55 protein-coding genes and 1 riboswitch (1 of these 56 running past the window's edge) are annotated in these 55,919 nt (G+C 72.1%); of the genes, 21 read left to right on the top strand and 34 right to left on the bottom strand.

Annotated elements, in window-relative coordinates; translation table 11 throughout:
• Window positions 1–218 carry the final stretch of a tetratricopeptide repeat protein gene (locus AB0F72_RS31470; RefSeq protein ID WP_360438783.1) on the top strand. The gene continues 694 nt to the left of window position 1, outside the view, so 218 of the gene's 912 nt are visible here — the last part of the coding sequence; its start codon lies off the left edge, out of view; its stop codon occupies window positions 216–218.
• 132 nt (window positions 219–350) lie between these two features.
• Here AB0F72_RS31470 and AB0F72_RS31465 read toward each other — a convergent pair whose 3' ends face one another.
• From AB0F72_RS31465 to AB0F72_RS31435, 7 genes are all read right to left on the bottom strand, one after another.
• Complete coding sequence (locus AB0F72_RS31465; RefSeq protein WP_360438780.1) at window positions 351–1,067, bottom strand: hypothetical protein; 717 nt, start codon at window positions 1,065–1,067, stop codon at window positions 351–353.
• Window positions 1,064–1,651 (bottom strand): SigE family RNA polymerase sigma factor, encoded by a 588-nt coding sequence (locus AB0F72_RS31460; protein ID WP_360438777.1) that lies wholly within the window; start codon window positions 1,649–1,651, stop codon window positions 1,064–1,066. Before AB0F72_RS31460 ends, AB0F72_RS31465 begins: the two co-directional genes overlap by 4 nt.
• A 172-nt stretch (window positions 1,652–1,823) precedes the next feature.
• A complete protein-coding gene (locus AB0F72_RS31455) occupies window positions 1,824–2,810 on the bottom strand; it encodes a nitronate monooxygenase (RefSeq protein WP_360438774.1) in 987 nt (328 codons plus the stop codon).
• 135 nt (window positions 2,811–2,945) lie between these two features.
• Window positions 2,946–4,862 carry an ABC transporter permease subunit gene (locus AB0F72_RS31450; RefSeq protein ID WP_360438771.1) on the bottom strand — a complete coding sequence of 639 codons (1,917 nt, stop codon included), beginning with the start codon at window positions 4,860–4,862 and terminating at the stop codon, window positions 2,946–2,948.
• Window positions 4,859–6,361, bottom strand: coding sequence for an ABC transporter substrate-binding protein (locus tag AB0F72_RS31445; RefSeq protein WP_360438768.1), 1,503 nt, complete (start codon window positions 6,359–6,361; stop codon window positions 4,859–4,861). The genes AB0F72_RS31450 and AB0F72_RS31445 overlap by 4 nt, the downstream gene beginning before the upstream one ends.
• Window positions 6,337–7,131, bottom strand: coding sequence for an ABC transporter ATP-binding protein (locus AB0F72_RS31440; protein ID WP_360438765.1), 795 nt, complete (start codon window positions 7,129–7,131; stop codon window positions 6,337–6,339). Before AB0F72_RS31440 ends, AB0F72_RS31445 begins: the two co-directional genes overlap by 25 nt.
• Window positions 7,128–7,973: a dipeptide/oligopeptide/nickel ABC transporter ATP-binding protein gene (locus AB0F72_RS31435; protein ID WP_360438761.1), complete on the bottom strand. Its 846-nt coding sequence runs from the start codon at window positions 7,971–7,973 to the stop codon at window positions 7,128–7,130. The genes AB0F72_RS31440 and AB0F72_RS31435 overlap by 4 nt, the downstream gene beginning before the upstream one ends.
• A 225-nt stretch (window positions 7,974–8,198) precedes the next feature.
• Between AB0F72_RS31435 and AB0F72_RS31430 the strand changes: the two genes are divergently transcribed.
• Entirely contained in the window at window positions 8,199–10,499 is a 2,301-nt protein-coding gene (locus tag AB0F72_RS31430) for an endonuclease/exonuclease/phosphatase family protein (protein WP_360438758.1), read from the top strand.
• A gap of 51 nt (window positions 10,500–10,550) precedes the next feature.
• Here the strand turns inward: AB0F72_RS31430 and AB0F72_RS31425 are convergent, their stop codons facing one another.
• Entirely contained in the window at window positions 10,551–10,958 is a 408-nt protein-coding gene (locus tag AB0F72_RS31425) for a hypothetical protein (protein WP_360438755.1), read from the bottom strand.
• A gap of 136 nt (window positions 10,959–11,094) precedes the next feature.
• Entirely contained in the window at window positions 11,095–11,406 is a 312-nt protein-coding gene (locus AB0F72_RS31420; protein ID WP_360438752.1) for a hypothetical protein, read from the bottom strand.
• A gap of 160 nt (window positions 11,407–11,566) precedes the next feature.
• Here AB0F72_RS31420 and AB0F72_RS31415 point away from each other — a divergent pair, with 160 nt between their 5' ends.
• Together AB0F72_RS31415 and AB0F72_RS31410 are read left to right on the top strand one after the other, a co-directional pair.
• A complete protein-coding gene (locus AB0F72_RS31415; RefSeq protein WP_360438749.1) occupies window positions 11,567–12,154 on the top strand; it encodes an AAA family ATPase in 588 nt (195 codons plus the stop codon).
• A gap of 92 nt (window positions 12,155–12,246) precedes the next feature.
• On the top strand, window positions 12,247–13,680 hold the full coding sequence (locus AB0F72_RS31410) for a family 43 glycosylhydrolase (RefSeq protein WP_360438746.1): 1,434 nt from the start codon (window positions 12,247–12,249) through the stop codon (window positions 13,678–13,680).
• Between the two features lie 99 nt (window positions 13,681–13,779).
• On the opposite strand, the gene AB0F72_RS31405 is transcribed toward AB0F72_RS31410, so the two are convergent.
• Entirely contained in the window at window positions 13,780–16,443 is a 2,664-nt protein-coding gene (locus AB0F72_RS31405; RefSeq protein WP_360438743.1) for a LuxR C-terminal-related transcriptional regulator, read from the bottom strand.
• Window positions 16,444–16,946: 503 nt separating this feature from the next.
• Here AB0F72_RS31405 and AB0F72_RS31400 point away from each other — a divergent pair.
• From AB0F72_RS31400 to AB0F72_RS31385, 4 genes are read left to right on the top strand one after another with little or no spacing between them, the layout of a single operon-like run.
• A complete protein-coding gene (locus tag AB0F72_RS31400) occupies window positions 16,947–17,921 on the top strand; it encodes an ABC transporter substrate-binding protein (protein WP_360438740.1) in 975 nt (324 codons plus the stop codon).
• Window positions 17,921–18,664 (top strand): ABC transporter permease subunit, encoded by a 744-nt coding sequence (locus AB0F72_RS31395; RefSeq protein ID WP_360438737.1) that lies wholly within the window; start codon window positions 17,921–17,923, stop codon window positions 18,662–18,664. Before AB0F72_RS31400 ends, AB0F72_RS31395 begins: the two co-directional genes overlap by 1 nt.
• On the top strand, window positions 18,661–19,437 hold the full coding sequence (locus AB0F72_RS31390) for an ABC transporter permease subunit (protein WP_360438734.1): 777 nt from the start codon (window positions 18,661–18,663) through the stop codon (window positions 19,435–19,437). Before AB0F72_RS31395 ends, AB0F72_RS31390 begins: the two co-directional genes overlap by 4 nt.
• Entirely contained in the window at window positions 19,434–20,204 is a 771-nt protein-coding gene (locus AB0F72_RS31385; protein ID WP_360438731.1) for an ABC transporter ATP-binding protein, read from the top strand. Before AB0F72_RS31390 ends, AB0F72_RS31385 begins: the two co-directional genes overlap by 4 nt.
• 145 nt (window positions 20,205–20,349) lie before the next feature.
• On the opposite strand, the gene chrA is transcribed toward AB0F72_RS31385, so the two are convergent.
• The 4 genes from chrA to AB0F72_RS31365 all read right to left on the bottom strand — a co-directional run bounded on the left by chrA (window position 20,350) and on the right by AB0F72_RS31365 (window position 23,960).
• Complete coding sequence (gene chrA / locus AB0F72_RS31380; protein ID WP_360438729.1) at window positions 20,350–21,714, bottom strand: chromate efflux transporter; 1,365 nt, start codon at window positions 21,712–21,714, stop codon at window positions 20,350–20,352.
• A 20-nt stretch (window positions 21,715–21,734) separates the two neighbouring features.
• Entirely contained in the window at window positions 21,735–22,166 is a 432-nt protein-coding gene (locus AB0F72_RS31375) for a chromate resistance protein ChrB domain-containing protein (protein ID WP_360438726.1), read from the bottom strand.
• Entirely contained in the window at window positions 22,163–22,666 is a 504-nt protein-coding gene (locus tag AB0F72_RS31370; RefSeq protein WP_360438723.1) for a Chromate resistance protein ChrB, read from the bottom strand. The genes AB0F72_RS31375 and AB0F72_RS31370 overlap by 4 nt, the downstream gene beginning before the upstream one ends.
• Window positions 22,667–22,811: 145 nt before the next feature.
• Window positions 22,812–23,960, bottom strand: a complete 1,149-nt coding sequence (locus tag AB0F72_RS31365) for an NAD(P)/FAD-dependent oxidoreductase (RefSeq protein ID WP_360438720.1) — start codon at window positions 23,958–23,960, stop codon at window positions 22,812–22,814.
• Window positions 23,961–24,081: 121 nt separating this feature from the next.
• Between AB0F72_RS31365 and AB0F72_RS31360 the strand changes: the two genes are divergently transcribed.
• On the top strand, window positions 24,082–24,732 hold the full coding sequence (locus AB0F72_RS31360) for a TetR family transcriptional regulator (RefSeq protein WP_360438717.1): 651 nt from the start codon (window positions 24,082–24,084) through the stop codon (window positions 24,730–24,732).
• 7 nt (window positions 24,733–24,739) lie between these two features.
• On the opposite strand, the gene AB0F72_RS31355 is transcribed toward AB0F72_RS31360, so the two are convergent.
• From AB0F72_RS31355 to AB0F72_RS31340, 4 genes are all read right to left on the bottom strand, one after another.
• A complete protein-coding gene (locus AB0F72_RS31355; protein ID WP_360438714.1) occupies window positions 24,740–25,651 on the bottom strand; it encodes a methyl-accepting chemotaxis protein in 912 nt (303 codons plus the stop codon).
• 331 nt (window positions 25,652–25,982) lie between these two features.
• Window positions 25,983–26,744 carry a sulfite exporter TauE/SafE family protein gene (locus AB0F72_RS31350; RefSeq protein ID WP_360438711.1) on the bottom strand — a complete coding sequence of 254 codons (762 nt, stop codon included), beginning with the start codon at window positions 26,742–26,744 and terminating at the stop codon, window positions 25,983–25,985.
• Window positions 26,745–26,827: 83 nt separating this feature from the next.
• Entirely contained in the window at window positions 26,828–27,346 is a 519-nt protein-coding gene (locus AB0F72_RS31345; protein ID WP_360438708.1) for a transglycosylase family protein, read from the bottom strand.
• A 40-nt stretch (window positions 27,347–27,386) separates the two neighbouring features.
• Window positions 27,387–27,562: riboswitch (cyclic di-AMP (ydaO/yuaA leader) on the bottom strand.
• Window positions 27,563–27,800: 238 nt separating this feature from the next.
• Window positions 27,801–28,163 carry a DUF1304 domain-containing protein gene (locus AB0F72_RS31340; protein WP_360438705.1) on the bottom strand — a complete coding sequence of 121 codons (363 nt, stop codon included), beginning with the start codon at window positions 28,161–28,163 and terminating at the stop codon, window positions 27,801–27,803.
• A gap of 43 nt (window positions 28,164–28,206) precedes the next feature.
• Between AB0F72_RS31340 and AB0F72_RS31335 the strand changes: the two genes are divergently transcribed.
• Complete coding sequence (locus AB0F72_RS31335; RefSeq protein WP_360438702.1) at window positions 28,207–28,425, top strand: hypothetical protein; 219 nt, start codon at window positions 28,207–28,209, stop codon at window positions 28,423–28,425.
• A 16-nt stretch (window positions 28,426–28,441) separates the two neighbouring features.
• Here the strand turns inward: AB0F72_RS31335 and AB0F72_RS31330 are convergent, their stop codons facing one another.
• Complete coding sequence (locus tag AB0F72_RS31330; RefSeq protein ID WP_360438699.1) at window positions 28,442–29,095, bottom strand: alpha/beta fold hydrolase; 654 nt, start codon at window positions 29,093–29,095, stop codon at window positions 28,442–28,444.
• A 56-nt stretch (window positions 29,096–29,151) separates the two neighbouring features.
• Here AB0F72_RS31330 and AB0F72_RS31325 point away from each other — a divergent pair, with 56 nt between their 5' ends.
• Complete coding sequence (locus AB0F72_RS31325) at window positions 29,152–30,132, top strand: WYL domain-containing protein (protein WP_360438696.1); 981 nt, start codon at window positions 29,152–29,154, stop codon at window positions 30,130–30,132.
• A 9-nt stretch (window positions 30,133–30,141) separates the two neighbouring features.
• Window positions 30,142–30,288 carry a hypothetical protein gene (locus tag AB0F72_RS31320; protein ID WP_360438693.1) on the top strand — a complete coding sequence of 49 codons (147 nt, stop codon included), beginning with the start codon at window positions 30,142–30,144 and terminating at the stop codon, window positions 30,286–30,288.
• Here the strand turns inward: AB0F72_RS31320 and pdhA are convergent.
• The 9 genes from pdhA to AB0F72_RS31275 all read right to left on the bottom strand — a co-directional run bounded on the left by pdhA (window position 30,285) and on the right by AB0F72_RS31275 (window position 40,066).
• The gene (gene pdhA, locus AB0F72_RS31315; RefSeq protein WP_360438690.1) at window positions 30,285–31,388 is read right to left on the bottom strand and encodes a pyruvate dehydrogenase (acetyl-transferring) E1 component subunit alpha; all 1,104 of its coding nucleotides are present in this window, start codon (window positions 31,386–31,388) and stop codon (window positions 30,285–30,287) included. The genes AB0F72_RS31320 and pdhA overlap by 4 nt on opposite strands.
• 164 nt (window positions 31,389–31,552) lie before the next feature.
• Window positions 31,553–32,398: a DUF1295 domain-containing protein gene (locus AB0F72_RS31310; protein WP_360438687.1), complete on the bottom strand. Its 846-nt coding sequence runs from the start codon at window positions 32,396–32,398 to the stop codon at window positions 31,553–31,555.
• Between the two features lie 128 nt (window positions 32,399–32,526).
• Window positions 32,527–32,913, bottom strand: a complete 387-nt coding sequence (locus tag AB0F72_RS31305; RefSeq protein WP_360438684.1) for a TipAS antibiotic-recognition domain-containing protein — start codon at window positions 32,911–32,913, stop codon at window positions 32,527–32,529.
• 82 nt (window positions 32,914–32,995) lie between these two features.
• Window positions 32,996–33,862 carry an alpha/beta hydrolase gene (locus tag AB0F72_RS31300; protein WP_360438681.1) on the bottom strand — a complete coding sequence of 289 codons (867 nt, stop codon included), beginning with the start codon at window positions 33,860–33,862 and terminating at the stop codon, window positions 32,996–32,998.
• A 527-nt stretch (window positions 33,863–34,389) separates the two neighbouring features.
• Window positions 34,390–34,710, bottom strand: coding sequence for a hypothetical protein (locus AB0F72_RS31295; RefSeq protein WP_360438678.1), 321 nt, complete (start codon window positions 34,708–34,710; stop codon window positions 34,390–34,392).
• 22 nt (window positions 34,711–34,732) lie between these two features.
• On the bottom strand, window positions 34,733–36,931 hold the full coding sequence (locus AB0F72_RS31290; protein WP_360438675.1) for a family 78 glycoside hydrolase catalytic domain: 2,199 nt from the start codon (window positions 36,929–36,931) through the stop codon (window positions 34,733–34,735).
• 74 nt (window positions 36,932–37,005) lie between these two features.
• On the bottom strand, window positions 37,006–37,839 hold the full coding sequence (locus AB0F72_RS31285) for a carbohydrate ABC transporter permease (RefSeq protein WP_360438672.1): 834 nt from the start codon (window positions 37,837–37,839) through the stop codon (window positions 37,006–37,008).
• Window positions 37,836–38,762, bottom strand: a complete 927-nt coding sequence (locus AB0F72_RS31280; RefSeq protein ID WP_360438669.1) for a sugar ABC transporter permease — start codon at window positions 38,760–38,762, stop codon at window positions 37,836–37,838. The genes AB0F72_RS31285 and AB0F72_RS31280 overlap by 4 nt, the downstream gene beginning before the upstream one ends.
• The gene (locus tag AB0F72_RS31275) at window positions 38,762–40,066 is read right to left on the bottom strand and encodes an extracellular solute-binding protein (RefSeq protein ID WP_360438666.1); all 1,305 of its coding nucleotides are present in this window, start codon (window positions 40,064–40,066) and stop codon (window positions 38,762–38,764) included. The genes AB0F72_RS31280 and AB0F72_RS31275 overlap by 1 nt, the downstream gene beginning before the upstream one ends.
• Window positions 40,067–40,227: 161 nt before the next feature.
• Between AB0F72_RS31275 and AB0F72_RS31270 the strand changes: the two genes are divergently transcribed.
• Window positions 40,228–41,247: a LacI family DNA-binding transcriptional regulator gene (locus tag AB0F72_RS31270; RefSeq protein WP_360438663.1), complete on the top strand. Its 1,020-nt coding sequence runs from the start codon at window positions 40,228–40,230 to the stop codon at window positions 41,245–41,247.
• Window positions 41,248–41,260: 13 nt separating this feature from the next.
• Here AB0F72_RS31270 and AB0F72_RS31265 read toward each other — a convergent pair whose 3' ends face one another.
• Window positions 41,261–41,848, bottom strand: a complete 588-nt coding sequence (locus AB0F72_RS31265; protein WP_360438660.1) for a hypothetical protein — start codon at window positions 41,846–41,848, stop codon at window positions 41,261–41,263.
• Between the two features lie 43 nt (window positions 41,849–41,891).
• Window positions 41,892–42,662: a GntR family transcriptional regulator gene (locus AB0F72_RS31260; protein WP_360438657.1), complete on the bottom strand. Its 771-nt coding sequence runs from the start codon at window positions 42,660–42,662 to the stop codon at window positions 41,892–41,894.
• A 133-nt stretch (window positions 42,663–42,795) separates the two neighbouring features.
• Between AB0F72_RS31260 and AB0F72_RS31255 the strand changes: the two genes are divergently transcribed.
• On the top strand, window positions 42,796–42,984 hold the full coding sequence (locus AB0F72_RS31255) for a hypothetical protein (RefSeq protein ID WP_360438654.1): 189 nt from the start codon (window positions 42,796–42,798) through the stop codon (window positions 42,982–42,984).
• Here the strand turns inward: AB0F72_RS31255 and AB0F72_RS31250 are convergent.
• Window positions 42,981–43,991 carry a LacI family DNA-binding transcriptional regulator gene (locus tag AB0F72_RS31250; RefSeq protein ID WP_360438651.1) on the bottom strand — a complete coding sequence of 337 codons (1,011 nt, stop codon included), beginning with the start codon at window positions 43,989–43,991 and terminating at the stop codon, window positions 42,981–42,983. The genes AB0F72_RS31255 and AB0F72_RS31250 overlap by 4 nt on opposite strands.
• Window positions 43,992–44,043: 52 nt before the next feature.
• Between AB0F72_RS31250 and AB0F72_RS31245 the strand changes: the two genes are divergently transcribed.
• A complete protein-coding gene (locus AB0F72_RS31245) occupies window positions 44,044–44,868 on the top strand; it encodes a phytanoyl-CoA dioxygenase family protein (RefSeq protein WP_360438648.1) in 825 nt (274 codons plus the stop codon).
• 111 nt (window positions 44,869–44,979) lie between these two features.
• On the opposite strand, the gene AB0F72_RS31240 is transcribed toward AB0F72_RS31245, so the two are convergent.
• The 3 genes from AB0F72_RS31240 to AB0F72_RS31230 are packed head-to-tail and all read right to left on the bottom strand — an operon-like array spanning window position 44,980 to window position 48,869.
• Complete coding sequence (locus AB0F72_RS31240; RefSeq protein ID WP_360438644.1) at window positions 44,980–47,091, bottom strand: TPM domain-containing protein; 2,112 nt, start codon at window positions 47,089–47,091, stop codon at window positions 44,980–44,982.
• 22 nt (window positions 47,092–47,113) lie between these two features.
• Window positions 47,114–47,893, bottom strand: coding sequence for a hypothetical protein (locus AB0F72_RS31235; protein WP_360438641.1), 780 nt, complete (start codon window positions 47,891–47,893; stop codon window positions 47,114–47,116).
• 4 nt (window positions 47,894–47,897) lie between these two features.
• The gene (locus AB0F72_RS31230; protein WP_360438638.1) at window positions 47,898–48,869 is read right to left on the bottom strand and encodes a hypothetical protein; all 972 of its coding nucleotides are present in this window, start codon (window positions 48,867–48,869) and stop codon (window positions 47,898–47,900) included.
• A 1,227-nt stretch (window positions 48,870–50,096) separates the two neighbouring features.
• Here AB0F72_RS31230 and AB0F72_RS31225 point away from each other — a divergent pair.
• Genes AB0F72_RS31225 through AB0F72_RS31200 form a run of 6 tightly spaced genes read left to right on the top strand, consistent with a single transcriptional unit; the run spans window position 50,097 to window position 55,592 of the window.
• Window positions 50,097–50,777: a DUF1684 domain-containing protein gene (locus AB0F72_RS31225; protein ID WP_360438635.1), complete on the top strand. Its 681-nt coding sequence runs from the start codon at window positions 50,097–50,099 to the stop codon at window positions 50,775–50,777.
• Between the two features lie 14 nt (window positions 50,778–50,791).
• On the top strand, window positions 50,792–52,294 hold the full coding sequence (locus tag AB0F72_RS31220) for an ABC transporter substrate-binding protein (protein ID WP_360438632.1): 1,503 nt from the start codon (window positions 50,792–50,794) through the stop codon (window positions 52,292–52,294).
• Window positions 52,294–53,250 carry an ABC transporter permease gene (locus tag AB0F72_RS31215; protein ID WP_360438629.1) on the top strand — a complete coding sequence of 319 codons (957 nt, stop codon included), beginning with the start codon at window positions 52,294–52,296 and terminating at the stop codon, window positions 53,248–53,250. Before AB0F72_RS31220 ends, AB0F72_RS31215 begins: the two co-directional genes overlap by 1 nt.
• A complete protein-coding gene (locus AB0F72_RS31210; RefSeq protein ID WP_360438626.1) occupies window positions 53,247–54,059 on the top strand; it encodes an ABC transporter permease in 813 nt (270 codons plus the stop codon). The genes AB0F72_RS31215 and AB0F72_RS31210 overlap by 4 nt, the downstream gene beginning before the upstream one ends.
• The gene (locus tag AB0F72_RS31205; RefSeq protein WP_360438623.1) at window positions 54,056–54,841 is read left to right on the top strand and encodes an ABC transporter ATP-binding protein; all 786 of its coding nucleotides are present in this window, start codon (window positions 54,056–54,058) and stop codon (window positions 54,839–54,841) included. The genes AB0F72_RS31210 and AB0F72_RS31205 overlap by 4 nt, the downstream gene beginning before the upstream one ends.
• Window positions 54,834–55,592 carry an ABC transporter ATP-binding protein gene (locus AB0F72_RS31200; RefSeq protein ID WP_360438620.1) on the top strand — a complete coding sequence of 253 codons (759 nt, stop codon included), beginning with the start codon at window positions 54,834–54,836 and terminating at the stop codon, window positions 55,590–55,592. The genes AB0F72_RS31205 and AB0F72_RS31200 overlap by 8 nt, the downstream gene beginning before the upstream one ends.
• Window positions 55,593–55,919 lie beyond the last annotated feature (327 nt).

The following is a 55,919-nucleotide window of genomic DNA, read 5'->3' as shown; positions in this document are numbered from 1 at the left end:
ATCCCGACATCATGCGGACCATGGCGAGCATGGCGAACTGGCGCGCCCGCACCGGGGACGTCACCGGTGCGGTGGAGGAACTGCGATCTCTTCTGGAACACCAGATCCGTACGCTCAACGACAGTCACGCCGATGTGCGTGCGACCCGGGAGATGCTCGCACACTGGCAGGGCCGGCTCGAGCGTGTGGGCCGCCCTCAGTTCGGTCACGTCGAATAGGCGCCGGTCGAGTTGCTGAGCCCGCAGCAGGGGAGCGGCATCCCCGACCGACTGCCTGAGTCGCAGAAAAGGTTGAGACGGCACTGTGGGGTGGCGGCCCGGCCCTTGTGGAAGGGCCGGGCCACTTCGGTCCTATCCGACGCCCTGGACTGCGGTTTCGTGGACGTGAACGCCGGTGGCGAGTTCGATCATCTGGTCCTGGCTCATGCCCAGCTTTTCGTCGAACTGGGTGATCAGCCAGATGCCGGACGGCTGCTCGACCCAGAGTGCCCATCCGGTATCTCCGGCGGGGTCGGCGGCGGGCCGGCCGGGAATCATGGCGGGAAGGCTCTTGACCAGAATGCCGGTGCGGTCACCGACGGTGACCTCGGTTCCCTTCCGGGACGGGCCGTTCTGGTCCTTCGATTCCAGGTAGATGCTGATTCTGCCCGGGGCGGTGTGCGGCGGCGCCGCGGACGCCGTGACGTCGGGGCCGGCGTTCTTCGCCGTTTCCAGAGCCAGCGTCAGCTGGTAGTTGTCGTCGGACTGGACGAACCAGCCCGCCGGCACCTTGTCGATGGTGAAGCCTTTCGGCTGGACGCCCTGGTAGGCCACCAGGTTCACCGGCACGACGGCGGCGGGTGGGGCGGCGGCCGTGGGTCCGTGCGGGCCGGCGCCGACACCGCCGGACGGGACCGTGAACGCGGCGACGAGGGCGCCGACCGCGAACAGCGAACCCGTGGCCGTCTGCAGCAAGCGGCGCTGGCGGACCGCACGTCGGCCACGCAGGACGTCTTCGTCGATCTGACCGGCTTCGACCGGTGTGACCGGTCCGGCGATGTCCTCGAGATGATGACGCAGGTCCATCATGACTTCACTCCTTCGGGAACGTACGAAACGGTGGGCTGGTTCTGCTCCAGGACGGCACGCAGCCGTTCGAGTCCTCGGGCGGTCTGACTCTTGACCGTGCCTTCGGAACACTTGAGGGCATCCGCGGTCTCCGCGACGTCGAGGTCGTAGAAATAGCGGAAGACGACCGCGGCACGCATCCGGGGCGGAAGATCACGAAGAGCCTGCCGGACCGCCTGGCCGACCGGGTTGACGGGGCCGGCTGCCGCGGCCTGGTCGGGTAGTTCCGCGACCGACTGCTCACGGCGGCGCCAGACCCGGCGGCGCTCGTCGATCAACGCGTTGACCAGCGACCGGCGGATGTAGGCATCGGGATTGTCGGCGCGCTGGAATGCCGACCATCTGACGTACAAGCGGGTGAGCGTCGTCTGTACCAGATCCTCGGCCAGATGCGGGTCCCCGGCGGCCAGCAGCACCGCCGTACGCAACATGCCGGGTCGCCGGCGGGCCACTAGCTCGTGAAAGCTGCTCTCTCGCTCGGATGTGGCCGAGCCTCCGTCGTGTCTCACGCTCCGAAGACGGATTCGTGTTGCACGAGGTTGCATCGGCCGAAACTTTCCGCCATGACTTTCCCCGCTCTCCCGTCACCAGGCAAACTCCGGTGCTCTCGAAGGCCGAAACGAGCCCGCGGACAACGTACGGAAGCTGGTGCGCCTGTGCGCGTCGTCGTGGGTTCGTACCAGGATGTGTTTCCGAGCAGGTGAAGGGCGCACCCGTTCAGCCGGCGAGGTGTCCGATCAGGTCGGCGACCGGGCCGGTGCGCACGCCGCGGAAGCCGGTCCCGGCCCACAGGCTGAGCGCGCCGGCGTCGCCCTTCTCCGCCGCCGCGGCCCGGATCGGCGCGGTCAGATGATGCACCGCCGGGTATCCGACCGGGGCCGCCGCCGAGTGCTCGTCGATGAACCGGTTGCGCAGCCCGCGCGCCGGCTGCCCGGTGAACGCCCTGGTCACCACGGTCTCGGTGAACTCGCCGGAGAGCATCGCGGCCCGCTGCGCCGGCCGGGTGCCGGCCTCGTCGGCGAGCAGGAACGCCGTGCCGCACTGCACCGCCGCCGCTCCGGCGGTCAGCAACTCGCGCACGTCCCCGGCGGCGCCCACACCACCGGCCGCGATCACCGGCAGGTCGGTCACCGCGAGCACCTCGGCGAGGACGTCCGCCGCGGTGCGGGTCCCGGCGTACCCGGCCGGCTCGGTGGTGGAGGCGTGCCCAGCGGCCGTGCCGCCCTGCGCGATCAGGGCGTCCGGCCCGGCGGCGAGGGCCGCGTGCGCCTCCCGCGCCGAGGTGACCGTGATCAGCACCGTGGACCCGGCGTCGTGCAGCGCCCGGACCACCGCCGGATCCGGGACCCCGAACGTGAAGCTGACCAGCGGAACCCGGTACGTCACCGCGAGCTCCACCTTCGCCGCGAAGTGGTCGTCGTCGTCTCGTCGCAGCGGGGGCAGATCGACCCCGTACCGCTCGGCTTCGCCGCGAAGCCGCAGCCGATACGCCTCCAGCGGCGCCGGATCGGCGGGCGGTGGCACCGGCACGAAGATGTTCAGCCCGTGCGCGATGGTCGCCACCGCGCGCAGCTCGGTCTCGACGGCGTCCGGCGTCTTGTACCCGGCCGCCAGGAACCCGAGCGCCCCGGCCCGGTCCGCCGCCCTAACCAGCGCAACGGTGCTGGGCCCACCCGCCATCGGCGCCACGATCACTTCCCGCATGCCGCGACCCTACGACGGAAGCTCCCCGCCGTCCGCCCCGCCGCCTCGGGCCCGCGCCGGCCTCGAGCCGATGCTCTCCGTACCGGCCACGGATCACCGGCGCCACGGATCACCGGCGACGGAAGACCAGCACGATCATCGGGTACGGCCCAGGGCCGAGCCCGTGACGGCCAGGACCGACAGGGCGACCAGTGACAGGCAGGGCCCCAGCACGGTCCAGGGCGCGCGTTCCACGTAGGGCATGCCCTCGGCGAGCACGAGCCCCCAGTCGGGCGCCGGTGGTTGCGGGCCCAGGCCGAGGAAGCCGAGGGCGGCCAGGGCCAGGGCGATGCCGGGGATGCGCAGGACCGCGTGGCGGGTCAGCGGCCCCAGCACGGCGGGCACGACGTGCCGCCACAGGGCGCGGGCCGGGCCGACGCCGAGGACCGGCAGGATCGCGATGTGCGGCCGGGCCCGCGCCTCGGCGACGAGCGCCACCGTGTGCGCGGCGAGCGGCGCCCAGCCGACCAGGAGCACGGCGGCGGCCGCGGCGCCGGCGGCCGGCCCGGTGACCGCGGCGACCAGCAGGCCGGCGAGGACCGGCGGGGCCGCGTTGGCGACCTCGATCGGACCGGTCGCGGCCCGCGGCAGCAGCCCGATCAGCAGGCCGAGCAGCAGGCAGGCGGCGCAGAGCAGCACCGCGGTGCCGATCGTGACGGCGGCGCCGTGCCCGAGGCGGGCGAGCAGATCCCGGCCGGAGGCGTCGGCGCCCAGCGGCAGCGCCCAGGCGGATCCGGTGAACAGGTCAGGGCCGGAGGCGACCGTCCACGAGGGTGCGGTGAGCCGCCCCCTGCCCGCGGCGTACGGGTCACCGGCGAGCCCGGCCACGATCAGGACCGTGAGCACGGCCAGCGCCGCGCCGGCGGTGATCCACAGGCCACGGTGCGGCGCCGGGGCGTGCGCGGCGACGGGCAGGGCGCCCGCGCGCAGGGCCGGTCCCAGCACCGCCCGGCGCAGCAGTTCCGCACCGACGCCGGCGCCCGCGCCGAGGATGAGCAGGATCAGCACGCCACCCTGCAGGACCGGCAGGTCCTGGGTCTGCGCGGCGCCGAGCGTCACGCGGCCGAGGCCGGGCACCGCGAAGACCCGTTCCACCGCGACCGCGCCGCCGGTCAGGCCGATCAGGACCAGGGCGACCTGCGGAAGCAACCCGGGCAGGGCACGGCGCAGCAGGGCCGCCGCGGTGCGGGCCCGCCCGGCCCCGGCCGCCGCCCAGGTCGCCGTCCAGGGTTCGCCGGCGGCGCGGGAGACCGCGTCGGACAGCAGCATGCCGATCAGCCCGCCGGCCGGCAGCCCGAGGGCCAGCGCCGGCAGCACGGCGTGGCGCGCGGAGTCCCAGCCGTACGGCGGGAAGGCCCGCAGCGCCACCGCGCCGATGAGCAGCAGCACCGAGGCGAGCAGGAACTCCGGCAGCGCGGTCAGTGCCGCCGCGAGCGCGCCACCACTGCGCCGGCGGCTGCCGCGGGCCGCCGCCAGCAGCGCGGGCGCGGTCAGCGCGGCGGTCACCACGAGGGCGACGAGCGCCGCGAACGTCATCAGGGTCAGCGAGACGCCGGTGGCGCGCAGCAGGTCGGGCAGCACCGGGCGGCCGCTGACCCAGGAGACGCCGAGGTCGCCGCGGGCCACGCCGCCGAGCCAGCGGCCGAGCAGCGCGAACGGACCCGCGTCGAGGCCGAGCTGCGCGCGGATCGCGGCGAGCGCCTCCGGGGTGGCCTCCTGCTCGGCGGAGCGGCCGCGCAGCACGGTCAGCGCCGGGTCGCGGCCGGAGAGCCCGGGCAGCAGACCGACCAGCGCGACGACCGCCAGGACAGCGCCGGCGCGGGACAGGGCGGGCCCGGACCACCCGTGCCGGGCCACGGCGGTCCGGGGCCGGGCGGCCCGGGGCACGCCGGGACGGGGCACGCCGGGACGGGGCACGCCGGGACGGTACGGGACACGCCGGAACCGGGCGGCCCGTTCGCCGGGGGTCGCGGGCGCGCTGCTCCGGCCGTACCCGAATCGGGTTTTGATCATGCTGGGGCGGTGCCGGCGGTGATCAGCGCACGCTCGCGGGAATCACGCTGGACGCCGGTGAAGGCGCCGGACTCGCCCTGGATGACGCGTTCGTGCAGCAGCGGGATCGCGGCGTCGGACTGCAGGATCAGCCGCTCCGCCTCCATGATCGCGGCGTGCCGCGACGGGCCGGCGACGATGCCCGCGGCCTTCGTCAGCGCGGCGTCGACGGCCGGGTCGCAGAGCTGGGCGATGTTGAACGAGCCCGCGCAGGCGAAGTCGCTGTACATGTAGGCGACCGGGTCGCCGGAGTCCAGGACCGTGGCGCGCGACAGGATGAACGCGTCGAACGCGCCGGCCAGGGCGTCCGCCTCGATCTGGGCGTACTCGCGGACCTCCTGGCGCACCCGGAAACCGGCCGCCTCCAGCTGTTGCTGCAACTGGACGGCGACCTCCGGCAGCTCGGCCCGGTCGGTGAAGGTGGCCAGGACGATCTCGGCGCCACCGACCGGTTTCGCGGCGGTCTCGGTGCGCGGCAGGCGCGCCCCGGCGGCCCACGGCAGGGCGGGCCCGAGCAGGCCGGCGGCGATGTCGGCGCGGCCCTCGTAGACGTTCGCGACGAGCGGCTCCCGCTTGATCGCCTGCCGGGCGGCGGCGCGGAGGCCCGCGTCGGCGAACGCGCCCTTCGCGGTGTTCAGGTAGAGGGTGTTGGTGCGCGGCATCGGTACCTCGTGCACCCGCGCGGCGTCGAGCAGGGCGGCCTGCGAGACCGGGATCGCCTCGACCACGTCGGCCGTGCCGGCGCGCAGGGCGGCGGCGCGGGCGGTGCCGTCGGGCACGAAGCTGACGTCGATGCCGGCCACCTCGGCCGGTCCGCCCCAGTACCCGTCGTAACGGTCCAGCGTGGCCGTCGTGGTGTTGCTGGAGATCAGCGTGAACGGGCCGGTGCCGCGCCCCACCGGGTTCACCACCCCGTCGGCGCCGTACGCGCCCGCCGCCAGGATCGACAGCTGCGGGCTGGACAGCCGCTGCGGGATCAGCGGGTCGGCGTCGGCGGTGCTGACCAGCACGGCCGTGCCGGGGGCCGCCGGATCGGGCCGCACGGTCAGGTCGACGCCGTCGAGGATGCGCGGCCGGGGACTGGCCTCGGTGGCGGCGGTGAGCGCGGCCACCACGGACGCCACGGTGAGCGGGGTGCCGTCGTGGAACGTGACGCCCTGCCGGATCTCGAAACGCCAGGTCCGCGGGTCCCGGGTCGGGGCGAAGGCGGTGGCCAGGGCGGGCTGGGCGGCGCCGGCGGCGTCGAGGGTGACCAGGGTCTCGGCGGTCGACCAGCGGGACAGCTTGAAGGCGTCGTCGCTGAACGGGCTCAGGCCGCTGCGGGGCGGCAGCAGCATGGCCAGCGCGATCCGGTCGTCGCCGCCGGCCGTGGCGGGTTCGCCGGCGTCGGCGAAGCAGCCGGTGAGCAGCAGCAGGCCGGCGGCCGCCGCGGCGGCTAGCCGGACACGGGGGTGTGGCACGGTGAATCTCCCAACGGGAATCGGGGCATCGCGGCGAGCAGCGCGCGGGTCTCCGGGTGAACGGGGGCGGCGAGCAGCTCGCCGGTGGGGCGGTCCTCGACGATGCGGCCGTCGTGCAGGACCGCGATCCGGTCGCAGAGCGCGGCCGCCGCCGACACGTCGTGGGTGACCAGCAGCAGGGCGGCGCCGCGGGCCCGCGAGGCGCGCCGCAGAGCGTCGGTCACGTGGGCCCGCAGCGGGGCGTCGAGGCCGCTGATCGGCTCGTCGGCGATCAGCAGCCGTGGCTCGGGAGCGAGCGCGCGGGCGATCGCCACGCGCTGGGCCTGGCCGCCGGAGAGGTCACGGGCACGAGCGGCGCGCAGCGCGGCCGGGATACGGACGGCGTCCAGGGCGGCGCCGGCCGCGGCGGCCAGTTCGGCGGGGGCGGTGCGGCTGCCCAGCCGGCGCAGGGGTTCGGCGACGATGTCCAGGACCCGGGCCCGCGGGTCGAGGGTGGCGCCGGGGTCCTGGGGGACGTACTGGACCAGGCGGCGGAACCAGCGCAGCCGGCGTACCGGGCCGGGGGTGACCTCGCGTCCGTCGCAGCGGATGACGCCGGACTCGAGGGGCTCGAGCGCCAGCAGCGCGCGTACCAGAGTGGATTTCCCGGACCCGGACCGGCCGAGCAGGGCGACGCGCTCGCCCGCGCCGATGCGCAGGTCGACGTCGCGCAGCACCGGCGCGGCCGGTGTGTAGGAGTGCCGCAGCCGCACGCAGTCGATCACGCTCATCGGTCCGCCCCGGCGGCCGTGGGGCCGTGCGGCAGGGCGGGCAGCACGTCGGCGGCCGGGCCGTCCTCGACCACCCGGCCGTCGTGCATGACGACGAACCGGGTGCACAGCTCGGCGGCGACCGCCAGGTCGTGGGTGATGAAGAGCAGCGCGGGACGGTCCGGGCCGCCGGTGCGGTCCTTGAGCAGGCGGACGATCCCGGCCTGGGTGACCACGTCGAGGGCGGTGGTGGGCTCGTCGGCGATCAGCAGCGGCGGGCGGGTGGCCAGGGCGAGAGCCAGGCAGACGCGCTGGCGCTGGCCGCCGGAGAGCTGGCCGGGGTACCGGGTGGCGAGGTCGGCGGGCAGGTCCACGGCGGCGAGAAGGTCGCGGACGGCGGCCTGGCGCGGGTCGGCTTGGCGCGGGTCGGCTTGGCGCGGGTCGGCTTGGCGCGGGTCGGCTTGGCGCGCGCCGGCCTGGCGCGTGCCGGCCTGGCGCGCGCCGGCCTCGTGCGGGCCGGCTTTCGGTGAGGCGGCGCGCCGCAGTGGCAGGGCCAGCTGCTGTCCGATCGGGATCAGCGGGTGCAGCGCCAGCGCGGAGTCCTGCATCACGGCGGCGGCGCGCTGCTCCGGGTGGCGGCGGGCACAGGGCACGCCGAGCACCTCACGGCCGGCGATCCGGACGCTGCCGGCGGCGGTCAGGCCCGGTGGCAGGAGACCGAGGACCGCCTTCGCGGTGAGGCTCTTGCCGGAACCCGAGGCGCCGACGAGGGCCACCCGCTCCCCCGGCCGGCAGACGAGGTCCACCCCGGTGACGAGGGCCCGGCCCTGGCGGTGCACCGACAAGCCGGTGACCTGCACCATGGCACCTCCCGATAATGACAACGGTTTTCGTTTCGGGAAGAGAGCGTAGCGGAGCGGGCCCGGGTGGCACGGACGGGGTCGCCCGAGCGGACGCCGCACCGGGGTCGGACGAGCACAACGTTGCGGCGGATCATCGCGGCGAACGCGGCTGCCCGGCGATACCGTTCCCGGCGTATCAGCACGAGGCTGAGTTCTTATCGGAAACCGCCTCGAAAAGGACTCCTTATGCGAAAACCCCGTCGTGGATTCGTGTTTCCCGTCGCCGTCGCGACCGGCATCACCGCCGTCGTGGTCGGGACGGTCGGGCAGGATTCGCCCGCCGGCGCCGCGACCGGCGAGCTGAGCGCGATGAGCTGGAACATCCAGGGCAAGAACCTGACCACAGCGGAGATGTCCGAGACCGACAAGTCCGTGGTCGGCGTGATCAAGGCCTCTGGCGCCGAGTACGTCGGCCTCCAGGAGATCTCCGGCGACCAGGCCAAGGCCATCGCCACGAAGCTCGGCTGGGGAACCGGCCGGGACCACGTGCTCACCCAGCACGAGCACGGCACGATCGGGCAGTTCCGCGAGGGCATCGCCATGCTCAGCAAGAACCCGATGAGCGAGATGACGAACGTCAGGCTCGACCCGGAGGGCCGCGGCCGGCACGTCCAGTACGCGCGCATCGTCAAGGACGGCCGCCCCTACTACGTCTTCAACACGCACCTCGCGTCGGACGACTGGACCTCCAAGACGTCCACGGCGTACCGGCCGGGCGCCAACGACGACGAGAGGCGCAAGAAGCAGGCCGAGTTCATCAAGGGCCAGGTCGACAAGGTCAAGCAGCGGGTCGGCGACCCGAACGCGGTGTACGTGGTCGGCGGCGACTTCAACTCCCGTGCCGTGACCACCGCGCCCAAGGGCGAGGCCTACAAGGTGTTCGCGAACAGCATGCGGGACACCTGGTTGCACCAGCATCCGGGCGCGGCCCGTACCGACTGTGAGTCGAAGCCGGTGGCCGACTGCGGGAACACCGTCTCGATCCGCAGCGGGGACCAGAAGCGGGCGCAGAACCCGACGATCCGCATCGACTACCTCTTCGTCGACCGGGCGCACGAGTCGCTGATCCGGTCGACCGCCACGCCGGAGCCGACGAACCCGGTGGAGACCGAGTACATGAGGTACTCCGACCACTACCCGGTCCGTGCCGTGTTCGGGCCGGCGCCACAGGCGCCGCAGCAGCGCCCGGTCGCGGCGTTCACCGCGAGCCGCCTCACCGGCGCCGGCGACCGGGTGGCTCTCGACGGCAGCGGATCACGCGACCCGGACGGCTCGATCACCGGCTGGAAGTGGACCGTGGGGGGCACGACGCTCCCGCTCACCGGGCCGAAGGGGCAGGTCTCGCTCGGCGCCGGCGCCAGCAAGGTGGTGACGCTCACGGTCACCGACAACAGCGGCCTCACCGGACAGGCCAGCCGGACCATCGCGCTCCCGAACCGGCCGCCGGCCATCGGGGCGTACGGTCCGAACGGCACCGTCGTGCCGAGCACCCAGCCGGCGCTGACCGCGGCCGGGACCGACCCGGACGGTGACCGGCTCACCTACCGGTACCGGGTGACCGGCCCGTCGGTGGATCTCAGCTCCGGCGCGGTGAGCGGTTCGTGGACGGTGCCGGCCCACAAGCTGGATCCGGGCACCCGGTACACGTGGGAGGTCACCGTGACCGACCCGGCGGGCGCCTCGGACAAGCGGACCGGCAGCTTCACCGTCGCGATGCTGCCCACCTCCGCGGACGTCATCGCCACCTCGACCGGCAAGGGGTACTGGACCGTCGACACGTTCGGCGACGTGCGGGCGTTCGGTGACGCGAGGTCGTTCGGCACCCTGCGCGACGCCGGGGTGCGGGTGCAGAACGTGGTCGGCCTGGTGCGGACACCGGACTCCGGCGGCTACTGGATCGTCGGCGCGGACGGCGGCGTCTACGCCTTCGGCAACGCGCGGTTCCACGGCTCGATGGGCGGCAAGCCGCTCAACAGGCCGGTCGTCGGCATGGCGGCGACCAAGGACGGTGGCGGGTACTGGCTGGCGGCCGCGGACGGCGGCGTGTTCGCGTTCGGCAACGCCGGCTTCCACGGCTCGATGGGCGGCAAGCCGCTGAACGGCGCGGTCGTGGCGCTCTCCCCCACGCCGTCCGGCGCCGGCTACTGGCTGGCCGCCAAGGACGGGGGCGTGTTCGCCTTCGGCGACGCCCCGTTCCACGGCTCGATGGGCGGCAAGCCGCTGAACAAGCCGGTCGTGGACATGGACGCCACACCGGACGGCCGGGGTTACTGGATGACCGCGGAGGACGGCGGTGTGTTCGCGTTCGGCAGCGCGCCGTTCCACGGCTCGCTGGCCGGCAAGCCGCTCAACGGGCACATCACCGGCATGTCGGTGCGGCCGACCGCGCAGGGTTACTGGCTGACCGGCTGCGACGGCGGGATCTTCGCCTTCGGAGACGCGCCGTTCTACGGCTCGGCGCCGGTGCACCAGTGCCGCGGTGTCTGACCTGATCCGGTCTGAGCTGATCCGGTCTGACCTGATCCGGTCTGACTCGGTCTAGCGAAGCTCCTGGTCGAGCCGCTCCCGCTCCTCGACGGTCAAGTCCGCGTGCCAATGCTGGTAGCGGTCGATGCCGTCGAGGAGCGGCTGCGTGTAGGGGGAGCTCCCGGCGACGTCCCGGAGGCTGATCCGGCCGTCGAGGAGGTCCTTCCGCCATCTCGGCCAGCATCGGATCCCCGTACCCGTCCCGGAGGTTCTCCAGGCTCTTCCGGACGGCCTCGGCCGTGCGCGGATCGCCAGCCATCGCGCCGAACTCCCGGTCCAGAGGCGTCTCGTCCACGTCAGGCTCCCGGTGCGGCGTAGGGGCCGCCGGGCAGCGGCACGTCCAGCGGTCGATGCGAACGCGGCGCTCCCGGCCGCGACGACGCCGGCCAGGATCGCCTTGTCCACCAGGGCCTGCAGCACGATGCCGAGGAAACCCCGCGCGTGCGGCGTGAACGTCCCCCACTGTGCGACGTAGGCTTTCGCCGCCTCGGCGGCCGCGGACGCCTCGGCCAGCTCGGCGGCGTATCGCCGCAGGGAATCGGGCTCGACCCGAACGTCATGTGGACACCGCCTCCACCGCGACAGCCGTGAGAATCATGACGGCGACCCCGGCCAGGGTGAGCAGGCCGGAGCGCCGCCACAACGCCGCGAGCCGCTGCGGATCGGCCGTCCGGTGCAGCCGGACGGCGTCGATCACTGCCGGGGTGAACACGAGGCCGGCAAGGAGGATGCCCACCCAGGTGAGCACCGGGACGCTGTCGCCGTCCGCGATCGTGACGACGCTGCCGACGATCATGAGCAGATAGATGAACGCGAAGAACAGCGCGAATTTGCCGACGAGCCGCTGGAATTCGATCTTCGCGTCCACTGTCGCGTCCCTCTCCTGGCCGTCGTTCCGCGGGCCGGTTGCCGTCTGACCGCATCAACGCCGGTCGTTGCGGAATGGTTCACCGCGGGGCCGGGCGGCCGCACAACCCCTGGTGGTGCGAACCTGACAGCGACGCGTCCGCAGGCCGACAGGAGCTTCCGTGGCATCCAGTGACCCACCCGTGCTCGTGGTGATCCGCGGGAACAGCGGGAGCGGCAAGACGACCACCGCCCGCGAGGCCCGCCGCCGGTACGGCCGTGGCTGCGCCCTCATCGAGCAGGACCACCTGCGCCGGGTCGTCCTGCGGGAGCACGGCGGTGGTGGCGCGGACCGGGTCGCGCCGGATCTCATCACCGCGATGGCGAGGACCGCCCTGGACGGCGGTTACCACGTCATCGTCGAAGGCATCCTGCACACCGGACAGTACGGCGCCCCGTTGCGGAGGCTGATCGCGGCGCATCCCGGCCCGGCTGCCTGTTTCTACCTGGACGTGCCGTTCGAGGAGACGGTGCGCCGGCATCGGGGCCGCGCCGAGCCGATCCCGGTCGAGCCGGAGACGATGCGCGGCTGGTACTCCCCCGGCGACCTGCTCGGCGTCGCCGGTGAGGTGGTGATTCCCGGTGGCGCCGGCTTCGAGGACGTCGTGACGACGATCCTGCACGCCGGCGGCCTCGCCGGGGCGGCGCCGCTGTCGCCGTGCCCGGCGAGATGCGCCCGCTGCGACCAGAAGGCGACGCTTCCGGGTTAGCGCTCACAAATTATTTAACGAAGACTTCTTGACGCGGCAATACATCGACGGGCATGTTAGCGATCACACCCCCGCGCCTAAGGAAGTCGTCGATGGCTCTCCGTCGCAGATCCGCGCTCCTGCTGGCCGTGCTCGTCCTGCTGCTGGCCGGCTCCGCCATCCCCGCGTCCGCTCAGTTCATCACCGTGCGCAACCCGGTCATCTCGCAGCGCGCCGACACCGCGATCTTCAAGCACACCGACGGCTACTACTACATGACCGCCTCGGTGCCCGACTACAAGCGGGTCGAGCTGCGCCGCGCGACCACTATCCAGGGCCTCGGCGCCGCGGCGACCACCACCGCGTTCGCCGCGCCGGCCAGCGGTGCGCTCAGCGGCTGGATCTGGGCGCCGGACATCCAGTACATCGACGGCGCCTGGTACATGTACTTCTCGGCGTCGCCGGGCACCGCCGTCTTCGACCAGCGGCTGTACTGGATCCGCAACACCTGCGCGAATCCGCTGACCTGCGCGTGGAGCGCGCCGCAGCGGTTGCGCACCGGCTGGGAGTCGTTCCAGCTCGACGCCGCCGTGTTCGTCAACCGCGGTGTCCGCTACTTCGCGTGGGCGCAGGACAGCCCGTCGACGAACTTCAACAGCCACATGTACATCGCCCGGATGAACGGCGCCACCGCCATCACCGGTTCCGCGGTGGAGATCGCCCGGCCGACGTACGCCTGGGAGAGGGAGGGCGTCGCCGGCGTCGTGGAGGGACCGTCGCCGCTGGTCAAGAACGGCCGGGTCTACATCACGTACTCCGCGTCGGCGACCGACTCCCGCTACAAGCTCGGCCTGCTCTCCTCGTGGGACACCGCCGACCTGCTCAACCCGGCCTCCTGGTACAAGCATCCGAACCCGGTCTTCCAGACCGCCAACGGCGTCTACGGTCCGGGCCACGGCAGCTTCACCGTCGCCGAGGACGGCGTCACCGACATGCTGGTCTACCACGCCCGCGACTACGCCACCCCGACGCCGGACGCGCTGACCGACCCGAACCGGCACACCCGGGTGCAGCAGCTGCTCTGGCGGGAGAACGGCGACCCGTTCTTCGGCCAGCCGATCCCCAGCACCGTCACCAGCCCCGGCATCCGCGGTCAGTTCAGCAACCGGTGCGTCGACAACTACAACCGGGACACCACGCTCGGCGCGCTGGTCCGCCTCTACGACTGCAACGGCGGCACCGCCCAGCAGTGGGAGCTCACCTATCAGCCGGCCGGCCACTACCAGATCCGCAACCGCAACACCGGCACCTGCCTCGACGACCTGTTCAGCGGCACCGCCGCGAACGCCGACGTCGGCCTCCACACCTGCAACGGCTCGACCGCCCAGCAGTGGACGGTGCAGGACCGGGGCAGCGGCTGGTTCTCGCTGCGCAACATCGCCGGCAACATGTGCCTCGACAACTATGCGTGGAACGCCGCCAACGGCGCCCGCCTCTCCCTCTACCCCTGCAACGGCGCCGGCGCCCAGCTCTGGCGGCTGGGCTGAGCAGCGGCCGGGCTGGTCACCGACTGCGCTGGTCCGGGCTGTGCTGGCCAGGGCTGCGCTGGTCCGGGCCGCGCTGGTCCCGGCCGTGCGGCGAGGCGGTCAGAGTATGCCGTGCCGGCGGGCGACGGTGACCGCCTCGCTGCGCCGGGCCGCGTCGAGCTTGCGATAGATCGCCCGCATGTGAGCCTTGACGGTGTTGACCGAGACGCCCAGGATCGCGGCGATCTCGGCGGCGGTCAGCATGGTCGGGAGGTAGTGCAGGACCTCGGACTCGCGCTCGCTGAGGCCGTGGCTGGTCGACTGGCCGGTGGCCGGCCGGGCGCCGGACCGCCCCATCTGGTCCAGGAACAGCGTGTCGCCGCCGAGCAGTCGCAGCCGCTGCGCCAGGTCGTCCAGGCGGCTGCCGGCCAGCGCGACGAAAGGGTGGCGGATTCCCTCCCGAGCGGCCAGGACGACCGCCTCGCGCAGCAGGTCGACCGCGCGGACGCCGTGTCCCCGGGCGTCGGCCACCAGGGCGCCGAGCACGCCGGCCGTCACGGTGGCGACGGTCTGCGACAGGGTGCTGATCGGGGCGTGACCGAGCAGTTCCTCAGCGCCCCGCAGGTCGTGGGCCGCGTACGCGAAGCGGGCCCGGGCAACGCGCTGGGCGAGGGCGAGCGGGGTGTCCTGGTCCGGCGTCTCGGCCGGCCAGTCCGGCTCCTTCGCCGACCCGGTGGCCAGCGAGGTCTCGGCCTCGATCAGGGCCAGCCAGCGGTCCAGGGTGGGTGCGTGCAGCGCCGGGCTGCGATCGCGGCGGGCCTCGTCGAGGAAGAGCCGGGCCCGCGCGTGCTCGCCGCGGGCCGCCGCCAGCCGGGCCTCGAGTCCGCGGGCGACGACGCGCTGCGCGGCCTCCGGGTTGCCGTGATGCGCGCGGATGCCCTGGCGCAGGGTCTCCTGGGCCGCGTCGAGGTCGTGGCGTTCCAGCTCCACCAGGGCTTGCGCGAAGTGGGCGGGAACCGCCTGCAGGGAGTAACGCCAGCCGCGGTGCTCGGCCACGGCGCGGGCGGCGGCGGCGAGCTGGCCGGCCTCGTCGACCGACCCGCAGAGGGCGTGCAGCAGCGCCAGGTGCCCGGTGGCGTTGATCTCGGCGAGTTCCACCCCGGCGGCACGGGCGGCGCTGGCAGCGGCGCCGAGGTCGCGGATCGCGGCGCCCGGCCGGCCGGCCCACAGCTGCGCGAGACCGCGATGGTTCAGTCCGACGGCGCGGAGCTGGGTGGTGGCCAGGCCGTCGTCCGAGGCGGCGGCGAGCATGCCGAGAAGTCCGGTGCTGACCGCTATGACCGCCGGCATGTTGCCGACCGCGCGCTCGGCCATCATCTCCGCGGTGAAGAGGGTCATCTCGGTGGCCCGGCGGCTCGCGGTGTCCGGCTGGCGGCGCAGCATCGCCCGGGCGCGGGCGATCCGGGCGGGGATGGCCTCGTAGTCGCCGGCGTGGAAGAGCAGCACCACGCTGCAGAAGATCAGTTCGGGGGTGGCCGAGGTCTGCTCCGGCGGGATCCGCCGCAACATCTTGACGAGGGCGGTCTGCTGGGCGGAGAGGATGAGCCCGGGGCCCTGGGTCGCGACGATCTGTCCCACATAGGCCCAGTCGCCGCCCGCGATGGCGTGGTTCAGCGCCTCCATGACGGAGTCGTTGGCGGCGTACCAGCGGGCGGCGCGGGCGTGCAGCTCGGCGACCGCGGTGGGGTCCTCCAGCGTGAGGCGATGCGCGAGGGCGTCGCGCAGCAGATGGTGATAGCGGAACCAGAGCGGCTTCGCGCCGAGCCGCACGACGAAGTCGTCGTCGTGCTCCAGTTGTTCGAGCCGCCGCTGCGAGTCGTCCCGGCCGCTGATCGCGTTGGCCAGCCCGGCGCAGATCCGCTCGCAGACGCTGGTCTGCAGCAGGAAGCGGCGTTCCTCCGCCGGCCGGTTGGCCAGGACCTCGTTGGCCAGGTAGTCGTCGATGCCGCGGATGTCGCCGGCGAAGTCGGCGATCGCACGCTCGCCGTGCCCGGCGAGGAAGCCGGCTCCGAGGTGCAGCCCGGCGGCCCATCCCTCGGTCCGCGCCACCAGCTGGTCCACGTCGGACGACGCCAGGTCGAGCCCGTGGTCGTGCGCCAGGGCGGCGGCCTCCTCGCCGGTGAACCTCAGGTCCGACGCCCGGATCTCGGCGAGCAGGCCGGCCGCGCGCAGGTGCCGCACCGCCGCCAGGCCGGGCTGCACCCGGCTGATCAGGACCAGGCGCAGCGGAGCGGGCGGGTGCCGGAGCAGGTCGCTCATCTCCCGCAGCACCTGCGGGTCGTCGATCTCGTGGAAGTCGTCGACGGCCAGCACCGTCGGGTCCGGCAGCCGACTCAGACCGGCGGTCAGCAACGCGGCCCGTTCCCGCTCGTCAGCGGGAACCGACTCCAGCGCGGCCAGCGGATGATCCGGCGGCAGGGCGCCCGCGGACCGGAGCGCGGCCAGCACGTACGACCAGTACCGCTGGGGGTCGTTGTCGTGCCGGTCCAGGCTCAGCCAGGCGACCGGGGCGGGCCGGGTCCGGGCCCAGGCGGAGACCAGCGTGGTCTTGCCCCAGCCGGCGCCCGCGCAGACCAGTGTCACCGGCTTGCCGGCCCCGGCGTCGAGCAGCGCGAACAAGCGCCGGCGCGCGACCGCGGCCCGGAGCCGCTGCGGTGAGGCGGTCTTGGCCATCACCGGCGTGGGGAGCGGTCCCACCTCGATCGGCCTCCGGGTGTCCGTCATGGTGTAGGGCCAGCGTGTCCGATTGCGATCAGTGCCTCGGTACGACTTTCTGCCATCCTGGCACCTCCGGCGTCGGCAGCGACTATCCCAGACCGTAACCAGCGATCACCACGATTGTCGCCGATCGGTCGCACCGGATTGTCGGCTCGTCCCGCCGGTGTGCGCGGACCCGGGTCGCCCGGCCGCCCGGCCGCCCGGCAGCGTCATCCGCGGCCGGCCGGCGTGGCGCCTGGTAGACCGGGCTCACCACACCCGCATGCCGCAGCGATGTCCAATAAGGATTGCCGCGATACTTGACCTCCGGGGTCCGTGATGGAGATCACCAGCGCCGCCGGGGCTCGGGCCGCCCGAAATTGGCAAGCCCGAACGATCTGTCGGGTTCGCCGTTGCCGGATGCCCGCCGGAAACGCCTGCGTGACGCCGATTACGGGCCGCGCGATCCCGGCCGCCTGCGTAGATTGAGCGCTGATCGAAGACATCGGCACCCGTGAAAGGCACCCCCCGTGAGACTGGGACGCGCCGCCCTCGCCCTGACCGCAGCCGCCGCCCTGCTCGTCACCGCCGCCTGCGGAAAGGACGATGCCACCGGCGCATCGGCCGCCGACGGCACGCTCACCGTCACGATCGGCGCGGTGCCGTCGATCGACTATGGCGTGATCAAGGTCGGTGAGGCGCAGGGCTTCTTCGCCAAGCACGGCGTCGCCGTCGAGGTCGCCACCGTGGACAGCGGCCCCGCCGTGGTCACCGGAGTGGTGGCCGGCCAGTACGACCTGGGCTGGACCGGGTACGCCCCGGTGCTGCTCGCCGTCGCGGCCGGGAACACCGACCTGAGACTGGTATCGAACATCGGTCTGTGGGGCGCGAAGGGCGACAACGGCGGCATCCTCGTCCGCCGCGACTCCGGCATCACCTCGTTCGCCGGCCTGGCCGGCCGGAAGGTCGCCACCAACGCCCCGCGATCGGTGCTCACCCTGACCCTCCAGGCGGCCATCGCGAAGGCCGGCGGTGATCCCGCCCGGACCGAGCTGGTCACGCTGCCGTTCGCGCAGATCGCCAAGGCGGTCGCGGACAAGCAGGTGGATGCCGGCGTCACCGTGGCGCCGCACCAGACGAAGGCCCTCCAGCAGTTCCCGCAACTGACCGACCTGGGCGACGCTCCGGCCGCGGTGCTGGAGCCCGGTTCGCCGAGCGGGGCGGTCTTCGCCAGGAAGGACCCCGGCGCCGCCGAGCAGACCGCGATCGACAGGTTCCGTACCGCGATCAAGGAGGCGCTGGTGTACGCCGACAGCCACCCGGACGAGGTCACGACCGCCGGCGCCGCGCTGGCCGGGCTCAGCCCCGCGGACGCGGCCGCGCTGCCGAAGACCGACTATCGCGGCGACGTGACAGCCGCCCAGATCGCGCCGCTCGCCGCGCTGATGAAGCAATACGGCTGGATCACGACGGACATCGACCTGGCCTCCTTCGTCGGCGCCTGATGGCCCGCCGCACGATGCTGCCGGTCCTGGGCGTCGCCGGGGCCGCCGGGCTCTGGGAGGCCGCCACCCGCTCCCGCCTGGTCTCCCCCACCGACGTGCCGACGCTGAGCAGCACCCTCGCGGTGGTCGCCGAGTTGCTCGGCAGCGCCACGTTCTGGGCCGGCGCCGGTGACACCGTCCGCTCCTGGGCCCTCGGGCTGCTGGTCAGCGCCGCCATCGCGATCCCGCTCGGCTACGCGGCCGGCGCCAGCCGATGGGTCTGGCAGTTCGTCCGGATCCCGGTGGAGGCGCTGCGCCCGATCCCGCCGATCGTGATCCTTCCGCTGGCGCTGCTGGTCCTGCGCGGCGGCTCCCCGTTCACGATCCTGCTGATCATGCAGGGCACGCTCTGGCCGCTACTGATCCAGACCACCTACGGCGTCCGTACGATCGACGCCGTCGTGCTGGACACCGCCCGCAGCTACCGGCTCGGCTGGTGGCGCCGGGTGATCTTCGTCCGGCTCCCGGCCGCGTTGCCGATCGTGACGAACGCGCTCAAGCTGGCCGCGGCGACCGCGTTCGCCGTGGCGCTGGTGGCCGAACTGGTCGGCGGGGCGCCCGGCCTGGGCCAGCTGCTGGTCGTCGCGATCAACGGCAACGACCTGCCCCGGGCGTACGCGCTGGCCGTCGTCGCCGGCGTGTTCGGGATGCTCCTCGCGGCGGTCTTCACCCTGCTGCAGCGCCGCGTCGCGGCGACGCGATGAGCAGGGCCGCCGGTCTCCTCTGGCAGGCCGTGCTCCCGGCCGGGCTGATCGTGGCCTATGAACTCGCGGCCGGCCGGGCGCGCAATCCGTACTTTCCGGTGCTCGGCGACATCGCCACGGCGTTCCGCGCCGCCTGGCTGGGCCCCGGCTTCACCGAGCACGTGCTGCCCAGCATCGCGAACCTGACCGCGGGCTACCTGATCGGCGTGGTCGCCGGGGTGGGCGGTGGCGTCCTGCTCGGCCGGGCCCGGGTACTGCACGGGCTGTTCGCCCCGCTGGCCGGGTTCTGCCTGACGCTGCCGGTGGTGGTGCTGCTGCCGCTCGCCGTGGTGGCGCTCGGCGTCGGCTCGGCGATGCGGATCGGCGTCATCGTGTACAGCGTGTTCTTCGTGGTCCTGGTGAACACGACGGCCGGCATGCGGGCGGTCGACACGTCGCTGACCGACGTCGGCGCGGCCTACCGGATCGGGCCGGTCCGGCGGCTCTTCCTGCTGCTGCTCCCGGCAGCCGCGCCGTACATCGTCGCGGCCGCGCGGGTCGCGCTCTCCGCCGCCGTGCTGGTCATGGTGCTGAGCGAGATGGTCGGCGCGCAGCACGGCATCGGCGCCGTCACCCTGCTGGCGCAGCAGGACTTCCGGTACGACCGGATGTGGGCCGGCATGGTGCTGCTCGCGCTGCTCGGCTACCTGTTCAACGCCGCCTTCGCCGTGGTGGAACGATTCACCGTGGTCCGCTGGGGGATGGTCGCCGGAACCGGGGAGGGCGTGTCGTGAGGAAGACGCTCGTCGACGTCGCGCGGCTCACCAAGGCGTACGGCGAGCACCGCGCGGTGGACCGGGTGAGCTTCGACGTCCGTACCGGGGAAGTGGTTTCGATCGTCGGTCCCTCCGGGGCCGGGAAGACCACCGTGTTGCGCGTCGTGGCCGGCCTGCTCGAGCCCACCTCGGGCTCGGTGACCATCGACGGCGTGCCGGTGACCGGGCCGCCGGCCGGCATCGCCGTGGTCTTCCAGGACTACAGCCGCTCGCTGCTGCCCTGGCTCACCGTCCTCGGCAACGTCACCCTGCCGCTGCGCGCCAAAGGACTGTCCCGTGCGGACGCCCGCCGGACAGCGACGGAGGCGCTCGCCGCCGTCGGCCTCGGCGACGCCGCCCGGCAGCGGCCGCGCGCGCTCTCCGGCGGTATGCAGCAGCGGGTGGCGATCGCCCGGGCGATCGCCTACCGGCCCAAACTGCTGCTGATGGACGAGCCGTTCGCCTCCGTCGACGCGCAGACCCGGATGGACCTGGAGGACCTGGTCCATCCCCTGCGCGACCGGTACGACATGACGGTCGTGCTGGTCACCCACGACATCGACGAGGCGGTGTACCTCTCCGACCGGATCGTGGTGCTCTCACCGGCCCCGGCCACCGTGCTCCGGATCATCGATGTGGACCTGCCGTTCCCGCGGTCACAGACCGCCACCAAGGAGCTGGCCGCCTTCGGCGGGCTCCGCCGCGAGGTCCTGGATCTGGTCCGGCGGCCGGCGGACCCGGCCTGATCGCTGGTGAGGGCCGGCGGTCACGCCGCGAGGAATCCGTTCTCCAGGTACAGCGCCGTGCCCTCGGCCCGCGCCCGCACGGCCGCGCCGTTTGCGCGCCAGCGTCGCGGTGAAGTCAGCGGTCACCGGCACAGGCTAACGCCCGTCAGATGCCGGGCAGCCCGGCCAGCCCGGCGAGCAGGCCGAGCAGCGCCGAGACACCCAGGACCCGCAGCACCGACCACTTGGCCTTGAAGATCAGCAGCGCGGCGATGACCGCGATGGCCAGCGGAGTCCACCGTACGGTGTCCCACTGCGGCACCTGCAGGCTGAGCGGCCCGGTCGTGACCGTCCCGAACAGGGTGTGCACGGCGAAGTAGAGCCCGAGGTTCGCGATCACGCCGACCACCGCGGCGGTGATGCCGGTGAGCGCCGCCGACAGGGCGTGGTTGCCGCGCAGCCGCTCCACGTAGGGAGCGCCGAGCAGGATGAACAGGAAGCACGGCACGAACGTCACCCACGTGGTCAGCAGCGAGGCGAGCACGCCGGCCACCCACGGGTCCAGGCTGCCGGGGTTGTGGAACGCGCCGAGGAACGCCACGAACTGCACCACCATGATCAGCGGCCCGGGTGTCGACTCGGCCAGGGCCAGGCCACGGATCATGTCGCCGGCCGACAGCCACGCGTAGTGCTCGACGGCGCGCTGCGCGACGAAGGCGAGCACCGCGTACGCGCCGCCGAAGGTGACCACGGCGGTGCCGGAGAAGAACAGGCCCTGCTGGGTGAAGACGCTGCCGACGCCGGTGGTGATCGCGAAGAGCGCAACCGGAAGGAACCAGGCGATCAGGCCGATCACCAGGATCGCCGAGGTGCGCCGGACGGAGGGGCGGTCGTGGTGCAGGGCGTCGTCGGAGATCAGCGGCTCGGGCCCGCCGGATCCGCCGCCGTGGCCGCCACCACTGGTCACCAGCTCGGGCCGCCACCGGTGCAGCCCCCATCCGGTCAGCGCGGCCACGGCGATGACCAGGGGGAACGGCACCGCGAACACGGCGAGAGCGAGGAACGCCGCCACCGCGAAGCCGACCAGGACCCGGCTGTTCAAGGCGCGTGACCCGACCCGCCACACCGCCTGCGCGACGACCGCCACCACGGCCGGAGCGAGACCGGCGAAGAGCGCGGTGACCACGGTGGTGTCGCCGAAGCCGACGTAGATCGCCGACAGGGCGAGCAGTGCGACCAGGCCGGGCAGCACGAACAGGGTGCCCGCGATCAGGCCGCCGCGCAGGCCGTTGAGCAGCCAGCCGACGTAGATGGCCAGCTGCTGGGCCTCCGGGCCGGGCAGCAGCATGCAGTAGTTCAGCGCGTGCAGGAACCGGCGCTGCCCGATCCAGCGGCGCTCGTCGACCAGGTGCCGCTGCATCACCGCGATCTGCCCGGCGGGTCCGCCGAACGTCTGCAACGAGATCAGGAACCAGGCCCGCACCGCGTCCCGCAGCGGCACCACGTCACGGGGTGTGTCGGTCGTCGTCATCGGTTTCTCCGGGTAGTCGCTCATGCGGGCGGGCGGTCCAGCAGCAGCGCACGCCGCTGGTACTCGTAGAGGCCGTCGAAGATCGGGCCGGTCAGCTCCAGGGTCCGCGTGTCGTCGCAGACCATCGACAGTCCGCGCAGGATCACGTCGAGGCCGGGCGCTTCCGGCGCGTCGAAGCGCTCGTCGTCGATGTCGGCCTCGTGCACGATCTCGGCGATCCTCCACAGCACCGGGTCGTGCAGCTCGTAGCGGCGCAGGATGGTCTCGAACGTGCAGTCGCCGCCGTGATGCCCGAGATCGACGCCGCGCATGTCGAACGGGGTGGCGTCGGCCGGGACCGCCGACGGGTCGGCCACGAAGACGAATTGCGCCTGCGGATCGATGTGCCGGCGGATCAGCCAGGCGCACGCGGCCCGGTCGATGTGCACCCCGGCCCGGGTCGCCCACTTCACGGCTGCTCCGTCAGGACATCGCCGGTGAACTCGGCCAGCGCCTGCACCGCGTCGCGGGCCGCCCCCCGCTCGCGCGGCGGGAAGAAGTCACGGCGCCCGATGCGGTGCAGCTCGCTGCGCAACCGGCGCACCACCCGCGCCCGCTCCGGCTCCGTGCCGTTCCGGGCCGCCGCCGCCTCGTCGATCACCATCTGGTACTCGGCGGCGCGCGCGGCCCGCATCGCCGCGGCGATCTGCTGTTCCTGGGCGAGGGTGGACGGGGCCGCCAGCCACACCGTCGCCGTGCCCTGCGCCTCGACCACCTCCTCGGCGATCCAGTCGAACTGCTCCCGGGTCCGCGCATCCGCCGGCAACGCCACCAGCCCGTCACCGAGACGCGCCACGCCGAGACGCTCCAGCTTGCGCCACACCGCGATCCGCGGGCGCGACGGCTCCCGCGGCATCCGGTACGCCAGCAACACCCAGCGCCCCGGATCGCCGCCACTCGCGACGGTCACCATGACTGACCCCTTCCAGCAGGGGTATGTAACCACGGTTACGGCAGGGATTCAATGATGCCCTGGTGACATCTCTTTGAATCCCGGCTGGATCCGGCCCCCGCAAAGGCCGCGGTCTGCGCGATTCTCGCCGCGACCACGGTTCGATTCAGGACGGAGAACCCAGCATCTGACCGATCATGGCGAGCGAGCGGTCGATCGTCGCGAAGCCACGCGGCAGCATGACCCGCTCGTACCTCCCCACGGCCTCGGCCAGGGAGCGTTCACCCCGGGCCGCGGCGATCAGCTCGGCAGCGAGCGTGGCGGCGTCCTGCAGCGCGGTGTTGGCGCCGACGCCGCCCGCCGGCGGCATGGTGTGCACCGCGTCGCCGAGCAGCGTGACCGGACCCGGCCGCCACGGCCCGACGGGCTCGCTGGCGCGAATGGTGATCGGGAAGAACGAGCCGGGGTCGGCGTGCGCCACCAGGGCGCGCAGGGCAGGATGCCAGTCCGCGCAGATCCCGGCGGCGAGGCGCCACAGATCGGCGGCGGGCAGGGCGAAGAGCCGCTGATCCGGTACGCCGAGCCGCGCCACGCCGGCGACGAAGGCGACCATCAGGTAGTCGCGGGCGCCGGCCGGCCGCTCCCGGAAGAACACCGGGGCGAATCCGGCGCCCTCTCCCCGGTCACCGCCGACCCAGCAGAAACCCCGGGCGAAATCGTCCGGGACGAGGGCCGCGGTGGTGTCGTCGATCGTCATCCGACCGTAGAGGCAGCGGAGTCCGACGTCGCGCAGCGCGGCATGGGGTAGCAGTCGCCGGCGGACCGCCGAGCCGGCGCCGTCGGCGCCGACAAGGACGTCGCCCTCCTCGCCGCCACCTCCGGCGAACTCCACCCGGACCCGTCCCGAACCGGTCACCGAATAGCCACTGACCGCTCGCCCGAAGCGCACCCGGTCGCCGAGGCCGGTGAGCAGTCCCTGCCGGAACGCGTTCCGGTCGACGTGGGTGACGTCGGCGCCACTGACGTCCGGGAAGGTCTGCGCCATGACCTGCTCCAGCCGCTGGGTGTAGGACGCCACGAGATCGCCGTTGACCCCGCTGGTGCGGTGGACCTCGGCCAGGGCCGGCGCCGGCAGGCAGTCGCGCAGGGCGGCGTTGCCGTCCGGGTCGATGTGCAGGCGATAGCCCTGATCACGGATCGTCGGGGTGGGGTCCCGCTCGAACACGGTGACGTCCAGGCCGCCGTGATGGAGCGCCTGGGCGAGCGCCAGTCCGCCGATGCCCGCACCGGCGACGAGGATCCGTGGCACACCCATGATCAGAACCCCTTTCCGGTCCGGGGACCGAGGTGTCCCCGGACGACCATAATCAATCACTCGATTGCTTCTGTCAAACAAACGCATGATTAGCTCAGTCACGCGCCTGTATGATCGAGGCGTGTCGTCGAATCCGCGCAGGTCACCCCAGCCGTCCGAGCGCCAGCGCGACCCGGAGCGCACCCGCCGGCGGATCCTCGAAGCGGCGGCGGCGGAGTTCGCGGCGCACGGCTACGCGGGCGCCCGGATCCGCGCCATCGCCGCCCGTGCGGGCGTCAACCAGCAGCTGGTGTCGTACTACTTCGACGGCAAAGACGGCCTCTACCAGGCCATGACGCAGCAGTGGCAGCAGCGCCAGCACGAGCTCGTGCCGCCCGGCACGCCGATGCCGGAGCAGATCCGCCGGTACGCTCTCGAGGTGCTGCGCGACCCCGAGGGGGTGCGCGTCCTCGCCTGGAGCGGCCTGCAGCACACCGGCGACGGCCCCGGCGCTCCGCCGGAGACTTTCGAGCAGAGCCTCCGGCAACTCCGGGACCTGCAGGAGTCGGGCAGGCTGCCGGCCGAGGTGGACCCGGCCTGCGTGCTGGTCATGCTGATGTCCGCCGCGATAGCGACCACCACTCTGCCGCAGGTGATCGAGAGCGTCTGCGGCGCCGATCCGCGCTCGGCGGAGTTCGTCCGGCACTACGCCGACCAGCTGGCCCTGATCAGCCGCCTGATCGGCCTGGACGCCACCGCGGAAGACCCGCCACCCATCGACGCCCGGCGGTGACCGGCGGTCACTGGCGGGCCGTGGCGACGAACCTGTTCACCTCGCCGCGCAGCACCTCGGCCAGCCGGGCCAGGCCGGCGTCCGTGCCCGGCCCGCCCTCGACGGCGTAGGCGATGCCGTCGACGAGGCCGCTCATCTCCCGGATGCTGGCGGTCACCTCCTCCAGGACCCGGATCGCGTCACCGGCCGCCTGCTGCACCGTGGTGACCTGCGCGAGAATCTCCTCGCTGGAGGCGCTGGTCTCGGTCGCCAGAGTCTTGACCTCGTTCGCGACCACGCTGAACCCCCGCCCCGCCTCACCGGCCCGGGCCGCCTCGATGGTGGCGTTGAGCGCGAGCAGCCGGGTCTGCGTGGCCACTGCGTTGATCAGGTCGACCGCCCTGCGGATCTGGTCCGACGAGGTGCGCAGCGAGCTCACCGTGGTGAGTCCCCGCTCGGCGCCGCCGACCGCCTCACGGGCGAACTCGGCGAGCCCGTTCGCCGTCGAGCCCATTTCGGTGGCGGCCGTCGCCACCTGCTCGGCGACGGTCAGCACCGCCGACTCCAGCTCGTCGGCGAGCGCGACGCGCTGCTGCGCGGCCTGCTCGACCCGCTCCGCCGACCGGGCCATCTGCGCGGTCGACGCGGCGATCTGCGCGGCCGCGCTGTGAAACGCGCCCCGCATCCCCCGGGTGAGGAACTGCCGGTGGAACCGGCCCTCGGCGGCCGCGGCCAGCGCGCCGGAGGACTCCCGGATGAAGGCGTCGGTGATGTCGAGCAGCTTGTTCAGCGCTGTCCGGGCCCGATCCGCGCCCGGCCCGCCCGGCAGCGGCCGCAGTCGCTGCTCGAAGTCCCCCGCGGCCGCCGCCTCGCACACCTGCGCGATGAGATCCAGCGGATCGACGCCCGGCTCTGTCCGCGCGACGCCCCGCCGCGTCACGACCCGCCCGCATCCGCCGCGTCACCGATACGCATACCGACATGATCTCCCGGCACGCCCCCGGGATGGGGTGGATTCCCCTGATGGCGCACCAGGTGCCGGCTCGCGAGCCATGACGGTCCCCTTTCGCTGTCCCGTCACGCTGACCACGGCCGGGACGGGCCGGGTATGCCGTGCTCGGCCACTTCCCGTCCTCGATCGTCCACGAGCGCGCATCGGAGTGGGTCGCCACCAGGAACAGATCGGCGGTCAGCGCGGAGATCACCACGTCGGGCCGGACGTCCCTGCGGCCGACGCGCTACGACGGTGCTGCGGGGATGCAAGCGACGCGCTACGACGGCGTGGCGGGGGTGCCGGCGTCGTGCCACAGCACCCCGGCCAGGACCAGGGCGGCTACGCCGATCACCACGCGCAGCGGGCGCTCCGGAGTACGCCGCACCAGCGCCGGCCCGATCCAGCTGCCGATCAGGCAGCCGGCGGCGAGCACCCCGGCCGCTGCCCAGTGGACCGGCGCGAGCACCGCGTAGAGGATCGCGGCGGCCACATTGGAGAAGCCGAGGACCAGGGTCTTCACCGCGTTGGTGATGGCGAGCGGCTCGACGGCCGCCACCGAGAGCGCGGCCAGCATCATCACGCCGGCGCCCGCGCCGAAGTAACCGCCGTAGACCGCGATTCCGAACACCGCGAGGGCCAGCGGCGGCCGCCATCCGGGGCGGACGTACCAGGCCCGCAGCGGCTCCCGGAACAGCAGCATCAGCCCGCCGGCGGCGATCAGGCCGGGCACCGCCCGTTCGAACGCGGACGACGGCGTGCCCATCAGCAGCAGCGCGCCGGCTGTCCCGCCGGTCACCCCGACCACGCCGTGCCGGGCTATCCGGCGGGCCTGCCCGTGCAGCTCCACGCGGGATCCGGCGGCCGCGCCGAACGCGGTGGAGAGCAGCGCGACGGTGTTGGTGACGTTCGCCGCGACCGGCGGGATGCCGACGGACAGCAGGGCCGGGTAGGTGACCACGGATGCCAGCCCGCCCATCGACCCGGTGAGGCCGCCACCGACGCCGCCGAGGAAGAGCAGGACGGCATGGGCGAGGCTCACGGATCCCGAGCGTACGCCGATCGCCGGCCGCCGCGATCGTGGTGAGTCGGCGTTGACCCACCGCGATCGCGGCGGCGGCACGGTCAGCGCAGCCGGAGCCGCTGACCCGGGAAGATCTGGCTCGGGCTGTCGAGCCGGTCCTTGTTGAGCTTGAAGAGGGTGCGCCAGCCACCCTTGACCTTGTACTTCTTCGCGATCGCGGCGAGCGTGTCGCCGGAGCGCACCACGTAGGTGCCCTTCTTCGACGCGGTCGCCTTCTTCGACGCCGACGACTTCGCGGACGACGCCTTCTTGTAGACGCCCGCCTTCTTGCCGCACACCGGCCAGGGCTTCAGGCCGCGCTTCTTGTAGAGCTTGGTCGCGACCTTGATCTGCTCGGCCTTCGTGGCCCGGTCAGCGGTCGGGGCGTACTTGCCGCCCCCGTTCGCCTTCCACGTGCTGCGGCTGAACTGCAAGCCACCGTAGTACCCGTTCCCGGTGTTGATGTGCCACCGGCCACCGGACTCGCATTTCGCGAGGACGTCCCAGTTGACCTGCCGGGCCGCCGATGCGGGGCTCGCCGGGGCGAGCAACGTGCCGGCTCCGACCACACCCGCGGTCACCAGACCGAGGGCAAGGCGCGTTCGTCTACCGATCCGAGACATGGATGATCCTCCACGCCTGCGAGGTGAGCTGTCGGGTTCGGACAGAGGTGCCCGGCCGTCGTTCTGCGGCTTCACCCCAAGGCGCGGTCATGCGGCGCCGGAAATCGTGGGTCCCCCGCTCCTGCCTCTCCTATCGAGTCCGCGGGCGGCGGCAGGACTCGGCGGACCGCCCGTGGTGCCCGCCATCGCGGGACGGCCCGACGGTAACCACGCCACCGGGGCAACGACCAAGCCGAAACCCCCTGATAGTGACGTTCTTCACGGTATTTGCCCGATTTGATCTTGTTCGCGCCCCGGAATAGCGGGCATTCCCGACTTCCGAGGTCCGTCATATTCGGCACAGACCACAGCGCCCGGCCGGACGATGCCGGACCGGGCGAAAAAGGGCAGTGCCGGATCGGTGGGAAACGGGTCAGTTCGCGACGAGGACGGCGACGATCGCGAGGACCGCCGGAACGGTCTGCACGAACAGGATTCTGCGGCTCGCCGTGGCCGCGCCGAAAACGCCGGCGACGGCCACGCACCCGAGGAAGAACAGCTTCGCGGCGAACCCGGTGTCCCCGCCCGCGATCAGGCCCCCGATCAGGCCGGCCGCGAGAAAGCCGTTGTAGAGGCCCTGGTTGGCGCCGAGCACCCGGGTCTGCCGGGCGAACTCCTCGGTCAGCCCGAACGCCTTGCGCCCCCGCGGCCGCGTCCACAGGAACATCTCCAGGACGAGGATGTAGACGTGGATCAGCGCAACCAGCGCCACCAGCAGGTTCGCTAAGATGATCATGGCGACACCCTAGCTTGGGAGGCGCGTGCGTATGGTGTCCGCCATGAGCATCGACGAGAAACCGGGCGAAGCGGCGCGGGCCTCCGGAGCGTTCGCGGTCGTCATCGGTCTCTTGATCGCCGCATTCGGATTCCTCACCGACCACGTGCCCACTCGTGGCTATTACTTCGCCGGCCTCCTGGTGCTGGCCGGCAGCGCCGTGCGGATCGAGGCGGCCCTCAAACACCGGACCGATCCGGTACGGGTTGAGCAGCAGCCCTGATCGACCGGCGGCCCGATCAGCTCGCGGCCAGCAGGGACGCCAGGGCGTGCGGCCGTGAGAACATCGGCCAGTGACCGGCCGGGAGCTCGTGGAACGTCCAGCCGTCGCCGCTCATCAGGGCGAACGCCGGGACCGTTGCGGCCAGCCCGCGCAGCTGGCCCGCGGAGAACGAGCACAGGATCGCGGTTCGCGGCAAGGCCTGCCACGCCCCGCCGTGCCGCAGCGGCTCGGTGGCCGCGCCGACCGGCTGCGCCCGCCCGCGCTCGCGGACGACCGCCCAGTCGAAACCCTGCGCGGACGGCGGCGCCTCGGCCGGGACCGGGATCATGCCGTCGGCGGCGTCCGGCGGTGAACCGTCGAATTCGGACTGGGACATGCCGTCCGGCAGCGGGCCGGTGTCGACGTAGACGAGGCGGGCCACCCGGTCCGGCAACCGATCCGCCGCCGCTGTGATCACCGCCCCGGCGTAGCTGTGCCCGACCAGGACCACGTCGCGCAGCCCGTCCAGCAGGCCGGCGACCTGGTCGGCGTGATCGGAGGCCGTGACACCCCGGTCCAGCGCGAGCGAGACCTGGTGCACGTCATGTCCCGCGGCGCGCAGCGGCGCCGCCACCTCGTCCCACGCCCAGCCGCCCAACCAGAACCCCGGTACCAGCACGTATGTCGTCATGTCCGAAACGCTAGGCTCAATACCGGGCGGATTCGGCCCGGTATAAGGTGTGGCGCATGCCACAGTCACTCGGACGCGTTCTCGGCCTGCTCGAACTGCTGCAGGCCCACCCGGGCGGGCAGACCGTCGGGCGGCTCGCCGAGCGGCTCGGTGTCGACGAGCGGACCGTCCGGCGCTACGCGTTGCACCTCGCCGAGCTGGGCATCCCGGTCGAGGGCCGGCGCGGGCGGTACGGCGGTTACACCCTCGCTCCCGGATACCGGCTGCCGCCGCTGATGCTCACCGACGACGAGGCCGTCGCCGTGCTGCTCGGGCTGGTCGCGGGCCGCCGGATCGGGCTGTCCACGGCCGCGGCAGCCGGCGAGACAGCGCTCGCGAAGATCCGGCGGGTGCTGCCGGCGGCGCTCCGCGCCCGCACCGACGCGATGCTCGGCACCCTCGGCTTCGCCGCCGGCCGCCCCGCGCCCGCACCGGCGACCGCGACCGCGACGCTGCTCGCCCTGGCCGGGGCCGCCCACGACCGGCGGCCGGTCGCCTTCGGCTACACCAAGCCGGGTGGCGAGCCGGAGCGGCGGCGGCTGGACCCCTACGGGCTGGTCTTCCACGGTGGCAAGTGGTTCGTCACCGGGCGCGATCACGACCGGGGCGAGGGCCGGACGTTCCGCCTCGACCGGATCGAGGCGGTCGAGATCGTCGAGGGGAGTTTCGAGGTGCCCGCCGGGTTCGACCCGGCCGCCCGGGTCGCGGCCGGGCTGGCCACCGGCGCATGGCGGCACGAGGTGTCGGTGCTGCTGGACACCACTGTGGAGGAGGCGCGGCGACGGGTGCCGGCGACGGTGGCGACGCTCACCCGTACCCCATCGGGGGTCCGTCTTGTCGCCCGGGCCGAACGGCTCGACGGGATGGCGCGCATGCTGGCGGGCCTGGGCTTCGACTTCACCGTGGAGTCGCCGGCCGAACTGCGCGACGAGGTGGCCGCCCTCGCCGACCGGCTGCGGGCCGCGATCGGACGCATCGACGCCGGCGGAACGGGGTAAGGGAGGGCCATGAATGACGTGGCTCAGGTCAACACCACCCAGCCGACGGACTGGGCGCCCAGCGTCGAGCAGACGCGGCGGGCCGAGCTCAACCGGCCGTACCCTCCGCATGGGCGCACCGCGCCGCGCCCGGCGCCGGCGATGAGCAAGGACTAGGGCTCCGGGTGGAAGGACGCCTGGTAGGCGAGGAAGTCCGCGCGCTGGGCCGCCAGCTCCGGTGACCCGGTCGGGTAGACGTGGCCGAACATCTCCACCGGCTGCGGGTCCGGCATCGCCAGGACGCGTTCGCGCAGGTCCAGGGCCACCTTGCGGACGTCCTCCTCGACCTGGCCGAAGAAGTCCTCGCCGGCGATCCGCTGCTTGAGCAGGAACGCCTTCATCCGGCTGATCGGGTCCTTCGCCTTCCAGGACTCCACCTCGCCGGACGCGCGGTAGCGGGTCGGGTCGTCCGAGCTGGTGTGCGCGCCCATCCGGTACGTGTACGCCTCGATCATGGTCGGGCCGTTGCCCTGCCGAGCCTCGTCCAGCGCGTGCCTGGTGACGGCGTAACTGGCCAGCACGTCGTTGCCGTCGACCCGCACACCGCGGAAGCCGTAGCCCCCGGCCCGGTGGTAGAGCGGCGCCCGGCTCTGCCGTTCCAGGGGCTGGGAGATCGCCCACTGGTTGTTCTGGCAGAAGAAGACGATCGGGGCGTTGAAGACGCCGGACCAGACGAACGACTCGTTGACCTCGCCCTGGCTGGTGGCGCCGTCGCCGAAGTAGGCGATCACGGCCTCGCCGTCCGCGCCGCCGGTCTTGCCGTCCATCGTGACGCCCATCGCGTAGCCGGTCGCGTGCAGCGTCTGCGAGCCGATCACCAGGGTGTACAGGTTGAACTTGTGCGCGTTCGAGTCCCAGCCGCCCTGGTCGACGCCGCGGAACAGGCCGAACGGCATGATCGGGTCGATGCCGCGGCAGTAGAGAACGCCGTGCTCCCGGTAGGTGGGGAACGCCATGTCCTGCGGGCGCAGCGCGCGGCCGGAGCCGACCTGCGCGGCCTCCTGGCCGAGCAGGCTGGCCCAGAGGCCGAGCTCGCCCTGCCGCTGCAGGGCGAGCCCTTCGGCGTCCAATCGGCGGACCGTGACCAGGTCGCGATAGAGCTCCCGGTACTCCTCGTCGGTGAAATCGACCGTGTACGTCACACCGTCCTCGGTGGTCACGCTCTCCACATGGTCACCGTCGGGGGTCAGGAGCTGCACGCCGCTTTGTTGATCCACAACTTGACGCTAGACCCTCGGCCGGACGTGCGGTCAACCCGTATGGCCCGGTCCGCATCAGTCCCGCCTCAGTCCCACGCGAACGCCGCGCGGCGGGCGTCCTCGCGGATCCGGTCCAGGCGCTCCGGCGTCAGCCCGGCTTGGAGGGCACCCTCGAGGTGGCGTCATCTCCGACGCGGCAGCAGGGCCGGCACCCGGCGCATGTGCTCCTCGTAGGCCGGCCGCCGCTCCAGCGACCGCTTGTCCATCATCGGGATGCTGACGGCCGTGAAGAGCAGCACCATCGTGACCGGACCGACGACCGTCCACCACCATCCCGGGGCCGCGGCCAGCCCGAACAGCCACATCCCCCACCAGAACAGGATCTCGCCCAGATAGTTGGGATGCCGGGAGTACCGCCACAACCCGCTCGCCATGATCTGCCCGCGATGGGCGGGATCGGCGGCGAACCGGTGCAACTGCCGGCCCGCGGTCGCCTCGATCGCCACGGCGGCGGCGGTCACCGCGACGGCGACGATGTCCAGGACGCCGAATCCGCGGCCGGGCACGGCGACCGCCGGCCACACCGCGAGCAGCCCGGCGAAGACCACGACGGTCGGCATCAGCTGGATCCCGACCAGGTTGACCAGCCAGAACGGCGGCCGTTGCGCGCGCAGCCGCACGTACCGCCAGTCCTCCTGGTCCAGCCCGCGCCACGACGACGCCCAATTCCAGGTCAGACGCACCGACCAGATCAACACCAGCAGGAGTACGGTCGTCTGCCGCACGATCTCCCCGGACTCCCCCAGCACCCAGGCGAAGACGATCACGGCCGGCGCGACGCTCCAGTACGGGTCGTAGAGGCTGGCGTTGCGGATCACCATGCTGACCGCGAACACGACCAGGGTGGCTACCACGTCCGCGGCGAACGTGACGAGCAGCGGGTGCGGACCGGGCAGCAGCAGAGCGGCGGCGGCCCCCGCGGCGAGGGCCGCCGCCAGGTAGGTGAGCGCGACGACGGCGTACCTCATAGGCATCGATGCTAGTGGATTAGAGCTCCTTCGCGAGGTGCCCGATGACCGCGCGGGCGTCGCCCGTTACGCCGGGCCGATGCACCGGCTCGGCTTCAACACCCACCGCACCGGCCCGCGGTGACGCGTCAGAGCGTGCTCTCGGCGTACCGCAGCATCGCCGCGCCGAGGAACTCGACCATCCGCGGGTGGTAGGAGTTGTGCCAGTCCCGCATGCCGTCGTCCTCGGCGTAGAGCAGGGCCATGCCGATGTACGCGTCCCGGCTCGGGGCGTAGAACCGGCTGGCGATGGCGTAGTGCCGGCCGACCAGCTCCTGCACCGCGGCGTCCTGCGGGCTGGCCCCGGCGGTGATGGCGGCCGCGATCTCGCCGTACAGCTCGTGCCAGTCGCGGTGCACCTGGTCCTTGTCGACGTGCGACCAGCCATCGGTGGCGGCGAGGCTGGCGGCCTGCTCCTCGGCGAGCGAGCGGCGGCACCGCTCGGCGCGGTCGAGGTCGATCGTGGAAATGCTCATGTGCGGTGTCATGCCCCGTCGTTCGGTGTGTGTGGCAGCGAACCGTCCCACGCTGACGCACGGCCCGCAAGCCGATTAATGATCATCTGATCGCGGCGGCCAACTCCTCCGGATGCGTCATCACCACGTTGTGGCCGCCGGGCATGTCGACCAGCCGGCGTCCGGGTGCGGCGGCCACGATCGCGGCGACCTCGTCCCGGCGATCCGCGTAGAACCCCTGCCCCGGCAGGATGATCGTCATCGGACACGCGACCCGCTCGTAGACGTCGACACTCGGGAAGACCGCGGCGTCCGGCGCGGCGGTGGTCGTCATCATGACCTCCTCGATGGCCGGCCTCCGGAGGAACAGGCCGGCGCCGTCCGGCTCGCCGAACGCGCGGGTGGCGACCGCGCGGACCAGTTCCGGATCGGAGCCGGCGTTCAGCCAGTCGGTCGGGGTGACGGCCACCTGCTCGCCGATCCACGCGTCCCGCTGCCCGGCGTCGAGCCGCAGGCCGTACCCGAAAGCCTGCCGCAATTGCGCGGCCATCTGCGGGGTCCGGGTCCCTTCGAGGGTACGGGTGGACGCCTCCCGATCATCCAGGACGAGACCGTCGACGACGCAGATCCCGGCCGGCTCGACCAGGCCGGCCGCGGCGAGGGCGGTGACCGCGTACCCACCGGTGGAATGCCCGACGAGCAGCGGCCGCTCCCAGCCCAGCGCGGCCACGACGACGGCCAGGTCGCGCCAGTACTGCTCGGCGGTCACTGACCCGGCCGTGCTGTGCCCGTGCCCGCGCAGATCCACCGCGACCACCCGGTGATCGGGCGTCAGCCGCTCCGCGACCGGCGCCCAGGCGGCCGCGTTGTGGCCGGTGCCGTGCACCAGCAGGACGGGCCGCCCGGCCCCGCCGTGATCCACAGCGGCCAGCGAGCCACCGTCGACATCGAAGAAGATTTCCGCGCTCATGGCACCCCCGCCGGTCGGTCGAACCAGCCCATCATCACCCGCCGGGCCCGGCGCCGGGGGGCGGCGCTTCCCCGGCGCCGCGATGCCGCCGCGAGCCGTCGCCCACACAGGTTTCCCCGCCCGTCGCCCTCCGCGAGCCGTAGCTGGCGCAGATCACCTGGCCGGATAACCTGTCTGCGCTACGGCCGGGTCGCCCCAGCCGTAGGCCGCGCATGCAATCCGGGCATGATCACATGCCGGAGCTACGGCCGACAGGCACGAGCCGTAGCGGACGCATGCCATCCGGCCGAATAACCTGCCTGCGCTACGGCTCTGCCGCCCGAACTCCACACGCTCCGCGATAACCCTGCCTGCGGGTGGAGTTCGGGCGCGCTCCGTACCTCAACTCCACGCGCGGGCCTGAGCGGTGCCGGGCTTCAGATCCAGCCGTTGGCTCGGGCGCTGTGGGCCGCCTCGATGCGGTTACGCGTGCCGGTCTTGCCGATCGCCGCGGCGAGGTCACGCCCTTCAGCTCTACGACGGCAACGCTAGAAACGCGCCGGCGCCGGCGGCAGAGACGCCGACACCCGGCCGGCCGTGACAAATGTCCCGGCCGCAGCTTCCGGGCCGGTCGGCGCCCGGGTCACCGGAAAGCCCTCGTCGCGCAACGCGGCGGCCCGGCGCTGGGCGTCCGGCTCGGCGGTGGCCGGCGTTCCGTCGCTGAGCCAGCTGAGCATCGGCTGGCTCGGGTGCTCACCCTGGCCGAGCTCGATGCGCGTGTATTTCCCGCCGAGGGCCGCCGCCAGCGCCCGGAGCGGCTCGTCGGCGGCGGCCGCGGCGACCGTCAGGTGAATCTCGTATCGGCTCACGCGGGCACGCTAACCGCGGCGCTCACAGCGGGACGTCCGGCTTCCCCTCCAGGGAGAGCACCCCGGTCACCCCGTCCGGCAGGGTCACGTCGACGTCGAGCTCCCCGTCCTCGGCCACCCGCCAGGACACCTCGATCCGCCCGTGCCGGGTCTCCAGCGCGGACCGGCACCAGGTCAGCCCGCCACCGGGCCGCGGCGCGACGCGGACCTTCGCGTATCCCGGCTCGAGCGGCGCGATCCCGCCGACGGTGCGGTGCATCCAGTCCGCGACAGCGCCGAGGGCGTAGTGGTTGAAGCTGGTCATCTCCCCCGGGTTGACCGACCCGTCCGGCAGCATCGAGTCCCAGCGCTCCCAGATGGTGGTCGCGCCCATCGTCACCGGGTAGAGCCAGGACGGGCACTCGCGTTCCAGCAGCAGGCGGTACGCGGCGTCGAGGTGCCCGGTCACGGTCAGGGCCTCGGTGATGTACGGCGTCCCGGCGAACCCGGTCGACACCCGGTACCCGCTGTCCGCGACGAGGTCGGCGAGCCTGCGCCCGGCGGCCCGCGGATCGTCGAGCAGCCCGAAGACGATCGCGAGCGTGTACACCGTCGTGCAGTCGGACCGGACGATCCCGGCGGCGTCCACGTACTGCTCGGTGAAGGCGGCGCGGACCCGCCGGGCGAGCGCGGCGAACTCGGCGGCGTCGTCGTCGTGCCCGAGCAGCGCCGCCGTCTCGGCGACGAGGGTCAGCGAGCGGTAGTAGGCGGCGGTCGCGACCACCCCGGGGTCCGCCTTCGCCTTGGCCGGGGCGTCGGCCGGCGCGTCCGGGTCGAGCCAGTCGCCGAACTGGAACGATCGATCCCACACCCCGGTCGGCGACAGCAGCGTGCGGACCCGGCGCACGTGCGCGGTCATCGACGGGTACTGCCGGCGCAGGATCGCGAGGTCGCCGTAGGCCTGCCACAGCGTCCACGGCACCCAGACGGCCGCGTCCGACCAGAACGCGGTGCTGTCCGGGTCCGGGAACTCCGGCGGGTGCGGCTGGTACTTCAGGACGTCCGGGACGACGAACGGCACGAGCCCGCCGGCGGCCTGCTGTTCCGCAGCGAGGTCGGCGAGCCAGTCACCGAGGAATCCCTCGACGTCGAAGAGATAGGCGGCGGAGGGCGCGAACACCGCGATGTCGCCGGTCCAGCCGAGCCGCTCGTTGCGTTGCGGGCAGTCGGTGGGCAGGTCGAGGAAATTGCCCTTGGTGCTCCAGACGACGTTGCGGTGCAACTGGTGGAGCATCTCGTCCGAGCACGCGAACTCACCGGTGCGGCGCAGCGTGGAGTGCACCACCACGGCCGCCACGTCGAGCGCCGCGGACGGCGGCCAGCCGGTGATCTCCGCGTACCGGAAGCCGTGGAACGTCATCGTCGGTTCGAAGAAGTCCTCGCCGCCGCTGAGGATGAACCGGTCGGTGGCCTGCGCGTCGCGCAGCGGCCGCACGCCGAGCTCGCCGTTCTCCAGCACCTCGGCGTGCCGCACCCGGATCTCCGCGCCGGCCGGCCCGCGCACCGTGAGCCGCAGCCAGCCGACCAGGTTCTGGCCGAAATCGATCAAAGTCCGCCCGGCCGGCGACGTCCAGACCCGCTGCGGCGCCACGACCTCCTGCCGGGTCACTGTCCCACTGAGGTACGGGGTGAGCCGGCTCGCGTCGAAGTCCAGGGCGCGCACCGGCAGGAACCACTCCGGCTCGCCCCCGGCCGTGTGCCACTTCGCGGAGCGCCGCCGCGCGTCGATCGTCTGCCCGTCGTACAGGTCGTCGGCGAGGACGTCGGAGTTGCCGGCCGTCCACGTCTCGTCGCTGACCACCACCTGCCGGTGGCCGTCGGCGAACTCGATCTCGAGGGCGGCGATGACACCGAGCCGGTCGCCGTAGAAGGCCCGGCCGCCCATGAAGCCGAGCCGGCCCCGGTGCCAGCCGTTGCCGACCAGCACGGTCAGCACACTCGTCTGACCGTCGCTGATCAGTGCGGTGACATCGTGGCTCAGGTAGCGCAGTCGATGCTCGTAGGAGCTCCATCCGGGGCTGAGCACGTCCTCGCCGACCGGCGTGCCGTTGATCCGGGCCTCGTGCACGCCGAGGCTGCTGATCCGGAGCGTGGCCGTGGCGACGGCGCCGTGCCCGTCCGCTGTCGCGATCTCGGTACGGAACAGCGGCGCGCTGCCCAGCTCGACGGCCGGGCTGATCATTTTTGCGCTGTGGAGCATGGAGAGCCTTTCAGCCTGTGAAGAATCAGCCTTTGACGAAACAGCCTTTGACGGGATCAGCCTTTGACGGAGCCGGCGACCATTCCCGAGACGATCTGCCGCTGGAAGACCATGAACATGATCAGCGGCGGGACGGTGACCAGCAGAATGTCCATGAACAGCAGGTTGTAGGCATTGGTGTACTGGCCCTGGAAGTTGAAGAGCGTGAGCTGCACGGTGGCGTTCTCGTCGCCGGGCAGGAAGTACAGCGGGCTGGCGAAGTCGTTCCAGATGAACACCGACTGCACGACCACGACGGTCACGATGATCGGCCGCAGCAGCGGGAACACCACCCGGAAGAAGAGGCTGACCGGGCCGGCGCCGTCGATCGTGGCGGCCTCGTCCAGCTCACGCGGCACGCTGGCGAGGAACGCCTGGAAGAGCAGGACACAGAAGGCCATCGCGTACGCGATCTCGACCAGGATCAGCCCCGGCATGGTCTTGAACAGTCCGGTCCGCTGCAGCACCCAGATCGTCGGCACGACGGCAGGCGGGATGACCAGTCCGGAAAGGATCACCAGGTTGAGTCCGCTGGTCCACCGGCTCTTGCGGCGCTGCAGGACGAACGCTGCCATCGCCGCCAGGATCACCACGACCGCGACGCTGACCACCGTGAGGATCGTGCTGTTGACGAACGCGATGATCAGCAGGTAGTCGCGGGCCTGGATCACCTCCTGGAAGTTCTGGATGATCGCCCACTGGGACGGCCAGGAGAACTGCAGGAGCGCCGATTCCTGCTGCGTCTTCGCGGCGGTCAGCAGGATGAACGCGAACGGCACGAGAAAGACGACGGCGAAAAGTACGATCGACAGCGCGCTGAGGCCGTAGTGCGGCCGGGTCCGGGTGCTCACCGCGCCTCCTCCCTGCGGTTGAAGAACCAGAACAACGGCAGCACGAGCACGATCACCAGCAGGAACAGCACGACGTTGCCGGCCGTGGACAGTCCGTAGAAGCCGGCCTGGTACTGCTTGTAGACGACCGACGCCATCACGTCCGAGGTGAAACCGGGCCCGCCCTTGGTCATCGCCCAGATCAGGTCGAACTTCCGCAGGCCGCCGATGAGCGACAGGATGATCACGGAGATGGTGGCCGGTTTCGCGAGCGGCAGCGTGACGTGCCGGAAGCGGTGCCAGGCGCCGGCCCCGTCCACCTTCGCCGCCTCGAAGTACTCGCCGGGGATGGAGAGGATGCCGGCCATGTAGATCACGGTGGCCAGGCCGACGCCCTGCCAGACGTCGACCAGCGCCACCGACAGCAGCGCCCAGTTCGGATCCACCAGCCAGGCCGGCCCGGCGACGCCGATCAGGTCGAGCGCCTGGTTGATCACGCCCTTGGTGGGGTGCATCAGCACCTGGAAGGTCAGCCCGACGCCGATCGTGCTGACCAGCACCGGGAAGAACGCCACCGAGCGCAGGAAGCCGCGTCCGATGATCGGCCCGGTCAGCAGCACCGCGAGGGCCATCCCGAGGACCACCTTCAGTCCCGAGGTGACGCCGGCGTAGACGACGGTGTGCCACAGGCCGGAGGCGAGCGCCGGTTCCCGGAAGAACTGCGCGTAGTTGTCGAGGCCGATGAACTCCTGGTCGAACAGCGTCCACCGGGTGAGGCTGAAGTAGAACGCCATCACCGACGGCACCAGGAAGAAGACGGCGAAGATCAGACCGCCGGGTACGAGGAACCAGTACGGGTAGGGACTCTTCCGGGTTTGCCGGCGGCCGCTTCCCGGCGGGTCCTCGGTCCGGGAAGCGGCGTGCGCCGGGGCGACGGTAGCCATTACCAGCCCTGGAGCCCGAGCTGCTGCGCCTGCTTCTTGACGTCCTCGTCGTAGAGCTTCGCGCCGTCGGTCGCGGGCCGGATGCCGGAGCCGACCTCGACGGTGATCTGCTCCAGCGCCGGCCCCTTGATCGGCGAGAGGAACTCGAGCGCCGGGGTGGCCGCGCCGGCCTCGACGTACGCGCTCAGGTGCTTGACCGCGGTGGCGACGGTGTCCGGCAGCTCGCAGGTCTTGACCACGAACGGCCCGCCGACCGGCGCGGCGCTCGCGTTGGCGGCGCAGCCCTCCGGCGAGGCGACGAACGCCTGGAACTTCTTGGCGGCGGTGAGCCGGTCGCCCTCGGTGCTCTTCGGGATGTAGATGCCCGACGGCTCCCACAGGGTGACACCGGCCTTGCTCGCGTCGGTGCCGGGCATCGCGAAGAATCCGACGTCGTCGACGTTGTCGGGGGCGGCCGTGGAGAGCGCCGGCACCGCGAAGGTGATCATCGGGTAGTGGCCGGCCTTGCCGGTGGCCACCGCGTTCAGCCCCTCGTTGTACTTGGCGGAGGCGTAGTCGTCGTTCCAGTACCCGGCCTTCTTCAGCTCTTCCAGATGCTGGAAGCCGGCCAGCGCGGCGGGCGTGGTGGCGAACTTGGCCTGGTTGTTCGTGTACTTCTCGGCGAAGCCGGGGCTGGCGGTCTCGACGTTGTGGTAGTCGGCGAGCACCAGCACCTGCGAGGTCCAGGTCTCGCTGTAGGTCTGCTCGACCGGCGCCACACCGGCCGCCTTGATCGTGGCGTTGTTGGCCATGAACTCGGCCCAGGTCTTGGGCACCCGCAGGCCGAGCCTGTCGTAGAGCGGGATGTTGTAGAGCATGCCGCCGCCGACCACGCCGCCCCACGGCGAGCCGTAGACGTCGGAGCCGGTCGTGACGACCTGCTTGAAGATCGGATCGAGGTCACCGACCCAGGCCTCGCCGGTGACCGGCGTGAGGTTGGTCTGCGGCGCGATGGCCTGCAGCAGCGAGCCCGAGTTGTACTCGAAGACGTCGGCCATGTCCCCGGTGGCGAGGCGGGTCTTGACCAGGTTGTCGCCTTCGCTGCCCTGCGGGCGGGTGTCCAGTTCGACGTCGACGTCGGTGTGCTTGGCCTCGAACGCCGCGATGACCGCCTCGGCCACCTTGACGTTGGCGGGGTCGTTGTTGGTCAGGAAGGTGATCGCGGTCTTGCCGCCTGTCTCGTCGTCGCTCGAGCCCAGGGAGCCCGCGCTGCAGGCCGACAGGCAACACAGCGCGCCGGCCAGCAGTGCCGCACCGAATCTCATATGAACCTCCGGTTTCGGACATGTGTGTAGATCGGTCTCCGGGTGTAACAGCCGTCACAGTAGACCGGTCTACAAGGGCCGCACAAGACGCCGCGCGAAACGTTTCAAGCCTCGCCGAGGCCGCTGCTCAGCGCGATGGAGAACGGTCTACAGTGAGGCGCATGTCGATCAGGAAGGGCCGGTCGGCCACGATCAGCGACGTGGCCGAGAGTGCGGGCGTGTCCCGCGCCGCGGTGTCGAAGGTGATCCGCAACGCCTACGGGGTCAGCCCTGGCATGCGGGAGCGGGTCGAGGACGCCATCGCGCGGCTCGGTTACCGGCCCAGCGTGGCCGCGCGGGCGCTGCGCGGCTCCAGTTACCGCCTCGGCCTGGAGACGCCGCACGTCAACGCGCGATTCATGACCCAGATCGTCGAGGGCGCCAAGCGGGCCGTGACCGGCACCCCGTACCAGATAATCCTGGCCCCGGCCGACGGCCCGGAGTACGGCACCCTCGAGTCCCTGGCCGACGGCCTCGTCGACGGCATCATCGCCGTCTCGCCCCTGGTCGACCAGGCCTGGCTGGAAGACCTGGCCAAGCGGGTGCCGGTGGTCATGCTCGGCCGCCACGACACCCCTCGGGGATACGACACGGTGATCGGCGACGACCACGCCGGCGCGCGTGCTGTGATGCGGCACCTGCTCGGCCTCGGCCACCGCCGGATCGCGCACCTGACCGAGCCGGAACCGGTGACCGCGCCCGGCAGCGGCACCCCGCACGCGATCCGCCTCGAGGTCTACCGCGCGTGCATGACCGAGGCCGGCCTGACCGGCCACATCCAGATCGCCCGCCGCACGGCGAACGCCGCCAGCGCGCAGTCAGCGGCGGCCGAGCTGCTGGCCCGCCCCGACCCGCCGACCGCCATCTTCGCCGGCCACGACGACATGGCCGTCGACGCCCTCGCGGCCGCCGCCCGGACCGCCACCGGTCGCCGCGTGGCGATCGCCGGTTACGACAACACCGACCTGGCCGCCCACCCGCTGATCGACCTAACCTCGGTCGACCAGCAGGGCGTCGAGATGGGCGCCCAGGCGGCGACGATGCTCCTCGAACGCCTGCAGGGCCGCACCGAGCCCCGCAGCTACGTGGCCACCACCGAACTGCGGATCCGCGCCTCGACCACCGCCGCCGCCCTCGGCTGAGCGCCACGCCCGATCAGGTACGGACGGTCCGCGGCCGCCGCTTCGGCAGAGTCGTGCCCAGCGGCGGCGGGGTTCGCCCCGGTCTGCGGTCCACGGCGCTGTTCATCTCGTCCTGCAGGCGCCGCAGCCAGCTCTTCATGTCGTCGAACTCGTACTCCTCCAGCCCGACCAGATCAAGATCGAGGCGCAACGACCGGAGCGACATGTTGCGGAACTCGTACAGTTCCTTCGGCCTCTCACCGGTGCGATGCCAGTTCCTGCACATGATCCGGAGGCCGAGGACGGCGCCTCGGGAGGTCGAGCTCGCGGACATCCCGCCGGCCGAGTAGAGCCAGTCGTTCAAGCAATGAGCGACCTCGTCGGCAGTCTCCGCGGTGGCGGGCTCGGCGCTCCCGTGCGACAGCGCCCGCATCGCGTCGAAGACCGCGGGATAGGAATCCAGTCGCCGTTTGTACAGCTCGAGATTCCACGCCATCTTGGTGTCGACGATCCACTTGCTCTTCTCGCGGCGGAACTGGAGCAACGCGATCGCACCGCTCGCCAGGCCGACGGCGAGGGCGACCAATCCGGACACCAGCGCGGCGATCACAGGAACGGGCACAGGTCGAGTGACCTCCCGTTCTGCTCCCGCGTCAACCCCTGAGTCAGGTCTCCGACCAGCGGCGCTCGAAGACGATTTTGTGCCGGTCGCCGGGGAGGATGTTGACGGTGCACCGCACCGGCCGGCCGCCGGCGGTGTACCCGGTGTCGTAGTGCACCGCGACCGGGGTGCCCGGGCCGAGACCGAGGCGGTGGATCTCGTCCGGCGTGGGCATCCGGATGAAGATCTCGTCGATGGCGCGGTCCTGCCCGTGGCCGAGATCGGTCAGCACCTGGTCGCTACCGCGCGGAATGTAGGCCGGAGACATGATCTCGGAGTCCTTGACGAGCTCCAGCGGGAAGTGCGAGTCGTTGATGTTCGTCGGCTCGCCGTTGATGAACCGCACCCGCCGCCGGGCCACGATCGTCGCGCCGGCCGCCACCCCGAGCCGCTCGGCCAGGTCGGGTGTCGCCTGCACGAGCGACACCTCGATGCGCTGACTGGGCACCCGCCCCTCGTCGGCGATCTGCTGAGAGAACCGGTCCATCTCCGGGACGGCCGGCCGGGGGCGGGACCTCTCCTGCGGCCGGTAGACCATGTGCTCCCGCTGCCGGACGAAGTAGCCACGCGGACGCCGCGCGACGATCAGCCCTTCGGTGACGAGCAGGCTGAGCCCGGTCCGGACGGTCTGCCGCGCCACGGCGAACTCGTCGGCGATCGCGTGCTCGGTGGGTAGCTGGTCACCGGCGCGCAGCTCCCCCGAGGCGATCTTGCTCCGGTACGCCGCGGCGATCCGCTGGTACGCGGGCGCGCCGCGACTGCCCTGTGCCTCCACCGCTCGGCCACCTCCGTGCCAAAGTCTAGTCAATCCAAACATTGCTCATTGACGATGCCGCGGAACGCTGGCAGCATGACGACCAGACACATTGTCTAGTCAATGCAGACATTAGCCCGGAGAGGGGCTTCCCATGGTCTCGAAAGCTCGCGTGTTGCTGGTGATGCTGGCGCTCCTCGTCCTGGCCGGTGCGGCGATCGCCCTGCTCGCCGCGGCCGGCGCCGGCGCCTTCTGGTTCCAGATCGTCCCCATCGGCATCCTGCTGATCGGCGCGTTCACCGCCCAGTCGCTCGGGCTCTTCACCAAGAAGTCGCGGGACTAGCCTCGGGTGCTGGCCCGGACCTCCAGGCGGTGCCCGACCACGATCGTGCGCGGCTCGCCCGGCTCGGTCGTGCGATCGAGACGGGCGGCGAGGCAGTCCAGCGCCGCCGTGACGATCGCGGCCTTGTCCGGGGCGATCGTGGTGAGCGGCGGATTGGCGTACCGGCCGTCCTCCACGTCGTCGAAACCGGCCACCGCGACGTCGGCCGGCACCCGTAGCCCGCGCTCGGCGGCGGCGTGCAGCGCGCCGAGGGCCAGCTGGTCGCTGAAGCAGAACACCGCGTCGACGGGCGTGCCGGCGTCGAGCAGGCCGCGCATGGCCGCCGCGCCGTCGGCCCGGTGCAGGCGCCGCACCGGCACCTCGCGGGCCGGGTCCGGCGTCAGCCCGGCCTCGGACAGCGCCTGACGGTAGCCCGCCAGCCGGCGCGCCGCCGTCGCGTTGTGCAGGTGCGGCTGCGGGCCGATTACCGCGATCCGGGTGCGGCCGAGGCCGAGCAGGTGCCGGGTCATGTCGCGGGCCGCGGCCACGTTGTCCGCCACCACGTGATCGAGCAGGCCGTCGGCGTCCTGCTCACCGAGCAGCACCAGCGGCGCGCCGCCGGGCCGCCGGCGCAGCTCCGCCGGGGACAGCGCCCAGGGACTCATGATCAGGCCGTCGACGACCTGTCCGCGTACCCCATCGAGCAGTTCCCGTTCCCGATCGGGATCCCCGCCGGTCTGCTGGACCAGCAGCATGAGCGACCGGGCGTCGGCCTCGTCGGCGAAGCGGCCGGCCAGCTCCCCGAAGTACGGCGTGGACAGTTCCGGGACCACGAGCGCGACCAGCCCGGACCGGCCGCCGCGCAGATGACGGGCGGCCGCGTTGGGCCGATAGGACAGCTCGTCGAGCGCCTGCTGCACCCGGGCCCGCGTCTCCGGAGCGACGAGCGCAAACCCGGAAACCACATTCGACACGGTACGGACGGAGACGCCGGCCCGTTCGGCGACTTCTCGCAGCGTGGCACTCATGGGTCGCAGCCTATCTCTTGCAACGTTGCATGCCACGTTGCAACATTGATTCATGACGGACATCAAAGAAGACGCCGGAACCCGGGCCCGAGACGCCATCTACACCGACGGCATCACCGCGCTGCCGGGCGCGTTCAGCACCGCCTGGGCGGACGCCATGCGCGAGGACATCGAAGCGGCCTTCGCCGAGGCCATCGCCCGTCCCGGCGGCGCCGTCGGCCGTGGCCCGAACCGTTACTACGTGGAGATCCACCCCGAGCAGCTGCGCGGCTTCACCGACCTGGTCACCCACCCGTGGGTCGACGCCGTCTGCACCGCCGTGCTCGGCCCGGACTACGAGATCGTCGAGCTCGGCTTCGACACGCCGTTCGCCGGAGCCGTCAACCAGCCGTGGCACCGCGACTTCCCGATGCCCGAGGTGACCCGCACCGAGCGCCGGCTCAACTCGCTCGCCTTCAACCTGACCGCTGTCGACACCACCGACGAGATGGGCCCGTTCGAGATCGCGCCCGGCACGCAGTTCGACGACGAGCCCGATTTCGAACACGGCATGTTCCCGCCGAAGTCCCGGTACGAGCGGTACGCGGCACGCGCCGTCCGCAAGTACCCGCAGCGCGGCGACATCTCCGCGCGCTCGGCCCTGACCATCCACCGGGGCACCGCGAACCACTCCGAGCTGTCCCGCCCGGTGCTGGTGCTCGGCGTCGACGCGCCGGACGCCGGCAACGCCGACAAGCACGCGATGGCGGTCACCGAGAGCTACTGGGCGTCGCTGCCCGAGCGGGTCCGGGCGCACCTGCACTGCCCCGTGGTGGCCGAACTGACCCCGATCGTCCAGAAGCACACCATCGAGGGCCTGGTGATGGGCGACGCCTGATCACAACCGGCCACCATTCGTTGTGATGGGCGACGCCTGATCAGAACCGGCCGCCGTTCGTTCCGGGGCCTGATCAGAACCGGCCACCGTTCGTTTCGGAGCCGTCGCCGTTCAGAACCGGCCGCCTCCGCCGCGACGCCCGCCTCCGCCACCACCCCCGCCGGTGCGGCGGGCGCGCGATCCGCTGCCACCGAACCCGCCGTGCCCCCAGCCCCCGCCGCCGCGCACCTGTCCGGAAAGGATCCCGCCCAGCACCGCCCCGGCGAGGGATCCCGCGTCGATGCCTCCGCCGCCCCAGCTCCGGACGTCCATCTGGGCCGCATGCCCGGCGGCGGCAGCGAGCTGCCGCGCCTGCGCGATCTCCGGTACGGCGGCCTGCGGTTGCGTGACAGCCAGCTGCTCCGCGAGTCCGAGGTGGCGCATCGCCTCGGAGAGCCGCACCCTGGCGTCCGGACCGACCGCGCCGCGCCGCGTGGTGACGAAGTCGTTCGCCGCGGCGACCTCGGCGCGCGCGAGCGGCAGCGTCTGCGCCAGCACGGCCCGCGCGCGGGTGTCCCGTTCCACCTGGTCACGGGCGGCCGCGAGGGCGCTGTCCAGCGCGGCGTCGGCAGCCTGCAGCCGGGCCACCACGGCGACCGGATCCGGTCGCGCCGCCGCCAGCTCGGCCCGGGCGTCGGCGACGACCCGCTCCCCACCGTCCACAGCCGCCACCAGCGAGCCGTTCTCAGCCCCGGCGCCGCCCAGTCCCCCGGCACCGCCCAGTCCTCCGCTGCCGCCCGGTCCGCCGGCGCCGCTCAGGGCCGCCCGACCGGCCGTGATCTCACCGGTGATCTCCGCGATCAGCGCCTCCGCGGCGGACCGCGCGGCCGGCAGATCCACAGCCGCCTTGCCCACCGCCGCAATCAGCTGCGCGGCCTGGTCGACAGTCTGCTCAGCCGCTCGCACCGCAAGAGCCGCTGCGGCCCGCCCGCTCACTGCCCCGCCAGCACCCGCACCGCCCGAGCCTGCACCGCCCGGGCCCGCACCGCCCGGGCCCGCACCGCCCGGGCCCGCACCGCCGGCAATTCCAACATCGGCGGGACCCGCACCCGGGCTGCCGCCGCCCACCTCGGCCGCGAGCGCCGAGCGCGCCTGGCCCAGCGCCTCCGCCGCGAACGCGAGTCGCTCCCGCGCCTGCTCCACATTGCCCGCGACCCCGGTGACCGACTCCCCGCTGTACCGCCCGGTCAGCTCCGCCACCGCACTCTCCGCAGCCGGCAGCTCGCCCTCGGCCGCGGCCCGCCGCCGATCCACCTCCGCGGCGACCTCGGCAGCCCGCCCCTCCAGGTCACGCAGCCGATCGAACGCCTCAGACTCGGCATCCAGCCGCTCGTCCGCGGCCCGGCACAGCGCGATGATCCGGGACAGCGTCTCCCGCCGGGCGGCCTCGTCCGGCGCCGGCTCCTCCTCCAGGGTCATCCGCAGCCGGAACGCCTCGGCGACGTCCCGGCGCGCCGCCGCCAAGGCCTCCTGGAACCGCCCGGTGGCCGCCGGCCCGTACTGCGCCGTCGCCAGGTCACCCTCGCGCTCACTGGCCCGCAGATCGTCGTCGAGTTCGATGAGCAACGCGTTGGCCTGCGCGGACAGGTCCTCCAGGCGGGGACCGGCGACGGGCGGCGCCACACGCCGCCGGCGACGCAGGATCACCCAGAGCACCGCCCCGGCGATGACCATCATGATCACGGCGAGCGCCCAGCCGAGGCCTCCCCCGCCACCGGCGGCCTCCTGGTACCCGGCCGCTGCGGCGATCACCGCGCCCGCCCAGTCCCCCTTCGCCAGGGCCGGCTCGATGTCCTTCTCGGCCACCTCGGCCAGCTCGCTGTCGCTGATCCCGGAGTCGTCGGGGAACGAGTAGGCGTAGGCCCGGTCCACGGTGGCGACCGCCAGCACCGCGTCGCGGTCACCCAGGCCGCTGAGCCGCGCGGTCTCATCGGTCCACTGCTGCGCGGGCACCCCGTCGAACGACTCGACGAAGACCACGAACAGCTGAATCCCGGTCTCCCGCTGCAGGTCCGCGAGCGCGTCGTCCACCCCGGCCCGGTTGTCCAGAGCATCGGCCCGGTCCACCACCTGCATCGGAAGCCGCAGCGGCGCGTCGGCCCGGGCCGGGCCCGCCCCCACGAGCAGAGCGGCCAGCAGCACCACGAGCGGCGAGATCAGCGTCCGCCAGCGCAACAACGTCACCGCTCCAACTTAAGCCCCGTCGCTAAGCCCCGCCGCTGAGCGCGCTCACCGTCACCAGCGCCATTCCCTCGGTGGGCGCGACCTCCCGGAGGGCGTCCAGGAAGATCTCGGCCATCCACGCGGCGACGTCGGGCGTCCACTCGGGCGCCCGGCAGTGGAACGCCTGCTCCCGGTTCCAGTCGCCGGGCACGAACATCTCCCCGGTCAGCTCGCCGGCCAGGCCGGGACGTGCCCGGCCCGGCTCGGCCGGCCGCACCCCGAGACGCGCTGGCCCGCGCTCGGCCGCCGCGCCGGCCAGCGCGGACGCCCTGGCCGGCAGGTCGAGGCTCATGTCCGCCGAGACCGTGACCACCAGGTCGGTGCCCGCGTCCGGGTTCGCCAAGGCGAACCAGTCCGCGGCGTCGGCGAGATCGAAGCCGATGTCGTGCGCCAGATGCATAGGTACGACGGCATGCAGTCCCGTGAAACCGAAGATCCCGACCCGGTTCACCACGTCGGTGAGCACCCGGACCCCGGGGACGACGGGGAGACGGTGCGCCCCGCCGTCACCGGGCACGCCGGCCTGCAGCCAGCACCGCTCCCGCACGTCGCCGCCGGGCGTCCAGTCGCCGCCGGCCTCATGGTGGTTCCAGCGGGGGGCCGGGGAGGACTCGAACCCGTACGCGGCGGCGCGTTTCTGCACGAGGCTGAACGCGTCGTCGTCGAGCTCGCGATCGCTGAGCCACGGGAACATCGCGAACGTCCCGTGCAGGCCCAGCATCATGGTGCCGTCCTGGTCCGCCTGCATGCCGTCGTCCCTCACCGAATCAGTTCTTGCACCACAACCGGACGGTGGGCGAGTAGTTCTTGATCGCCGGGTCGAGGTAACCGATGACGTCCACGTCGACGACGCCACGGTAGTCGCTCCAGGCGACGATTCCCTTGCACAGCTCGCGGGCTGTCACCCGGGCGGCGCTGCCACAGCCCGGCTTGACGCTCTTCTTGGCCTTGTCCAGGGTGACCCACTTGCCGCTGCGCTTGACCTGCAGCCACGTCGTCACCTCCGCCCAGGTGGCGCCGCCACCGGTCTTCTTCCAGCAGCCGTGCGTGGAGGCGGTCGGCGGCTGGGACTTGTCCCAGGTGGAGAGGTGCGGGTTGTCGATCTTCTGCTGGAACAGGCCGCCGCCCTTGGCCGCGGCCGCCATGACGTTGTAGCCGGTGGACGGCGCGGCGGTGCCGGGCTCCACGAACTCCTTGTCCTCGCTGGTGACCTCGATGCCCGTCACCGGCGTCACACCGGCGTCGATGATCACGTCGCTCGGCTCGGCGGTCGGGTGCAGGGCGAGCTCGAACAGGTCACCGGCGTTCGAGCCGGTGTTCGACGGGCGCAGCACGTTGTCGCTGCCCATCAGCGCCGGGCCGGCGTACAGATAGGTGGGTGAGCCGTCCTCGCCGGGCACGCTGATCACCAGCGGGACGAAACCGTTCGCGTCCTTGCTGGCCTGGACGATCTCCGGGAAGCCGATCCAGGTCTGGAAGGAGCCGTCGGCCCAGGTCCATCCCCAGCCCACCTCGGTGACCGGGATGACGGTGCCGTCCGAGGCCGCGCCGGTCTCGATCCCGACGGTGACGACGACGTCGGTCAGCGGCGTCCCGTCCGCCTTCTTCACGACGCCGTTCAACACCAGATCGGCGGCGTCCGCGGCGTGCGCGGCCGCCGGCACGGCCGTCACGATGGTCAGTGCGGACAGCATGATGACGGCCCAGCGTCGCGCCAGGCCGTAGAGCTTGTGAGACAAGCGTTCCCCCGATATTGATGGCTGTGTCTCCGGCACGGATCTCGTGACGAGAGCCGGAGACCGGATAGCGCATTGTTGATCTTGAAACCGTGCCAGGTCAAACGGGACATCTCGATGCGATGCTTATGAATGGTGCGATTTGCCCGCGGAGTCAGGGAGCCTCATGCCCGCGTCACGCCGGTGAGGACCGCGGCACACCAAGGCGAGCGGCGGGTTGAGCGCTCACCGAAGCGCGGCGGGTCGGGGTGGGCGCTCACCGAAGCGGTGCGTGCGGGGTGGGCGCTCACCGAAGCGGTGCGTGCGGGGTGGGCGCTCACCGAAGCGGTGCGTGCGCTCGCATCCCCGCCCTGGCGTGGATGCGAGCGCTGACGACCAGCTGGACCAGCTGGACCAGCTGGTCGTCAGCGCGCTCGGCCGCGGCAATGTTCCCGAGGCGCGTCATCACCGCTGCAGTGCCAGCCGACAACCAGGGCCGGGCCGCCCGTCAGCACGAACCGTTGTCACCCAGCGTGCCGACATCCGCGGTAAACGTCGCGCTGCGCGGAAACCCGCGGACGCCCCAGGCCCCACAGGATGACGAAAACCCCGAGCGCTCCACGGTCAACGGCGACCGACCGTGACGCGCGACCGCATCGGCCGGCGAGCCGTAGCCCGGGCATGTTTCTCGGGCCGGGAACGTGCGTTGGCTACGGCTCAGGTCGGTCAGCCGTAGTTCTCGCAGGTTTGTGGGCCCGGGTTCCTGCGTTGGCTACGGCTCGGGGCAGTGAGCCGTAGTTCAGGCAGGTTTGTAGGGCCGGTAGCTGCACTGGCTACGGCTCGGGCCCGTGAGCCGTAGTTCAGGCAGGTTTGTAAAGCGGGGAAGGTGCGTGGACTACGGCTCGGGTCGGTCAGCCGTAGTTCAGGCAGGTTCTTGGGGAACGTGCTACGGCTACGGGTGAGGCCGGCGGCTGAGGCCTCTGGGACTGTGGCCGCGAGGGCCGGGGCTTGCGGGCCTGGCGTGGATGAGCTGGAACTATGGACCGGCGGGTATCAGCCGACAGGGTCAGCGCCCAGCGCCAGCCGGACCAGCCGGCCGCCAGCGCCACGCCGGCGGCCTGGTGTGATCACCACGACAATCGACAGGCTTCGGTGCGCCGGCGGCCCGGTGTGATCACCGTGACAATGGCTGGTAAACCTACTTGAGTTGTAGGGTTACGGCAGCCGTTGTCAAGATCATTGTGGGGCGACATGTCCGAGAACACTCCAGCTCAGCAGCACGCCGCGTGGCGAGAGGAACGCCAGCGCGCGGTGACCTCGCCCACCGGGAACCTGGCGCTGGTCGAGACCCGCTGGGGTGCGGACGACCCGGCGGCGGCGCTTGCCGGGCAGCCTGCCACGGTCACCGCGACCCGCCTGTCGCGCCGGAATCCGCTGACCGGGGCCGAGGAGCGCGGCGTGCGGCTGTGGGACGCCGCCTCGCCCGCGATCAAGAGCTTCGAGCGCATCGACACCTACCCGTACGACCCGGCGTGGGTGCTGGAGGCGCGGTACACGGACGTGTCCGATGATCGCCGGGTGCCGTTCCAGCACGCGCAGGACGCCGGCTTCACGCGTGACCTGCCGGTCCCCGGTGATCTGCACCTCACGCTGGACGGCCGGGACTACACGCTGAGCGCGTTCGACGACGACGGCCGGCTGCTGCTCGTCTTCGGCGACCCCACCAACGGTACGGAGACGTACGGCGCCGGCCGTTTCCTCTTCGTCGACCGGGAGCCCGGCCAGGACCGTGTCGTCCTCGACCTCAACCGCGCGTTCGTGCCGCCGTGCGGGTTCTCCGAGCACTACAACTGCCCGATGCCGCCCCCGCAGAACCGGCTCCACCTGCCGGTCCGCGCCGGCGAGAAGCTCGCTGTGTTACGCCCCCTCTGAACCGGAGATCCACCGTGAAAAGGCTTTTATCCACCCTCACCGCGCTCGCCCTGGTCGGCTCGCTCGCCGCCTGCGGCAGCGATGACGACACCGGTTCGACCGGTGGCGGCGACAGCGGCAAGGCGATCATCCAGGTGGGCTCGGTCTACGAGCCGCAGAACCTGGACAACACCGCCGGCGGCGGGCAGGGCGTCACCGAGGCGCTCAACGGCAATGTGTACGAGGGCCTGTTCCGTCTCACCGACACCGGCGCGGTCGAGCCGCTGCTGGCCAAGGACCAGAAGGTCAGCGACGACGGCCTGACCTACACGTTCACCCTGCAGCCGAACGTCAAGTTCCACTCCGGCAAGGCGCTGACCTCGGCCGACGTCAAGGCGAGCATCGAGCGGGTCACCGCGGAGAACTCGAAGTCGGCCCGCAAGAGCAACCTCGCGGTGATCAAGTCGATCGCCACGCCGGACGACGCGACAGTGGCGATCACGCTGAGCAGCCGGTCGATCTCGTTCGTCTACAACCTGAGCTACATCTGGATCGTCAACGCGGCGGCGACCGACCTCACCACCACGGCCGACGGCACCGGCCCCTACAAGCTCGGCGCGTGGAAGCGCGGCTCGACCCTGAGCCTGGACAAGTTCGACGGCTACTGGGGCACCCCCGCGAAGAACGCAGGTGTGGTGTTCCACTACTTCACCGACGCCACCGCGCTCAACAACGCGCTGCTCACCAACGCGGTCGACATCGTCACCAGCGAGCAGAGCCCGGACGCCCTCGCGCAGTTCTCCGGCAACAGCAACTACAAGGTCAACGACGGGAAGTCGACGACCAAGCTGCTGCTCGCGTTCAACGACAAGGCCGCCCCGTTCGACAAGGTCGCCGTGCGGCAGGCGTTCAGCCAGGCGATCGACGACAAGAAGCTGCTCACCTCGATCTGGGGCGAGTACGGCACCACGATCGGCTCGATGGTCCCGCCGAGCGACCCCTGGTACGAGGACCTGACCTCGGTGAACGCCTACAACGTGGAGAACGCCAAGAAGCTGCTGGCGAGCGCCGGGCTGCCGAACGGGTTCACCTTCACGCTGGACACCCCGAGTTACGACCCGCACCCGACCGCCGCCACCTTCATCAAGTCGGAGCTGGCCAAGGTCGGCATCACGGTGAACATCAACACCATCACCGCCGACGAGTGGTACACGAAGGTGTACCAGAAGCGGGACTTCACCGCGACGCTCCAGGAGCACGTCAACGATCGTGACGTGGTCTGGTACGGCAACCCCGACTTCTACTGGGGCTACGACAACCCGCAGGTCACCGACCTGATCAACAAGGCCGAGCAGGCGAAGACCGCCGACGAGCAGACCACCCTGCTCAAGCAGGCCAACAAGATCATCGCGGACGAGGCGGCCAGCGACTGGCTCTACCTCTACCCGCAGATCGTGGTCGCCTCCACGAAGCTCACCGGGTACCCGGTCAACGGCCTCAACGCGCAGTTCTTCGCGTACGGGATCGTCAAGAGCTGATGACCCGCTACCTGCTGCGGCGGACGGCGATCCTGATCGGGTCGCTGTTCGCCGCGGCAGTGGTGCTGTTCGTGCTGCTCCGGCTCCTGCCGGGCGACCCGGCCAACGCCCTGCTCCCGGTCGGCGCGACCCCGGAACAGATCGAGGCCGCTCAGCGGGAGCTCGGCACGGACGCCCCACTGCTGTCCCAATTCCTCACCTGGCTCGGGCACGTGTTCACCCTCGACCTGGGCAACTCGCTGATCAGCACGCTGCCGGTCGGCGAGGAGATCGCCGCCCGGCTGCCGGTCACGATCCCGCTGACCCTGGCCGCGTTCGCCCTCGCCGTGCTGATCGCCGTGCCGGTCGGCGCGCTCGCGGCGGCGCGCGCCGACCGCTGGTACGGCCCGGTCATCAACGCGGTCGCCCAGCTCGGCATCGCCGTGCCGGCCTTCTGGGTGGGCCTGCTGCTGATCACCGTGTTCGCACTGCAGCTCGGCGTGCTGCCGGCCGGCGGATTCCCGCCGGACGGCTGGGCCGACCCGGCGGCCGCGATCGAGGCGCTGGTCCTTCCGGTCGTGACGGTCGCCCTGGTCATGTCGGCCAGCCTCATCCGGTACGTGCGGAGCGCCACCCTGGACGTCCTCGGAGCGGACTATCTGCGGACCGCCCGCGCGCTCGGGGCCACCCCGGCGCAGGCCATGTGGCGGCACGGGCTGCGCAACGCCGCCGTACCGGTGATCGCCGTGCTCGCCATGGAGCTCGCCACCACGTTCCTCGGCGCGGTCGTGGTGGAGAGCGTCTTCGCCCTGCCCGGCCTCGGCAGCATGCTGGTCCGCGGCATCAGCCAGCACGACTACCCGGTGATCCAGGGCGTCATGCTGGTCAGCACGGCGACCGTGCTGGTCGTCGGCTTCCTCGGCGACCTCGCGCAGCGGCTCGTCGACCCCCGGCTGCTGCACCGGGCCGCGTCATGAGCCGCCGGCGCTTCCTGCACCTGGCGGTCGGGCTGACGCTCGTCCTGGTCGTCGCGGGCGCTGTCGTTCTCTCGTACTTCTGGCTGCCGTTCGCCCCGGACGACACCTCCGGCGGCCGTCTCGCGCCGCCCGGCGGCGACCACCTGCTCGGCACCGACAAGCTCGGCCGCGACCTCTTCACCCAGCTGCTGATCGGCGGGCGGATCGCGATCGGCACCGCGCTCGGCGCGGCGGCCCTCGGCGGGGTGCTCGGCGTCACCTTCGGCCTGCTCGCCGGCTTCGCGACCCGCTGGCTCGACGACGCCGCGGCGGTCCTGCTCGACATCCTGATCGCGTTCCCGACGCTGCTGCTGGCGATGCTGATCGTGGCCGGCGCCGGCGCCTCCCTCGGCACCGCCGTGGTCGCGATCGGCCTGGCCATGGCCGCGGTCGTGGCCCGGCTGACCCGGGTGCTGGTCAAGCAGATCCTGGCCCGTGACTACATCACCGCCGCACGGGTGGCCGGCATCTCCTGGCCGGGCATCGTGGTCAGTCATGTGCTGCCGAACATCGCGCCGACCGTACTGGTGAATCTCGCTCTTCAGGCGGGGCTCGCGGTCCTGGCCGAGGCGAGCCTCTCCTACCTGGGCCTCGGCACGCCGCCGCCGAACGCGTCCTGGGGGCGGATGCTCTACGAGGCGCAGGCGACCGTGCTGACCGCGCCGGCCGGGGCGCTGGCCCCCGGCATCGCCCTGCTCGTGCTGGTGATCGGCGTGAACCTGACCGCCGACGGGCTGCGCGACGTCCTCTCCGTGAAGGGATCGCGATGACCCTGCTCTCGGTGGACCGGCTCTCCGTCACCGACCGCGCCGGTCACGTGCTCGTCGACGACGTGTCGTTCCGGGTCGCGGCCGGCGACCGCACCGGGCTGATCGGCGAATCCGGGTCCGGCAAGTCGCTGACCGCGCTGGCCGTCCTCGGCCTGCTGCCCCGCGGCCTCACCGCGACCGGCTCGGTCTCCCTCGACGGGGCCGACATGATCCGGGCGCCGCGCGGGCACGGCGACGTCGCCGCCGTCGTCTTCCAGGAGCCGCTGACCGCGCTCGACCCGCTGATGACCGCGGGCCGGCAGATCGCCGGGCCGATCCGCCGGTTCCGCGCCCTGCGCGGCGACGCCCTGCGCGACGCCGTCCGGGAGGCCCTCGACGCCGTCCGGCTGACCGACACCGATCGGATCGCCCGCTCCTACCCGCACCAACTCTCCGGCGGGCAGCGGCAACGCGTCGCCATCGCGATGGCGATCGCCTGCCGGCCCCGGCTGCTGATCGCGGACGAGCCGACCACCGCGCTCGACGTCACCGTGCAGGCCGAGATCCTGGACCTGCTCGACCGGATCGTGACCGAGAACGACACCGCGCTGCTGTTCATCACCCACGATCTGCCGGTGGCCGCGCGCGTCGTCCGCGACACCCACGTGCTGCAATCGGGGCGCGTCGTGGAATCGGGACCGATCACGTCGCTCGTGACGGCGCCGCAGCATCCGTACACCCGCACGCTCGTCGAGAGCGCTCGCCGCTTCGACGCCGCTTTGGAACGGACCGGCCGTGACTGATGTGATCCTGTCCGCCTCCGGCGTCGGTTTCGCCTACCGCTCCGGTTCTCCCGTCCTCACCGACGTGTCGCTCGACGTCCATCCCGGCCGCAACGTCGCCCTCGTCGGCGAGTCCGGCGCCGGCAAGACCACGCTGCTGCGGATCCTGCTCGGACTGGCCCGGCCCACGTCCGGCACGTTGCTGTTCGAGGGCGCGCCGCTGACCCGCCAGGGGTTGCGCGCGTACCGGCGGGCGGTCCAGGCCGTCTTCCAGGATCCCTACTCGTCGCTGGACCCGCGCCACCGCATCGGGCGCATCGTCGCCGAACCCCTGCGCGGCCTCGGCCTCGGCGCCGACCCGGAGCGGGTGGCGGCGGCGCTGGACGCGGTCGGCCTGCCGGCCGACACCGCGAGCCGCTATCCGCACGAGTTCTCCGGCGGGCAGCGCCAGCGCATCGCCATCGCCCGGGCCATCGTCGGAAACCCGCGGTTGCTTCTGGCGGACGAGCCGGTGAGCGCTCTCGACCTGACCACCCGGGTACGCATCGTCGACCTGCTCGCGTCGTTGTGCGCCGAACGGGACCTGACGATCCTGCTGGTCTCCCATGATCTCGGGGTGGTGGCGGAGCTGTGCCAGCACACCGCGGTGCTGGAGCGGGGGCGGCTCGTCGAGCAGGGGGACACGGCGGGGGTGCTCGGGGCGCCGTCACACCCGTACACCCGGAAGTTGCTCGCCAGCGTGCCCCGGCTGCCGCCGGCAGCGACGGCGTGATCCGCGCGCGGCTGGCTCTCAGCGTTCTCACCGACACTTCGGGACAGCCATGACCCTGCTGGTTGATTGAGGAACACGCCTACCTGCGGAAACGTGGGCACGGCCGCCGCTGACCATTCGCTAAGCCGCCCCGGGGCCGGCGGAGCGTAGGCCAGAGCGGCATCCCAGCGTGATGACATGCCTGAACTACGGCCCGGCGACGCGAACATGTGTCGGCTACGGCCGGGCGACGCGCAATGCCACTTAGCTTAAGTTGATCTTGCTGGTTGGCGGGTTACGGGATAGAAGCGGATCGTTGCTGGTCCGGGGTGGCGGGTGCTGGCGGGT

It is taken from the genome of Actinoplanes sp. NPDC023936 (genome assembly GCF_040639325.1).
Taxonomy (GTDB): Bacteria; Actinomycetota; Actinomycetes; order Mycobacteriales; family Micromonosporaceae; genus Actinoplanes.
The sequence above is the reverse complement of the archived record's forward strand: the minus strand, read 5'-3'. Positions and strand labels throughout refer to the sequence as shown.

What these genes read in the sequence shown, in the direction of transcription:
- AB0F72_RS31450 (WP_360438771.1), bottom strand. Translation starts at nt 4,862, where the DNA reads ATGATCAAAACCCGATTCGGGTACGGCCGGAGCAGCGCGCCCGCGACC.
- AB0F72_RS31300 (WP_360438681.1), bottom strand. Translation starts at nt 33,862, where the DNA reads ATGAGCGCGGAAATCTTCTTCGATGTCGACGGTGGCTCGCTGGCCGCT.
- AB0F72_RS31460 (WP_360438777.1), bottom strand. Translation starts at nt 1,651, where the DNA reads ATGCAACCTCGTGCAACACGAATCCGTCTTCGGAGCGTGAGACACGAC.
- AB0F72_RS31210 (WP_360438626.1), top strand. Translation starts at nt 53,247, where the DNA reads ATGAGCCGCCGGCGCTTCCTGCACCTGGCGGTCGGGCTGACGCTCGTC.
- AB0F72_RS31225 (WP_360438635.1), top strand. Translation starts at nt 50,097, where the DNA reads ATGTCCGAGAACACTCCAGCTCAGCAGCACGCCGCGTGGCGAGAGGAA.
- AB0F72_RS31280 (WP_360438669.1), bottom strand. Translation starts at nt 38,762, where the DNA reads ATGGCTACCGTCGCCCCGGCGCACGCCGCTTCCCGGACCGAGGACCCG.
- AB0F72_RS31320 (WP_360438693.1), top strand. Translation starts at nt 30,142, where the DNA reads ATGAATGACGTGGCTCAGGTCAACACCACCCAGCCGACGGACTGGGCG.
- AB0F72_RS31335 (WP_360438702.1), top strand. Translation starts at nt 28,207, where the DNA reads ATGAGCATCGACGAGAAACCGGGCGAAGCGGCGCGGGCCTCCGGAGCG.
- AB0F72_RS31370 (WP_360438723.1), bottom strand. Translation starts at nt 22,666, where the DNA reads ATGGTGACCGTCGCGAGTGGCGGCGATCCGGGGCGCTGGGTGTTGCTG.
- AB0F72_RS31330 (WP_360438699.1), bottom strand. Translation starts at nt 29,095, where the DNA reads ATGACGACATACGTGCTGGTACCGGGGTTCTGGTTGGGCGGCTGGGCG.
- AB0F72_RS31255 (WP_360438654.1), top strand. Translation starts at nt 42,796, where the DNA reads ATGGTCTCGAAAGCTCGCGTGTTGCTGGTGATGCTGGCGCTCCTCGTC.
- AB0F72_RS31325 (WP_360438696.1), top strand. Translation starts at nt 29,152, where the DNA reads ATGCCACAGTCACTCGGACGCGTTCTCGGCCTGCTCGAACTGCTGCAG.
- AB0F72_RS31250 (WP_360438651.1), bottom strand. Translation starts at nt 43,991, where the DNA reads ATGAGTGCCACGCTGCGAGAAGTCGCCGAACGGGCCGGCGTCTCCGTC.
- AB0F72_RS31215 (WP_360438629.1), top strand. Translation starts at nt 52,294, where the DNA reads ATGACCCGCTACCTGCTGCGGCGGACGGCGATCCTGATCGGGTCGCTG.
- chrA (WP_360438729.1), bottom strand. Translation starts at nt 21,714, where the DNA reads ATGACGACGACCGACACACCCCGTGACGTGGTGCCGCTGCGGGACGCG.
- AB0F72_RS31290 (WP_360438675.1), bottom strand. Translation starts at nt 36,931, where the DNA reads ATGATCAGCCCGGCCGTCGAGCTGGGCAGCGCGCCGCTGTTCCGTACC.
- AB0F72_RS31440 (WP_360438765.1), bottom strand. Translation starts at nt 7,131, where the DNA reads ATGAGCGTGATCGACTGCGTGCGGCTGCGGCACTCCTACACACCGGCC.
- AB0F72_RS31205 (WP_360438623.1), top strand. Translation starts at nt 54,056, where the DNA reads ATGACCCTGCTCTCGGTGGACCGGCTCTCCGTCACCGACCGCGCCGGT.
- AB0F72_RS31390 (WP_360438734.1), top strand. Translation starts at nt 18,661, where the DNA reads ATGAGCAGGGCCGCCGGTCTCCTCTGGCAGGCCGTGCTCCCGGCCGGG.
- AB0F72_RS31410 (WP_360438746.1), top strand. Translation starts at nt 12,247, where the DNA reads ATGGCTCTCCGTCGCAGATCCGCGCTCCTGCTGGCCGTGCTCGTCCTG.
- AB0F72_RS31430 (WP_360438758.1), top strand. Translation starts at nt 8,199, where the DNA reads ATGCGAAAACCCCGTCGTGGATTCGTGTTTCCCGTCGCCGTCGCGACC.
- AB0F72_RS31340 (WP_360438705.1), bottom strand. Translation starts at nt 28,163, where the DNA reads ATGATCATCTTAGCGAACCTGCTGGTGGCGCTGGTTGCGCTGATCCAC.
- AB0F72_RS31270 (WP_360438663.1), top strand. Translation starts at nt 40,228, where the DNA reads ATGTCGATCAGGAAGGGCCGGTCGGCCACGATCAGCGACGTGGCCGAG.
- AB0F72_RS31465 (WP_360438780.1), bottom strand. Translation starts at nt 1,067, where the DNA reads ATGATGGACCTGCGTCATCATCTCGAGGACATCGCCGGACCGGTCACA.
- AB0F72_RS31405 (WP_360438743.1), bottom strand. Translation starts at nt 16,443, where the DNA reads ATGACGGACACCCGGAGGCCGATCGAGGTGGGACCGCTCCCCACGCCG.
- AB0F72_RS31365 (WP_360438720.1), bottom strand. Translation starts at nt 23,960, where the DNA reads ATGGGTGTGCCACGGATCCTCGTCGCCGGTGCGGGCATCGGCGGACTG.
- AB0F72_RS31435 (WP_360438761.1), bottom strand. Translation starts at nt 7,973, where the DNA reads ATGGTGCAGGTCACCGGCTTGTCGGTGCACCGCCAGGGCCGGGCCCTC.
- AB0F72_RS31275 (WP_360438666.1), bottom strand. Translation starts at nt 40,066, where the DNA reads ATGAGATTCGGTGCGGCACTGCTGGCCGGCGCGCTGTGTTGCCTGTCG.
- AB0F72_RS31455 (WP_360438774.1), bottom strand. Translation starts at nt 2,810, where the DNA reads ATGCGGGAAGTGATCGTGGCGCCGATGGCGGGTGGGCCCAGCACCGTT.
- AB0F72_RS31310 (WP_360438687.1), bottom strand. Translation starts at nt 32,398, where the DNA reads ATGAGGTACGCCGTCGTCGCGCTCACCTACCTGGCGGCGGCCCTCGCC.
- AB0F72_RS31245 (WP_360438648.1), top strand. Translation starts at nt 44,044, where the DNA reads ATGACGGACATCAAAGAAGACGCCGGAACCCGGGCCCGAGACGCCATC.
- AB0F72_RS31305 (WP_360438684.1), bottom strand. Translation starts at nt 32,913, where the DNA reads ATGAGCATTTCCACGATCGACCTCGACCGCGCCGAGCGGTGCCGCCGC.
- AB0F72_RS31395 (WP_360438737.1), top strand. Translation starts at nt 17,921, where the DNA reads ATGGCCCGCCGCACGATGCTGCCGGTCCTGGGCGTCGCCGGGGCCGCC.